Source organism: Dermatophilus congolensis (assembly GCF_900447215.1).
In the GTDB taxonomy this organism is placed as follows: Bacteria; Actinomycetota; Actinomycetes; order Actinomycetales; family Dermatophilaceae; genus Dermatophilus; species Dermatophilus congolensis_A.
Genome location: NZ_UFYA01000001.1, coordinates 1,498,181 through 1,554,111 on the forward strand (window position 1 = coordinate 1,498,181; position 55,931 = coordinate 1,554,111).

The 55,931-nt window shown below is 56.7% G+C and carries 67 protein-coding genes and 3 tRNA genes (1 of these 70 cut by a window edge); 7 read left to right on the plus strand and 63 right to left on the minus strand.

What is annotated here, in order from left to right; all coding sequences use genetic code 11:
* Positions 1-12 precede the first annotated feature (12 nt).
* Complete coding sequence (locus tag DXZ77_RS06435) at positions 13-405, minus strand: hypothetical protein (RefSeq protein WP_115030865.1); 393 nt, start codon at positions 403-405, stop codon at positions 13-15.
* A 344-nt stretch (positions 406-749) separates the two neighbouring features.
* On the opposite strand from DXZ77_RS06435, the gene DXZ77_RS12690 reads away from it, so the two are divergent.
* Positions 750-1,322, plus strand: a complete 573-nt coding sequence (locus DXZ77_RS12690; protein WP_115030867.1) for a GNAT family N-acetyltransferase — start codon at positions 750-752, stop codon at positions 1,320-1,322.
* Between the two features lie 34 nt (positions 1,323-1,356).
* Here DXZ77_RS12690 and DXZ77_RS06445 read toward each other — a convergent pair whose 3' ends face one another.
* Positions 1,357-2,409 carry a 4-hydroxy-3-methylbut-2-enyl diphosphate reductase gene (locus DXZ77_RS06445; RefSeq protein ID WP_258553177.1) on the minus strand — a complete coding sequence of 351 codons (1,053 nt, stop codon included), beginning with the start codon at positions 2,407-2,409 and terminating at the stop codon, positions 1,357-1,359.
* 120 nt (positions 2,410-2,529) lie between these two features.
* On the opposite strand from DXZ77_RS06445, the gene xseA reads away from it, so the two are divergent.
* Positions 2,530-3,837 (plus strand): exodeoxyribonuclease VII large subunit, encoded by a 1,308-nt coding sequence (gene xseA, locus DXZ77_RS06450; RefSeq protein WP_115032685.1) that lies wholly within the window; start codon positions 2,530-2,532, stop codon positions 3,835-3,837.
* Between the two features lie 57 nt (positions 3,838-3,894).
* Positions 3,895-4,161, plus strand: a complete 267-nt coding sequence (locus DXZ77_RS06455) for an exodeoxyribonuclease VII small subunit (RefSeq protein ID WP_115030871.1) — start codon at positions 3,895-3,897, stop codon at positions 4,159-4,161.
* 35 nt (positions 4,162-4,196) lie between these two features.
* On the opposite strand, the gene DXZ77_RS06460 is transcribed toward DXZ77_RS06455, so the two are convergent.
* From DXZ77_RS06460 to DXZ77_RS06480, 5 genes are all read right to left on the minus strand, one after another.
* Positions 4,197-4,802, minus strand: coding sequence for a DUF4245 domain-containing protein (locus DXZ77_RS06460; protein WP_115030873.1), 606 nt, complete (start codon positions 4,800-4,802; stop codon positions 4,197-4,199).
* 67 nt (positions 4,803-4,869) lie between these two features.
* On the minus strand, positions 4,870-6,114 hold the full coding sequence (locus tag DXZ77_RS06465) for an ABC transporter ATP-binding protein (RefSeq protein WP_115030875.1): 1,245 nt from the start codon (positions 6,112-6,114) through the stop codon (positions 4,870-4,872).
* Positions 6,115-6,147: 33 nt separating this feature from the next.
* Positions 6,148-7,005: a carbohydrate ABC transporter permease gene (locus DXZ77_RS06470; RefSeq protein ID WP_115030877.1), complete on the minus strand. Its 858-nt coding sequence runs from the start codon at positions 7,003-7,005 to the stop codon at positions 6,148-6,150.
* Between the two features lie 2 nt (positions 7,006-7,007).
* Positions 7,008-7,949, minus strand: a complete 942-nt coding sequence (locus DXZ77_RS06475; RefSeq protein WP_258553178.1) for a carbohydrate ABC transporter permease — start codon at positions 7,947-7,949, stop codon at positions 7,008-7,010.
* Positions 7,946-9,262 carry an extracellular solute-binding protein gene (locus DXZ77_RS06480; RefSeq protein ID WP_115030879.1) on the minus strand — a complete coding sequence of 439 codons (1,317 nt, stop codon included), beginning with the start codon at positions 9,260-9,262 and terminating at the stop codon, positions 7,946-7,948. The genes DXZ77_RS06475 and DXZ77_RS06480 overlap by 4 nt, the downstream gene beginning before the upstream one ends.
* 241 nt (positions 9,263-9,503) lie before the next feature.
* Here DXZ77_RS06480 and DXZ77_RS06485 point away from each other — a divergent pair, with 241 nt between their 5' ends.
* On the plus strand, positions 9,504-10,220 hold the full coding sequence (locus DXZ77_RS06485; RefSeq protein ID WP_115030881.1) for a carbonic anhydrase: 717 nt from the start codon (positions 9,504-9,506) through the stop codon (positions 10,218-10,220).
* A 135-nt stretch (positions 10,221-10,355) separates the two neighbouring features.
* Positions 10,356-11,000, plus strand: coding sequence for a carbonic anhydrase (locus tag DXZ77_RS06490; RefSeq protein WP_115032689.1), 645 nt, complete (start codon positions 10,356-10,358; stop codon positions 10,998-11,000).
* Positions 11,001-11,060: 60 nt separating this feature from the next.
* Here DXZ77_RS06490 and glmM read toward each other — a convergent pair whose 3' ends face one another.
* From glmM to rplM, 3 genes are all read right to left on the minus strand, one after another.
* Positions 11,061-12,410: a phosphoglucosamine mutase gene (gene glmM / locus DXZ77_RS06495; RefSeq protein ID WP_115030883.1), complete on the minus strand. Its 1,350-nt coding sequence runs from the start codon at positions 12,408-12,410 to the stop codon at positions 11,061-11,063.
* A 238-nt stretch (positions 12,411-12,648) separates the two neighbouring features.
* Positions 12,649-13,140, minus strand: coding sequence for a 30S ribosomal protein S9 (rpsI, locus tag DXZ77_RS06500; protein ID WP_034400648.1), 492 nt, complete (start codon positions 13,138-13,140; stop codon positions 12,649-12,651).
* Positions 13,141-13,206: 66 nt separating this feature from the next.
* Positions 13,207-13,650 (minus strand): 50S ribosomal protein L13, encoded by a 444-nt coding sequence (gene rplM, locus DXZ77_RS06505; protein ID WP_028326520.1) that lies wholly within the window; start codon positions 13,648-13,650, stop codon positions 13,207-13,209.
* A 362-nt stretch (positions 13,651-14,012) separates the two neighbouring features.
* Here rplM and DXZ77_RS06510 point away from each other — a divergent pair, with 362 nt between their 5' ends.
* The gene (locus DXZ77_RS06510; RefSeq protein WP_115030885.1) at positions 14,013-14,609 is read left to right on the plus strand and encodes an ArsR/SmtB family transcription factor; all 597 of its coding nucleotides are present in this window, start codon (positions 14,013-14,015) and stop codon (positions 14,607-14,609) included.
* An 87-nt stretch (positions 14,610-14,696) separates the two neighbouring features.
* On the opposite strand, the gene truA is transcribed toward DXZ77_RS06510, so the two are convergent.
* From truA to DXZ77_RS06730, 44 genes are all read right to left on the minus strand, one after another.
* Positions 14,697-15,524, minus strand: a complete 828-nt coding sequence (truA, locus tag DXZ77_RS06515) for a tRNA pseudouridine(38-40) synthase TruA (protein ID WP_115030887.1) — start codon at positions 15,522-15,524, stop codon at positions 14,697-14,699.
* Between the two features lie 93 nt (positions 15,525-15,617).
* Positions 15,618-16,094, minus strand: a complete 477-nt coding sequence (rplQ, locus tag DXZ77_RS06520; protein ID WP_115030889.1) for a 50S ribosomal protein L17 — start codon at positions 16,092-16,094, stop codon at positions 15,618-15,620.
* A 49-nt stretch (positions 16,095-16,143) separates the two neighbouring features.
* On the minus strand, positions 16,144-17,154 hold the full coding sequence (locus DXZ77_RS06525) for a DNA-directed RNA polymerase subunit alpha (RefSeq protein WP_028326523.1): 1,011 nt from the start codon (positions 17,152-17,154) through the stop codon (positions 16,144-16,146).
* Positions 17,155-17,368: 214 nt separating this feature from the next.
* Positions 17,369-17,977 carry a 30S ribosomal protein S4 gene (gene rpsD, locus DXZ77_RS06530; RefSeq protein ID WP_028326524.1) on the minus strand — a complete coding sequence of 203 codons (609 nt, stop codon included), beginning with the start codon at positions 17,975-17,977 and terminating at the stop codon, positions 17,369-17,371.
* Between the two features lie 45 nt (positions 17,978-18,022).
* Positions 18,023-18,430, minus strand: coding sequence for a 30S ribosomal protein S11 (rpsK, locus tag DXZ77_RS06535; protein ID WP_028326525.1), 408 nt, complete (start codon positions 18,428-18,430; stop codon positions 18,023-18,025).
* 67 nt (positions 18,431-18,497) lie between these two features.
* Entirely contained in the window at positions 18,498-18,875 is a 378-nt protein-coding gene (gene rpsM, locus DXZ77_RS06540; RefSeq protein ID WP_028326526.1) for a 30S ribosomal protein S13, read from the minus strand.
* Between the two features lie 308 nt (positions 18,876-19,183).
* On the minus strand, positions 19,184-19,405 hold the full coding sequence (gene infA / locus DXZ77_RS06545; protein ID WP_028326527.1) for a translation initiation factor IF-1: 222 nt from the start codon (positions 19,403-19,405) through the stop codon (positions 19,184-19,186).
* Positions 19,406-19,662: 257 nt separating this feature from the next.
* Positions 19,663-20,508 (minus strand): type I methionyl aminopeptidase, encoded by an 846-nt coding sequence (gene map / locus DXZ77_RS06550; RefSeq protein WP_115030891.1) that lies wholly within the window; start codon positions 20,506-20,508, stop codon positions 19,663-19,665.
* 84 nt (positions 20,509-20,592) lie between these two features.
* A complete protein-coding gene (locus DXZ77_RS06555) occupies positions 20,593-21,168 on the minus strand; it encodes an adenylate kinase (RefSeq protein WP_115030893.1) in 576 nt (191 codons plus the stop codon).
* Complete coding sequence (gene secY, locus DXZ77_RS06560; RefSeq protein WP_115030895.1) at positions 21,165-22,484, minus strand: preprotein translocase subunit SecY; 1,320 nt, start codon at positions 22,482-22,484, stop codon at positions 21,165-21,167. Before secY ends, DXZ77_RS06555 begins: the two co-directional genes overlap by 4 nt.
* A 274-nt stretch (positions 22,485-22,758) precedes the next feature.
* A complete protein-coding gene (rplO, locus tag DXZ77_RS06565) occupies positions 22,759-23,205 on the minus strand; it encodes a 50S ribosomal protein L15 (RefSeq protein WP_115032691.1) in 447 nt (148 codons plus the stop codon).
* Positions 23,206-23,231: 26 nt separating this feature from the next.
* Entirely contained in the window at positions 23,232-23,414 is a 183-nt protein-coding gene (gene rpmD / locus DXZ77_RS06570) for a 50S ribosomal protein L30 (RefSeq protein ID WP_115032693.1), read from the minus strand.
* On the minus strand, positions 23,414-24,046 hold the full coding sequence (gene rpsE / locus DXZ77_RS06575) for a 30S ribosomal protein S5 (protein ID WP_028326533.1): 633 nt from the start codon (positions 24,044-24,046) through the stop codon (positions 23,414-23,416). Before rpsE ends, rpmD begins: the two co-directional genes overlap by 1 nt.
* Before the next feature lie 52 nt (positions 24,047-24,098).
* Complete coding sequence (gene rplR / locus DXZ77_RS06580; RefSeq protein WP_028326534.1) at positions 24,099-24,482, minus strand: 50S ribosomal protein L18; 384 nt, start codon at positions 24,480-24,482, stop codon at positions 24,099-24,101.
* 3 nt (positions 24,483-24,485) lie between these two features.
* Complete coding sequence (gene rplF / locus DXZ77_RS06585; RefSeq protein WP_115030897.1) at positions 24,486-25,025, minus strand: 50S ribosomal protein L6; 540 nt, start codon at positions 25,023-25,025, stop codon at positions 24,486-24,488.
* 18 nt (positions 25,026-25,043) lie between these two features.
* Complete coding sequence (gene rpsH / locus DXZ77_RS06590) at positions 25,044-25,442, minus strand: 30S ribosomal protein S8 (protein WP_028326536.1); 399 nt, start codon at positions 25,440-25,442, stop codon at positions 25,044-25,046.
* Between the two features lie 98 nt (positions 25,443-25,540).
* Positions 25,541-25,726, minus strand: coding sequence for a type Z 30S ribosomal protein S14 (locus DXZ77_RS06595; protein ID WP_115030899.1), 186 nt, complete (start codon positions 25,724-25,726; stop codon positions 25,541-25,543).
* 2 nt (positions 25,727-25,728) lie between these two features.
* Positions 25,729-26,289, minus strand: coding sequence for a 50S ribosomal protein L5 (gene rplE, locus DXZ77_RS06600; RefSeq protein WP_115030901.1), 561 nt, complete (start codon positions 26,287-26,289; stop codon positions 25,729-25,731).
* Entirely contained in the window at positions 26,289-26,648 is a 360-nt protein-coding gene (gene rplX / locus DXZ77_RS06605; RefSeq protein ID WP_028326538.1) for a 50S ribosomal protein L24, read from the minus strand. Before rplX ends, rplE begins: the two co-directional genes overlap by 1 nt.
* 3 nt (positions 26,649-26,651) lie before the next feature.
* Complete coding sequence (gene rplN, locus DXZ77_RS06610; protein ID WP_028326539.1) at positions 26,652-27,020, minus strand: 50S ribosomal protein L14; 369 nt, start codon at positions 27,018-27,020, stop codon at positions 26,652-26,654.
* A gap of 141 nt (positions 27,021-27,161) precedes the next feature.
* Positions 27,162-27,437, minus strand: coding sequence for a 30S ribosomal protein S17 (gene rpsQ, locus DXZ77_RS06615; protein ID WP_028326540.1), 276 nt, complete (start codon positions 27,435-27,437; stop codon positions 27,162-27,164).
* Between the two features lie 2 nt (positions 27,438-27,439).
* Positions 27,440-27,676 carry a 50S ribosomal protein L29 gene (gene rpmC / locus DXZ77_RS06620; RefSeq protein WP_028326541.1) on the minus strand — a complete coding sequence of 79 codons (237 nt, stop codon included), beginning with the start codon at positions 27,674-27,676 and terminating at the stop codon, positions 27,440-27,442.
* The gene (rplP, locus tag DXZ77_RS06625; RefSeq protein WP_028326542.1) at positions 27,676-28,095 is read right to left on the minus strand and encodes a 50S ribosomal protein L16; all 420 of its coding nucleotides are present in this window, start codon (positions 28,093-28,095) and stop codon (positions 27,676-27,678) included. The genes rpmC and rplP overlap by 1 nt, the downstream gene beginning before the upstream one ends.
* On the minus strand, positions 28,095-28,916 hold the full coding sequence (rpsC, locus tag DXZ77_RS06630; RefSeq protein ID WP_115030903.1) for a 30S ribosomal protein S3: 822 nt from the start codon (positions 28,914-28,916) through the stop codon (positions 28,095-28,097). Before rpsC ends, rplP begins: the two co-directional genes overlap by 1 nt.
* Positions 28,916-29,281, minus strand: coding sequence for a 50S ribosomal protein L22 (rplV, locus tag DXZ77_RS06635; protein WP_028326544.1), 366 nt, complete (start codon positions 29,279-29,281; stop codon positions 28,916-28,918). Before rplV ends, rpsC begins: the two co-directional genes overlap by 1 nt.
* Before the next feature lie 50 nt (positions 29,282-29,331).
* Positions 29,332-29,613: a 30S ribosomal protein S19 gene (gene rpsS / locus DXZ77_RS06640; protein ID WP_028326545.1), complete on the minus strand. Its 282-nt coding sequence runs from the start codon at positions 29,611-29,613 to the stop codon at positions 29,332-29,334.
* A gap of 15 nt (positions 29,614-29,628) precedes the next feature.
* Positions 29,629-30,465, minus strand: coding sequence for a 50S ribosomal protein L2 (gene rplB, locus DXZ77_RS06645; RefSeq protein ID WP_084440850.1), 837 nt, complete (start codon positions 30,463-30,465; stop codon positions 29,629-29,631).
* Between the two features lie 23 nt (positions 30,466-30,488).
* Positions 30,489-30,788 (minus strand): 50S ribosomal protein L23, encoded by a 300-nt coding sequence (gene rplW / locus DXZ77_RS06650; protein WP_028326548.1) that lies wholly within the window; start codon positions 30,786-30,788, stop codon positions 30,489-30,491.
* On the minus strand, positions 30,785-31,438 hold the full coding sequence (gene rplD, locus DXZ77_RS06655; RefSeq protein WP_208302200.1) for a 50S ribosomal protein L4: 654 nt from the start codon (positions 31,436-31,438) through the stop codon (positions 30,785-30,787). The genes rplW and rplD overlap by 4 nt, the downstream gene beginning before the upstream one ends.
* 4 nt (positions 31,439-31,442) lie before the next feature.
* On the minus strand, positions 31,443-32,108 hold the full coding sequence (rplC, locus tag DXZ77_RS06660; RefSeq protein WP_181816056.1) for a 50S ribosomal protein L3: 666 nt from the start codon (positions 32,106-32,108) through the stop codon (positions 31,443-31,445).
* A gap of 17 nt (positions 32,109-32,125) precedes the next feature.
* On the minus strand, positions 32,126-32,434 hold the full coding sequence (gene rpsJ / locus DXZ77_RS06665) for a 30S ribosomal protein S10 (protein ID WP_006946210.1): 309 nt from the start codon (positions 32,432-32,434) through the stop codon (positions 32,126-32,128).
* A gap of 382 nt (positions 32,435-32,816) precedes the next feature.
* On the minus strand, positions 32,817-34,010 hold the full coding sequence (gene tuf, locus DXZ77_RS06670; RefSeq protein ID WP_028326551.1) for an elongation factor Tu: 1,194 nt from the start codon (positions 34,008-34,010) through the stop codon (positions 32,817-32,819).
* Between the two features lie 115 nt (positions 34,011-34,125).
* Complete coding sequence (gene fusA / locus DXZ77_RS06675) at positions 34,126-36,240, minus strand: elongation factor G (RefSeq protein WP_115030907.1); 2,115 nt, start codon at positions 36,238-36,240, stop codon at positions 34,126-34,128.
* A 130-nt stretch (positions 36,241-36,370) separates the two neighbouring features.
* Positions 36,371-36,841 (minus strand): 30S ribosomal protein S7, encoded by a 471-nt coding sequence (rpsG, locus tag DXZ77_RS06680; RefSeq protein WP_028326553.1) that lies wholly within the window; start codon positions 36,839-36,841, stop codon positions 36,371-36,373.
* Complete coding sequence (rpsL, locus tag DXZ77_RS06685; protein WP_028326554.1) at positions 36,841-37,215, minus strand: 30S ribosomal protein S12; 375 nt, start codon at positions 37,213-37,215, stop codon at positions 36,841-36,843. Before rpsL ends, rpsG begins: the two co-directional genes overlap by 1 nt.
* Positions 37,216-37,705: 490 nt before the next feature.
* Positions 37,706-41,590, minus strand: a complete 3,885-nt coding sequence (locus DXZ77_RS06690) for a DNA-directed RNA polymerase subunit beta' (RefSeq protein ID WP_115030909.1) — start codon at positions 41,588-41,590, stop codon at positions 37,706-37,708.
* Positions 41,591-41,746: 156 nt separating this feature from the next.
* Entirely contained in the window at positions 41,747-45,232 is a 3,486-nt protein-coding gene (gene rpoB, locus DXZ77_RS06695; protein ID WP_028326556.1) for a DNA-directed RNA polymerase subunit beta, read from the minus strand.
* Between the two features lie 513 nt (positions 45,233-45,745).
* Positions 45,746-46,132, minus strand: coding sequence for a 50S ribosomal protein L7/L12 (gene rplL, locus DXZ77_RS06700; RefSeq protein WP_028326557.1), 387 nt, complete (start codon positions 46,130-46,132; stop codon positions 45,746-45,748).
* Between the two features lie 110 nt (positions 46,133-46,242).
* Positions 46,243-46,791, minus strand: a complete 549-nt coding sequence (gene rplJ, locus DXZ77_RS06705) for a 50S ribosomal protein L10 (RefSeq protein ID WP_028326558.1) — start codon at positions 46,789-46,791, stop codon at positions 46,243-46,245.
* A gap of 365 nt (positions 46,792-47,156) precedes the next feature.
* Positions 47,157-47,852: a 50S ribosomal protein L1 gene (gene rplA, locus DXZ77_RS06710; RefSeq protein ID WP_028326559.1), complete on the minus strand. Its 696-nt coding sequence runs from the start codon at positions 47,850-47,852 to the stop codon at positions 47,157-47,159.
* Between the two features lie 265 nt (positions 47,853-48,117).
* On the minus strand, positions 48,118-48,549 hold the full coding sequence (gene rplK, locus DXZ77_RS06715) for a 50S ribosomal protein L11 (protein ID WP_115030911.1): 432 nt from the start codon (positions 48,547-48,549) through the stop codon (positions 48,118-48,120).
* 87 nt (positions 48,550-48,636) lie between these two features.
* The gene (gene nusG, locus DXZ77_RS06720; protein WP_181816151.1) at positions 48,637-49,611 is read right to left on the minus strand and encodes a transcription termination/antitermination protein NusG; all 975 of its coding nucleotides are present in this window, start codon (positions 49,609-49,611) and stop codon (positions 48,637-48,639) included.
* Positions 49,612-49,911: 300 nt separating this feature from the next.
* Positions 49,912-50,148: a preprotein translocase subunit SecE gene (gene secE, locus DXZ77_RS06725; protein ID WP_258553182.1), complete on the minus strand. Its 237-nt coding sequence runs from the start codon at positions 50,146-50,148 to the stop codon at positions 49,912-49,914.
* 109 nt (positions 50,149-50,257) lie between these two features.
* Positions 50,258-50,330 (minus strand) — tRNA-Trp (locus DXZ77_RS06730).
* Positions 50,331-50,488: 158 nt separating this feature from the next.
* Here DXZ77_RS06730 and DXZ77_RS06735 point away from each other — a divergent pair.
* The gene (locus DXZ77_RS06735) at positions 50,489-51,532 is read left to right on the plus strand and encodes an adenosine deaminase (RefSeq protein ID WP_115030915.1); all 1,044 of its coding nucleotides are present in this window, start codon (positions 50,489-50,491) and stop codon (positions 51,530-51,532) included.
* Between the two features lie 53 nt (positions 51,533-51,585).
* Here DXZ77_RS06735 and DXZ77_RS06740 read toward each other — a convergent pair whose 3' ends face one another.
* The 9 genes from DXZ77_RS06740 to DXZ77_RS06780 all read right to left on the minus strand — a co-directional run.
* Positions 51,586-52,671, minus strand: coding sequence for a UDP-N-acetylmuramate dehydrogenase (locus DXZ77_RS06740; RefSeq protein WP_115032699.1), 1,086 nt, complete (start codon positions 52,669-52,671; stop codon positions 51,586-51,588).
* Between the two features lie 42 nt (positions 52,672-52,713).
* On the minus strand, positions 52,714-53,139 hold the full coding sequence (locus DXZ77_RS06745) for a MaoC/PaaZ C-terminal domain-containing protein (RefSeq protein WP_115030917.1): 426 nt from the start codon (positions 53,137-53,139) through the stop codon (positions 52,714-52,716).
* A complete protein-coding gene (locus DXZ77_RS06750) occupies positions 53,139-53,600 on the minus strand; it encodes an FAS1-like dehydratase domain-containing protein (protein WP_115030919.1) in 462 nt (153 codons plus the stop codon). The genes DXZ77_RS06745 and DXZ77_RS06750 overlap by 1 nt, the downstream gene beginning before the upstream one ends.
* A gap of 120 nt (positions 53,601-53,720) precedes the next feature.
* On the minus strand, positions 53,721-53,891 hold the full coding sequence (gene rpmG, locus DXZ77_RS06755) for a 50S ribosomal protein L33 (RefSeq protein WP_115030921.1): 171 nt from the start codon (positions 53,889-53,891) through the stop codon (positions 53,721-53,723).
* A gap of 60 nt (positions 53,892-53,951) precedes the next feature.
* A tRNA-Met gene (locus tag DXZ77_RS06760) sits at positions 53,952-54,025 on the minus strand.
* Positions 54,026-54,091: 66 nt separating this feature from the next.
* A tRNA-Thr gene (locus tag DXZ77_RS06765) sits at positions 54,092-54,164 on the minus strand.
* Positions 54,165-54,344: 180 nt separating this feature from the next.
* Entirely contained in the window at positions 54,345-54,944 is a 600-nt protein-coding gene (locus DXZ77_RS06770; protein ID WP_115030923.1) for a CbiQ family ECF transporter T component, read from the minus strand.
* Positions 54,938-55,627 carry an energy-coupling factor ABC transporter ATP-binding protein gene (locus tag DXZ77_RS06775; protein WP_220181607.1) on the minus strand — a complete coding sequence of 230 codons (690 nt, stop codon included), beginning with the start codon at positions 55,625-55,627 and terminating at the stop codon, positions 54,938-54,940. The genes DXZ77_RS06770 and DXZ77_RS06775 overlap by 7 nt, the downstream gene beginning before the upstream one ends.
* A gap of 28 nt (positions 55,628-55,655) precedes the next feature.
* Positions 55,656-55,931 carry the end of a biotin transporter BioY gene (locus tag DXZ77_RS06780; protein ID WP_115030925.1) on the minus strand. The gene runs 336 nt beyond the window's last position, so 276 of the gene's 612 nt are visible here — the last part of the coding sequence; its start codon lies off the right edge, out of view; its stop codon occupies positions 55,656-55,658.

Sequence of the window (55,931 nt, forward strand, 5' to 3'; positions counted from 1 at the left end):
TCGCAGCACTTTCTATTGCATTCGACTACTCATAGTCGCCGGACTGCTTACACCTCCGAAGTTCTCCTCCTTCCCCAAGAGGCCAACCGAAGCTTTATTCCACTGAGGATCCTTTACATCCGTATGGATCTTTACAGCGGATCCCATCTTCCCCTTGAAAGTATTCAGGTGGACAGCAGCTTTATCTCCACTTAATCTTCCATAAGAAAAGGGTTCTTTAATTCGGGAATGAGATGTTCCTGACACCATAGCAGCGAAAACAAAGACCACAAAAGCTACTAGCTGAATAACTTCACCTGCCCCCAAAGAGACGCCTTCCATTCCCGTCATTGCTCCAGTAACTACAACAGAAGTCAGAAAAGCTATCCTTGCGGATATTCTGGCGATCTTCTGCGACTGTGTCATTCTTGAATTCAGCTCACGAAATTTACGCATCTAAAAGTTTCAAGGAGGCCACCTGCAATAAAAAGTTACACCCATAAACAATTACAGTTTCGGCTTTGAATGGCATCCAAGAAAGTATTTGAATCCACTAGATACGTGGAAGCCTTACTTCACTTCCTAGACGCACGGGGGTTTTCTACGATGCCTTCTCAGGCATGGTGTCGAACTGTTCTGAGCTGCTAGACATGTGGATCTGCCCACAAGCGTGACGGCCTCCGAGTTCTTTTACTGAGTCCTCGCAGGTCCCTACCCGATCTGTGAGGACGTTGGGTGAATCGCTACCCAAGTCGCGAGAGGAAAATCCAATGATTCACGAAAATGTGCGGCTCGTGGGGCCCGATGCCTCGCGATTCGAAGCATGGCGTGACTGTTTGCTCGATTTCGGTGGAGGGGCTCTCGATGGGTCGGGCTGCCAGCGGGGCGAGGTTCCCGAGCCAACCCGAGCTGGTTTTGAAGAATATCTGGGTAACCGACGCCGCTATGAAGACCTTGACGTGGCACTTCCTCCAGGGCATGTGCATTGCACCTACCGGTGGATCGTGGATAACACGTGGCAAAACGGTGGGCCTCTCCTAGGTTTTCTGGCGTGCCGGCATGCCCTGACACAGCTTCTTCTAGACCAGTCCGGACACATCGGGTACAGCGTCCGTCCCTCGACGCGGCGCCGCGGGATAGCCACCGCAGCCCTTGGACAGGGGCTTTTGATCGCCGCGGAGGTGGGCGCAGCACCGACCCTTGTGTGTTGCCGGGAAGAGAACAACGCGTCTAAAAGAACGATCGAGAGGGTCGGTGGCCGCTACGACGGTTCCCGCAATGGGTTCCGCCGCTACTGGTTTGGTGCGCCGCCGTGGCCAGTCCAGCCCACCGCGGGCAGCTGACTACGTTTCGACACTGACTAAAGCCATGTTTCGCTCAACGTAGATGTTGGCCTCCGTCACCACGAACCTTCGCGTCGAATTGGATGCCGCGCGCCTTCAAGTCACGGCGTAGTTCTGGTGGCAGCGCAAAAAGGAGACTTTCTTCGGCGGAAACCACCGGATTCACTTCTGCGAAGCCACGCTCGGCAAGGTGTTCCAGCAGGTCGCGCACTAGTACTTCCGGTACTGAAGCGCCACTGCTGACACCGACTGTGGTGGCGCCTTCAAGCCAGGCGTCGTCAACTTCGGCGGCGTAATCAACCAGGTGTCCCGACCGAGCGCCGTGCTCCACGGCTACCTCTACGAGGCGACGGGAATTCGAGGAGTTACGCGAGCCCACCACGATGAACACGTCGCAGTCGGCTGCCATCTGTTTCACGGCGCCTTGGCGGTTTTGTGTGGCGTAGCAGATGTCATCGCTGGGCGGGTCAATAAGGTGCGGGAAGCGTTCTTTCAACGCTGCCACGGTCGCCGTGGTCTCGTCCACGGACAGGGTGGTTTGGGAGAGCCACACCACCTTTTCTGGGTCGCGTACCTGCACGTTCGCTACATCTGCGGGGCCGTCCACCAGTGTGATGTGTTCGGGGGCTTCCCCGGAAGTGCCAATAACTTCTTCGTGGCCTTCGTGACCGATGAGAAGAATGTCGTAATCAGCGTTGGCGAAACGCACGGCTTCGCGGTGCACTTTGGTCACCAGTGGGCAGGTGGCGTCAATGGTGCGCAGGCTGCGCGCGGCAGCCTCGTCATGAACGCTTGGTGCTACACCGTGAGCGGAGAACACCACCGTGGCGCCTTGGGGTACCTCGTCAGTCTCGTCGACGAAGATCGCGCCGCGACGTTCCAACACAGAAACAACATGCTTGTTGTGCACGATTTCTTTACGCACGTAAACCGGTGCGCCGTAGGCCTCTAGCGCTTTTTCCACGGTTTCGACGGCCCGGTCCACACCGGCGCAGTAGCCGCGCGGAGCAGCCAGCAATACACGTTTACCGCCAGCAGGGGTGGTGTCTGTGCCGTGCTGGGCGTAGGTCTGGGTGGTTTCACTCACTCGACCATCGTAGTGAGGACGGAATGGGCGTGGACACATGCGCTTGGGGTTGGCGAGCCAGCAGCGGTGATTACGGCAGTGTGCGCAACTTTGTCGGTCCTGGGCGTGATACTTGCATTCGTGAGCAATTCGGATCCGTCCAGCCCCACCGCCGCCAGGCCTGACTCCGACGGCGCACCGCGAGAGCTACCTGCAAAGGCAGCAGAAACCACAGCCGAGAATCCTTGGCCCCTGCGGTTGCTCACTGAAAACATCACCGCCTATATCAACCGCATGTCTGCGCTGTGGATTGAGGCGCAGGTAATCGAGCTCAAACGACGCCCGGGGGCCTGGTCAGCATTTTTGACTTTGCGTGATGTCGACGTCGACATGTCGCTGAATGTTTCGATCCCCACGCGCACGCTTGATGCGTTGCCGGATGAGATCGGCAATGGTCAACGCGTGGTGGTGCACTGCAAACCGACGTTCTGGGCCAAGCGTGGTTCGTTTCAGATGGAAGCCCGTGATATCCGCCCGGTAGGGCAGGGTGAACTTCTGGCACAAATCGAAAGGTTGAAAAAACTTCTCGAGTCTGAGGGGTTGTTTGACCCTTCCCGGAAAAAGTCGCTGCCTTTTTTGCCCCGCTGCATTGGTCTTATCTGTGGCCGGGAAAGCGCTGCCGAACGTGACGTGGTGGAGAACGCTCGTCGCCGTTGGCCGGGAGTTGATTTCGAGATCCGTGAGGTGGCGGTTCAGGGACGGGATGCTGTCCCGCAGGTGAGTCGTGCTCTTTGTGAGCTTGATGACCTGGCGCATGTAGATGTCATCGTGATTGCTCGTGGTGGTGGTTCGTTTGAGGATTTGCTTGCTTTTTCTAATGAGACGCTGCTGCGTGCTGTAGCGGCTGCCCGTACGCCTGTGGTTTCTGCCATCGGGCACGAGGTGGATGTTCCTCTGCTTGATTTCGTTGCTGATGTGCGGGCTTCTACTCCCACTGATTCGGCTAAGCATCTTGTACCGGATCATGCTGAGGAATCTGAAGCGCTCGGGAACGCTCGGGTGCGTATGCAGCAGGCTGTGCGGCGCCGGCTTGATGATGAGCGGCGTGGATTGGCGACTATGCGGACTCGTCCTGTTCTTGCCACACCGAAGGCCATGCTTCGCCCGTACCGTGAGCAGAGGGATGCGTTGCATGAACGGGTTACTCGCGCCACGGGTATCGCGTTGGCAGCTGCTCGGGCAGATTTGCGTGGTCACGTTTCGCATCTAGGAGCACTTTCTCCGCAGAGCACGTTGGAGCGTGGCTATGCGGTGGTACAGCAGCATGATGGCAGCGTGATTCGTGATCCTGATCAGGTGCGGGCTGATGAGGTTTTGCGTGTGCGTGTTGCGGGAGGTGATTTCACGGTGATGTCACGGTCTCAGCAGGATTGTGATTCCGCTTCGTGAAAGTCCCCTCCTCTAGGGGCATCTGCCCTTTGTATGTTCGATGTTTAGGAGATTTGCATGGCGTCCTCGAAAGACCAGAACTGTGCAGAGCGTTCGATTGCTTCGGAAAATGGCACGCAGTTCGGTGATGTAGCGGAGCTGACTTATGAGCAGGCCAGGGATCAGTTGATTGGTGTTGTGCAGCGTCTGGAGAGCGGCCAAGCGCCTTTGGAAGAGACGATGGCGTTGTGGGAGCGTGGCGAGGCGTTGGCTGAGCACTGTTCCAGCTGGTTGGACAAGGCTGAGAAGCGCATCGAAGATCGGCTGGGATCAACAGTGAAGTAATCCCAGCCCGAGGTGTGCAGGTAGCGCAGCTGGTTTTACTGAGCGGGTTGGGCGTCTTGCCACGCTTTAGCAATGTGGAGAAGGTTTTTCTTATCACCTAACCCCGTCACTGATACGGCTACTGGTCCTTGGGTTGCGGGTAGTAGTGCTGTGCGTGGGTTTTTTTCTGGTGCGATGAATGTGTGCCAGGTGGTGCCATCAATCGTGATGTCGCCGTTGCTGCCGCCATTCTTGGTGACTTCGCGTTCCCAGTCGTCTGAGACTTTTTCTTTGCCGAAGGCACCGGTTTGAGCGAGTGAAACGAATACGGAGTCATCGTCAGTGCGCACGTATCCGACTTCCCACGTTTTCACTCCCCCACGTTTGTCGAATCGTGCTGTGGTGGCGCGCCATTCTGGGCCCAGATTGGGTACACGAATGGGCCAAGAAGTCGCGTTTATTACTCCGCGCGCCGAGGCTTTTACGTCGACGGCGGGTTGTTCGACTTTGCTGGCTTGGGGGGTAAGGGCTTGCCAGAGCAGGATGATGCCGAGCAGCACGATCATGGAAATGAACATGCTGCGCATGCCTCCGGCGCCGTGTTTTGGTGGTTTTTCTGTGCCGGTGGCGAGGGGTCGGAAGGGGGCTCGGCGAGCGCTCATCGTGGGTTTTTCCTCCCGGAGGGTGTTTTCTCGTCGCGGACGTGCCGGTGACGTGTGCGTGATGAATCTACGCGATTGTTTGGCGCTCCTGTTTTTGGGCGCGGACCAGTGCGCGTTGGCGGTCGATTTCGCTTTGTTCGGCGATCTGTTGTGCTCGCTTGTGGTCTCGGGTGAGGTTTTCGCGGGTGTGGGGATTGAACAGGTGCATGTCGCTTGGTTTGAAGGACAGTTGCGCTGGTTCGCCTTCGCGGATGTGGGTGCGTGCGTTGAGGCTGACGGTGACTTGTGTTCGGAGTTGTTCGCCGTCGAGTTCGCGGTTGAGTTCTTCGAGGGTCTGTAGTGCTGTGCCTTCGGCGTGGAAGGGGATGTATCCGTACTGTTCGTTACCGAGCCATTCGGTTTGGTCGATGACTGCTTCGAATGTGATTGCGTCTTCGGTGGGGTGGGGGGTGTTGGCGAATGCTTCGGGTCGTAGTCCGATGATGACGGTGTCGAGGTCTGTGATTTTTTCTGCCATGACAGGGGTGATGGGGATGTCGGTCAGTGGTGTGTGCAGAACGGCGCCTTCGATGTGGGCGGGGATGAAGTTCATGGGTGGTGATCCGATAAATCCGGCAACGAAGAGGTTGACGGGTTGTTCGTAGAGTTCTCGGGGGCTGGCGACTTGTTGGAGTGTTCCGTGTTTGAGGACTGCGACTCGGTCGCCCAGGGTCATGGCTTCTGTTTGGTCGTGGGTGACGTAGATAGTGGTGATGCCCATGCGGCGTTGCATGCGGGCGATTTCGGTGCGCATTTGGCCGCGGAGTTTGGCGTCGAGGTTGGAGAGGGGTTCGTCGAAGAGGAAGGCGTCGGCGTCGCGGACGATGGCTCGGCCCATGGCTACGCGTTGGCGTTGCCCGCCGGATAGGTTGCTTGGTTTGCGGTTGAGGTGTTCGTTCAGGTCGAGCATGTCGGCAGCTTGGCGGACAGCGGCGTCGATTTCTTTTTGGGTTTTTTGTTTGTCGAGTCGTAGGGGGAATGCGATGTTTTCGTAGACAGATAGGTGTGGGTAGAGGGCGTAGTTCTGGAAGACCATGGCGAGGTTGCGGTCGCGGGGTGCTAAGTCGTTGACGATGTTGTCGCCGATGCGTAGTTCGCCGGAGGTGATGTCTTCTAGGCCCACGATCATGCGTAGGAGGGTGGATTTACCTGATCCGGATGGGCCGACGAGGATGATGAATTCTCCGTCGGCGATGTCGAGGTTGACGTTGTTGACGGCGGGGAATCCGTCGCCGTATCGCTTGACGATGTTGGTCAGACAGATGCGTGTCATGTCGTGTGTTCTTTCTGCGGGGTGCGGTGGCTGTCAGCCTTTGACAGCACCCGAGGTGAGTCCGGAGACGATCCGGCGTTGGAAGATGAGTACGAGTAGTACGACGGGGATGGTGACGACGACTGCTGCGGCAGCGATCGCTCCGGTTGGTTGTTCGAATTGAGATGCGCCGGTGAAGAAGGCGAGTGCTGCTGGGACGGTGCGGGCGTGGTTTGCGGTGAGAGTGGAGGCGAATACGAAGTCGTTCCAGGCGGTGAAGAAGGTGATGATCGTGGTGGTGAATACGCCGGGGGCGGCGAGGGGGACGATGACTTTTCGGAATGCTTGCCAGCTTGTGGCTCCGTCTATTTGGGCTGCTTGTTCCATTTCCCAGGGGATTTGGCGGAAGAACGCCGTCATAGTCCAGATGGCTAAGGGGAGGGTGAGGGCGAGGTAGGGAAAGATCAGGCCGGGGATGGTGTCGAAGAGGCCGATGTGTCGCCAGAGGTTGTATAGCGGTGTTGCTAGTGAGATCACGGGGAAGAAGGAGACGGCTAGTGCAGTGCCGAGGATGATCCCTTTTCCGGGGAATTCAAGTCGCGCGATTGCGTAGGCGCAGGTGGTGGCGAGGGTGACTGCGATGAGGGTGGAGATGAGGCAGATGATGATTGAGTTCCATAGTGCGGGGACAAACAGGTCGTGGGCGCCTCCAAAAAAGATGAGTCGATAGTTTTCGAGGGTGGGCTTGCGGGGAAAGAAGTTTCCGAGTGTGTTGAGCCGTGGGTTTGAGAGCGCTGCGGTTGATTTGAGGGATAGGGAAATAACCCAGGCCAGGGGGATGATTGTCCACAGGATGATGGGGGCGGCTAGCCACGTGTAAGCCCATGTTTTTTTGTCTGCTGTGGTTTTCATGGTCACCTTCTTCCCTCGGTGAGGTTGACTTTGAAGCCTTTGATGAATCCGGTGGCGATCATGATGACGAATATGAATAGCAGCGTGGAGATTGCTGATCCGAGGCCGATTTCTACACGGTTAATTGTTTGGTTGTAGGCAAGTAGTGACAGGACGGTGGTGTCGTGTGATCCGCCGGTCATGATGAATACGTTGTCGAAGATGCGGAATGCGTCGAGGGTGCGGAAAAGAACAGCGACCATGATTGCTGGTTTCATGTTGGGCAGGGTCACTTTGAAAAGTGTTTGGGTGAAGGTGGCTCCGTCAACGCGTGCTGCTTCTTCTAGTGCTTCATCTACTTGGGCAAGCCCGGATAGAAGTAGGAGTGACATGAAGGGTGTTGTTTTCCAGATTTCGGAAAAGCAGATGATGGCGGTTGCGGTTTCCCAGGTGCTGAACCAGTTGTAGTCATTGGGGAAAGTTCCAGCGGTGAGGGTGTGGAGCCACCAGTTCACGAATCCTGTGGTGACGTTGAATCCGAAGAACCATGCGAATGCGGATACGACGGTGATGATCGAGTAGGGGATCAGAACGATTGTTCGGAGTGTTTTTCGGGGAATGACGATGCGGTGCATGACGAGCGCGATGATCATTCCCAGGACGAGCTCTATGGCAACTGTGATGGCGGTGATGAGGAGTGTTTGTCCGGTTGCGCGCCAGAACAGTGCATCGCTGAGGGCTACGAGGTAGTTGTGTAGGCCTACGAATGTGCGTGCGTGTGGGTCGGTGAGTCGGTAGCTGAAGAGGGAGTAGTAGAGCGCCTGGATGATGGGGTAGGCGGTGACCAGGAGCATGATGGCCAAGGCTGGGCCTGCCAGAATCCATCCGAGGTTGTGTTCTGCTCGGGTACGTGTGGATATGTGTGGTGTGCTCGGAGTGTTTTTAGTGTTGTTGGGAGAGTTCACAGGAGTGCCTCTCCGTGGAGAACATCGTGAATGAGTTGTTCTGATTGGGCTGGGGTTGTTGCGGGGTCAACGGATTCGGGTGGGCTCCAGGTGCGCTGCAGGGCTGTTGAGATGTCGCCGTAGTACTGGGTAACTGGGCGAGGTGCTCCGCTGTCGAGCGAGTCACGGATCAGGTCTGCCATGGGAAATTTTTTGCGGATGGTGGGGTTGTCGTAGACCTTTTTGCGTGCTGCGGGGTTACCGGTGCCGAGCATGTACATCGTTTGATGTTCGACGTTGGTAATGCATTGGATTGCTTCCCAAGCTGCGGGTTTGTTGGTGCTTGCAGCGTTGACGCCTAGTTCGATGCCTCCTAGTGGAGGGCGGGATTTTTGACCTGCGACTGATTGGGGGTAGCGGGCCCAGGCGACGTCGTCGATGAAGTCAGCTTTGCGTTCGGCCAGTGCCGCCCATACGTAGGGCCAGTTGAGGAGGAATCCGGAGCTAGCGTTTGCGATGAATAGGTCTAAAGCGGCAGTTTCATCGCTGGAGCTGAGGGCTGGCCCGCCGACTCCGGCTGTGGTGAGGGAGTGGATGATTTCGGCGGCGCGTTTTCCTGCTGGGCTGTTGATGCCGAGGTCGACTTTTTTGCCGGTGGCGCCTGAGTTTTTAACTATTTTTCCGTTGGCGCTTTCGATGAGGGCGTTGATCCATACGGAGTATCCCTCGTATCGGGAGGCTTGGACGCCAAGAGTCTTTTTTTGTGATGCGGCGGCGTGAATGATTTGGTCCCAGGTGACGGGGTTGGTCATATCGAGTCCGGCAGCTTTGGCGACGGATTTGCGGTACCAGAGGATTTGGGTGTTTGCCCACATCGGTGCCGCGAATAGGGTGTTTTTCCATTGTGCTGCCGTGACGATGGGGGCTACGGCGTCGTCGGTGAGGGTGTGGCGTTTGTCGGTAGGGGCTGGGTCGAGGAATCCAGCTTCAGCGAATTCCGCGACGAAGACGGGGTCCAGGCTCATCAGATCTATGCCTGGATCGCTGGCAGCGAGGCGTCGTAGGAGTTGTTGTCGTTGATCGCTGGCGCTATTGGGCAGCACTTGAGTGGTGATTGTGTATGCGCCTTTGGCTGCTTTGGTGCATTCGGCGGCGAGTCTGGCTTGGCCGTGTTTGGTGGGGTCGTTTCCGCCTGAGTCGGGGTTGATATACCAGGTGATCTGTTGGGGATTGGTGGCGGAGGTGTTTCGGCCACAGCTGGTTAGTGCTGCGGCGCTTGTGGCTGTAATGGCCAGGGCAACTGTGAATGCGGTAATTGAGCGTGGTGAGGGCATGAATACTCCTTTGGATTCTGTGCCCTTCTGGTAAGGGGTGAGGGTGACACGTCGCGGGCTGCGTCATTGCTGCTCGTGACTGTTGGTGTTATTCCCCCGGATCCGTTGAGAAGACACCCCGTCTCGGGTTCCTGCATCTTAGGCACGCTTGCGGTTTTTTCAGTTGAACTACGCGTTTCTGGTGCCGATGGGGTTGTGAAAGGCCTGCTGCTTCGGTTGGCTCGTGTTCGGAAGGAATCCGATGGCTGTCTCTTCGCCCTCCCAGTCTGCTGAGTTTGTTTCTGGTTCCGCTCTGGAAGGTGCCACTCATAGGTCGAACCTGACTATTCGGTCGGTGCCGGTGGCGGCTTCTCCGGTGGCCTCGTTTGCGGAGCTGATGTCGGGAAATATTCGGTATGTCTCTGATCATGCGGATAGTCCCAGGCGAGGCCAGCAGCGCCGGTCGGCAACGGTTTCTAGCCAGAATCCTTTCGCGGTTGTTTTTGGGTGCGCGGATTCACGTGTTCCTGCTGAGATTTTGTTTGATCAGGGTTTGGGTGACTTGTTTGTTATCCGTACAGCAGGTCACGTGGTGGGGCCTTCGGAGTTGGGGTCGTTGGAGTATGCGGTGGGGCATTTGAATACTCCGTTGATTGCGGTGTTGGCGCATGATTCGTGCGGGGCGGTACAGGCGGCCATTGACTGCGCCTCGAGTGGGCGCATGCCTGACGATCATGTGCGTGATGTTTTGGAGCGGATCGTCCCGAATGTCAACGCGGCTAGGAGCCGTGGGGAGACTGCTACGGCCGATATTGAGCGCTCGCATGCGCGGGCGGTGATGTCGTTGATTCCGGAGCGTTCTCCGTTGATTGCTGATCGGATTGCGCAGGGGCGGTTGGCGATTGTCGCGCTGAAGTACCAGTTGAGTGATGGGACTGCCCGGGTGTTGGACAGTATTGGTCCTCTTGGTGCACGTTGATATGTGTTGATTCGCCTTTGCCGCCTGGTGGGTGGGCGTGGCGGATAGGTGCCTTATTTGCTGAGGGTGTCCGCGTAGTGTGATCGCCGATGTTGTGTTGCGTTGAGGAGCTGCGCTGTGCCCGAGATTAATCCCATGACGGGTTCGACGCGTCCGCATACTCCGACTGCTGCGTGGCGTGCGATTTCTGCTGGAAATGAGCGGTTTGTGCAGGGGAAGCCTCTTCACCCTAATCAGGGGGCAGAGAGGCGTTTTGAGTTAACTGGTGGTCAGCAGCCGTTTGCGGCGATTTTTGGTTGTTCTGATTCTCGCGTGGCTGCCGAAGTGATTTTTGATCGTGGGTTGGGTGATCTTTTCGTTATTCGCACAGCGGGGCATGTGGCTGGCCCCACCGAGATCGGCTCTTTGGAGTACGGGTCAGAGATTTTGGGGATCCCATTGATCATTGTGCTTGGGCATGATTCGTGTGGGGCAGTGTCGTCGGCGATCACGGCTTTTGAGACTGGAGAAATGCCTCATGGGTTTGTGCGGGATTTGGTAGAGCGGGTGACTCCAAGCGTGAATGCGGCATATCGCAAGGGCGCAACGAGTGCTGATGAGATTGAGGCTGAGCATGTTCGTGCCACGGTGCATTTGTTGAGGCAGCGTTCTCGCCCGATTGCGGAGCGAATCGAGAATGGCTCTTTGGCGATCGTGGGATTGGTGTACAAGCTTTCTGATGGCGCAGCGCAGGTGTTGGAGGTTGCTGGCCGTATCGACGGTTTGGAGTCGTCGGGGTGAGAGAAATGGCCGGGCTGTTGTCCGTGGTGGAGCGATGCCCGGCCATTTCTAGTGTGGTGTTTATAGGGCGAGTTCGCGTCGGACCACTTCGGCTAGCGATGCGGCTACCGATGCAGCTTCTTCGCTGGTTGCGGCTTCTACCATGACGCGGACAACTGGTTCGGTGCCTGATTTGCGTAGCAGTACGCGCCCTGAGTCGCCGAGGTCGGCTTCGGCCTGGCGAATAGCCTCGGCGACTGCTTCGTTGGTTTCGACGGCGTTTTTGTCGACGTCTTTAACGTTGATGAGTGATTGCGGTAGGCGCTGCACCACAGATGCGAGGTCTCGCAAGGCGCGGCCAGTTTGGGCGACTCGTGCTGCCAAAGTGAGGCCTGTGAGGGTACCGTCGCCGGTGCTGGCGTGGTCGAGGAGGATGACGTGGCCAGACTGCTCACCGCCGAGGGTATGGCCGTTGGCGAGCATGTCTTCGAGAACGTAACGGTCACCTACTGCTGTTTTGCGAACTGTGATGCCGTTGGCTTCCATTGCTTTGAACAAGCCCAGGTTGCTCATGACTGTTGCGACGAGGGTGTCGTTGGCAAGTGAGCCGAATTCTTTGGCTCCGATGGCAAGGATTGCCATGATCTGGTCACCGTCGACGGGTGCACCAGTGTGGTCTACGGCAAGGCAGCGGTCAGCGTCGCCGTCGTGAGCAATGCCGAGGTCTGCTTTGTGTTCCACGACCGCGGTTTGCAGCATTTCTAGGTGCGTGGATCCGTAGCCGTCGTTGATGTTGAGGCCGTCGGGTTCTCCACCGATAACTTTGACTTTGGCTCCGGCCGCGCGGAACGCCTGTGGTGAGACGACGCTGGCGGCGCCGTGGGCAGCGTCGACGACGATTTTGAGGCCATCGAGGCGGTGCGGCAGGGCAGTTAGCAGGTGAGCAACGTATCGCGAGTTTGCGTCTGTGAGGGGGCGTACGCGACCGACTCGGAATCCGGTGGGGCGTTCCCATTCTTGGCCCAGTCTGGCTTCGATGGCGTCTTCGATGGCGTCGTCGAGCTTGAAGCCTTGGGATGTGAAGAATTTGATGCCATTGTCTGGCATCGCGTTGTGGCTCGCGGACAACATGACGCCGAGATCAGCATTCATGTCTTTAGTGAGGAATGCCGTAGCAGGTGTGGGAACCACGCCTGCGTCATAGACATCTACTCCTGCAGAGGCAAGCCCGGCGATTACTGCTGCGGAGAGGAATTCACCAGATGCGCGTGGGTCACGGCCGACCACAGCTGTCATCCGGCCAGTGTTGTTGCTGCAGCGGTGCTCGAATAGCTCGTGCGCAGCAGCTGTAGCTAGCGATAACGCAAGTTCAGCGGTGATGTCGCGGTTTGCGAGTCCTCGGACTCCGTCAGTTCCAAACAGTCTCGCCATGAGAGTTCCGCATCTCCTTCGTCTGAGTGCTGCGCATGAAGCGTGGTGGGGGGCGGTGAAGTGAGTCGCAGTTGTGTGAATGCTTGCGGTCAACCAGGTCGAGATAGATACCCGGTGAACCAGCCTAACCCTGTTATTCGGGCTGGTAGGGATTCCCACATAGGTAGACGGCAGATGGCCGCCACCTCCTGCTGAGGATGACGGCCATCTGGCGCATGTATCGGCTGAGCCGACCGGATCAGCGCTTGCTGTACTGAGGCGCCTTGCGGGCCTTCTTGAGACCAGCCTTCTTGCGCTCGGGAACACGAGCGTCGCGGCTGAGCAGTCCGGCTTTCTTGAGGCCAGGACGGTTCAGGTCAACGTCAATGCCGTTGAGGCTGCGGGCGATGCCCAGACGGATCGCACCGGCCTGACCGGAGGGGCCACCACCAGCAACGCGCACGAGAACGTCGTATGCGCCCTCGAGCTCGAGCACCTTGAAGGGCTCGTTGACAATCTGCTGGTGAACCTTGTTCGGGAAGTAGTCGTCAAGGCCACGGCCGTTGATCTTCCACTGGCCAGAGCCGGGGACGATGCGCACGCGAGCGATGGCCTGCTTGCGGCGGCCGGTGGCAGCACCAGGGGCCGAAGCCGAGGGGCGCTCGCCCGTAGCGGCCTGTGCCGGGGCTTCACTGGATTCGGTGGTGTAGCTGGAAAGAGCCGGCTCATTCTCGTCGAGCTGGGCGTCCATGTCAATATCGGTCACGGTTCTCCTCGTTTTTTCTGCGCTTAGGTCACGTACGTCGAAGACGCGTGATTACTGCGCGACCTGCGAGATCTCGTAGGGCACCGGACGCTGGGCCTGGTGGGGGTGCTCAGAGCCTGCGTACACCTTGAGCTTGCTCATCTGCTGACGTGCGAGCGAGTTCTTGGGAAGCATGCCACGGATGGCTTTCTCCACTGCACGCTCGGGGTTCTTGGCGAGCAGCTCGGTGTAGCTGGTAGCGCGCAGACCACCGGGGAACCCGGAGTGGCTGTAAGCCTTCTTCTGCTCAGCCTTGTTGCCCGTAAGAGCAACCTTGTCAGCGTTGATGATGATGACGAAGTCACCGGTGTCAATGTGCGGCGCGAACGTTGGCTTGTGCTTGCCGCGCAGGAGCTGTGCCGCCTGCGAGGCGAGACGACCGAGCACAACATCGGTAGCGTCGATGATGTGCCAGGAGCGCTCAATGTCGCCCGGCTTCGGGGTGTAAGTACGCACGAGTGCCTTGCTTTCTGTTGCGGACTGCGAATCGCGTGCCACCGGCCGGAGCGGCGAAAGCCACAGGAGCGACCTAGCCGAAGTGCCGATGGCTCACCCGTCCGAAATCGAAGATCACGGGGTAGACACGACATGCTGCGACAGCTCTTGCAGAGCGTTCACACTTTCGCATCCAGCGAGCACTGACCGGCGGAGGGCAGCAACACGTAACAGTCATCTACTCTACCGTTCGATCACACGCCTCCAGAAATCCACTCAAAACATGCTTTGAAGTGCAAATTCACCTCCTCTATTGCCTCCTAATCCTATTCATGCACATGTTTTATGCATAAATTTTCTGCAAAAAGGAGCAGTATGTGCCTATGACTACCCCTACCGACCCCACCGACAACGACCACCCTCTCCCCCACCCGGCAGAACTTGACCAAATATCACTACGCACTCTTGCCCACCCCATGCGATCTCGCATCCTCGCCGAACTACGCAGCATTGGCCGAGCCACCTCCGCAGACCTCGCCAAAGCCCTAGATACAAGCACCGGCGTGACCAGCTACCACCTACGCGCCCTAGCTAACGCAGGACTCATCACTACCAGCGAACTCAGCGGCCGCCGCCGATACTGGAGCCTGACTACAGAAAATCGCATCATCGACACTTCCGAAGAAGATCCCGCCGATGAAGCCTCCGCCGAATGGCTCGCCCGTGACTACGCCGCCTACTTCGGCACCAAAGTCCAAAACTGGATTAGCCACACCTCACAGTGGCCCCCTACCTGGCAAGAACTATGTGGACTCGAAGACCGACTTGTCCTTGTCACCGATACTCAACTTGCCGCACTCCAAGAAGAAATCGCTGCCATCCTTGAGCGATACCGCCGTGTCGGAGCAGGAAACCCCACTGCTAAACGCGTCACTTTCTACACCTGTGCACTGCCTGTTGACGCTCCCCCACGACTCTAAGAAGCACACCACGTACCTCACACTGCGACGTCTAACTCCTAGCAGTACTCAGGGCAGCCAATCAAGGATCTGCGCCCCACGAAAAAGTCACTCAGGCAGCTCTCGAACACATCGAGCAGCTGCAGCCCGAGCCGAAAGCTGATGATCAGCCGGATAACGAACTTCTTCTAAGCACAGGCCGTGCGGCGGCATCACCGTCACCGCTGGGTTCCTTCGACGTTCTCCCAGCACGAGTGCTGGCCAATCTGTCGTTTGCTTCCCCTCCCCCACAGGTACGACTCCCCCAACCAAGGCACGCACCATTGAGTGGCAAAACGCATCGGCAATGATTGTGCCTATTACTAGCGGGCCACGGCGCTCCCACTCATACGCCAACAGATTGCGTATCGTGGTAGCCCCTTCTCGCGGCTTGCAGTACGCAGCAAAGTCATGCAAACCCAGCATCTGCTGGGCCGCCAAATGCATGGCAGAAACATCCAATTGCCGCTTGTGGACGACAATTCCGCTCCGCTGCAACGGATCTAATTCTGATGGCTCATCAGTAAGGGTGTAGGAATACCTTCTCGACAACGCCGAAAAACGAGCATCAAACCCTACCGGCGCCTGCTGGACCTTGCGAACGACGATATCGGCTGGCAATACGCCAGCTAAGCGAGTAACAGCAGCAGCTTCCGGTGTGCGTTGCGACCGTCCTGGCAACCGGTGGAAAGCTGACTCTTCAACGTCTACGTGTAGTACCGATCCACGAGCATGAACTCCTGCGTCTGTGCGTCCAGCTACGACCAGACGTACATCGTGACGCAGTATTTTTTCGAGGGCTGTAGTCAGTTCTCCTTCGACAGTGCGTAGTCCTGGCTGCTTAGCCCACCCCGAGAAAGCAGTACCGTCATAGGCGAAGTCGATTCGCAACCTCATTGCCGTCTCCTTAGTTGAATACCCACATATATGAAGTGGCTGTGACCATCCAAGATGGTCACAGCCACTTCATATATGTGTCACATGCGCGGATCAGGCCTCGCTAGACTCCGCGGCTTCGGGAGCGGAGGTCTCTTCGGCAGCAGCCTGCTCTTTGACAGAGCGCTTGGTTGCAGCCTCAGCCTCAGCGACCGTGGCTTGCTTAGCGGACATCGGCTCACGAACCAACTCGATAACCACCATAGGAGCGTTGTCTCCCTTACGGTTACCGATCTTGGTCGTGCGGGTGTACCCACCCTCGCGGTTTGCCATGTCAGGAGCGATCTCCGTGAAGAGGCGGTGCACAGCGCCCTTGTCACGGACAACAGTCATGACCTGACGGCGAGCGTGCAGATCACCACGCTTGGCGAATGTAACCATGCGCTCGGCCAAGGGGCGCAAGCGCTTGGCCTTGGCGGCGGTGGTGGTAATGCGGTCGTGCTGGAACAAGGCGGTGGCCAAGTTCGAGAGGATGAGGCGCTCGTGGGCGGGGCTACCGCCAACGCGACGGCCTTTAGTAGGCGTAGGCATTACGTGTTCTCCCTAGAGTTGTTCAGGCCGCTCCGCGGAAGCGGATCGGTCAGTACTGCTCGCCGTCGCTGAATGCGGCATCTTCATCGAAGCGGTCGCCCAAGGCGGCTGGGTCGAATCCAGGCGGGCTGTCTTTGAGAGCCAGTCCCATGCCTGTCAGCTTCTGGGTGACCTCGTCAATGGACTTGGCACCGAAGTTACGGATGTCAAGGAGATCTGCTTCGCTGCGCCCAACCAACTCACCCACGGTGTGGATGCCCTCACGCTTGAGGCAGTTGTAGGAGCGGACAGTCAGGTCGAGTTCCTCGATGGGAAGGGCGAGATCAGCTGCCAAGGCGGCGTCGGTCGGCGATGGCCCCATGTCGATACCTTCGGCCTCGACGTTGAGCTCCCGAGCAAGCCCGAAGAGCTCGACAAGCGTCATGCCTGCAGAAGCAAGTGCATCGCGAGGCGCCATGCTGCGCTTCGTTTCGACATCAACGATCAATTTGTCGAAGTCGGTACGCTGCTCCACACGCGTGGCCTCAACCTTGTAGGTCACTGCCAGTACTGGGGAGTAGATCGAGTCAACCGGGATACGGCCAATCTCGGTCTCGACTGCCTTGTTTTGGTGGGCGGACACATATCCACGGCCGCGTTCGACTGTCAGCTCCATCTCGAGCTTGCCATCCTCGTTGAGGGTGGCGATCTCGAGTTCGGGGTTGTGCACCTCGACTCCTGCTGGCGGAGCAATGTCCGCTGCAGTCACTACACCGGGGCCCTGCTTGCGCAGGTACATCACGACAGGCTCGTCGTGATCGCTGCTGACAATGATCCCCTTGATGTTGAGGATCAGTTCCGTGACGTCCTCTTTAACCCCTGGGATCGTCGAGAACTCATGGAGAACACCGTCGATACGGATGCTGGTAACAGATGCTCCAGGGATGCTCGACAAAAGCGTCCGGCGAAGCGAGTTACCGAGTGTGTACCCAAAGCCCGGCTCAAGCGGTTCAATGACGAACCGGGAACGCGTGGGCGAAACCACGTCCTCAGTGAGGACAGGGCGCTGTGCGATCAGCACGATTTCTTTCCTTCCCACGATCTACCGCTATATGAAGATCGTGAATGCGGCTATAGCCGTGACACCCGTCGTCTCTGTCTACGGCGAGTGGCCCCACTCCCCCGTGTGGCACGAGGTCATCACGTAGGTCGCAGGGATGGAGCGACTGTGTATTAACAAGTGAATACACAGTCGCTCCGCGCACATCTCGTCGAGGTGTGCGCGGATCTACGTGTTAGTTCTTCGAGTAGAGCTCAACGATCAGCTGCTCGGTGAGGACCGTGTCGATCTGCTCACGAACTGGCAGCTGGTGGATAAGCACCTGCAAGGATCCTGGAACGACCTTCATCCACGCAGGAACCACACGCTCGCCGTACAGGTCTTCGGCGACCTCGAACGGGAACTTGCTGCGGCTCTGCTCACGCCATTCGATGATGTCGTACTGGCTCACGCGGTAGCTCGGCACGTCTACGCGCTGACCGTTGACCAGGAAGTGGCCGTGGGTGACGAGCTGACGTGCAGCGCGACGTGTACGTGCCAAACCGGCACGGTAAACGACGTTGTCTAGACGAGATTCAAGGATCTGAAGCAGGTTTGCACCGGTTTTTCCGGGGCGACGTGCCGCTTCCTCGTAGTAGTTACGGAACTGACGTTCCATAACTCCGTAGGTAAAGCGTGCTTTCTGCTTTTCCTGCAACTGCGAGAGGTATTCCTTCTCCTGGATACGGCCACGGCCGTGCTGTCCTGGAGGGAATGGGCGGTTCTCGAAGTTCTTATCGCCACCGACGAGGTCGGTCTTCAGGCGACGGGACTTTTTCGTAATCGGACCGGTGTAACGGGCCATGGTGTCTCTTCTCCTACCTTTTCAGTGCCTGCTGCGCGCGGTCGATCAGACGCGGCGGCGCTTGGGCGGACGGACACCGTTGTGCGGCGTGGGGGTGACGTCACTGATGGCGCCAACCTCCAAGCCGGTTGCAGTCAGCGAGCGAATAGCTGTCTCGCGGCCGGAGCCAGGACCTTTGACGAAAACGTCAACCTTGCGCATGCCGTGGTCCATCGCGCGGCGGGCAGCAGCCTCGGCAGCCATCTGCGCGGCGAAGGGGGTGGACTTGCGGGAGCCCTTAAATCCAACTTGGCCAGCAGATGCCCAGGAGACAACCGCGCCTGTTGGGTCGGTGATCGAAACGATCGTGTTGTTGAATGTGCTCTTGATGTGAGCTTGCCCGTGGGCAACGTTCTTCTTCTCTTTGCGGCGCACCTTTTTGGCGCCACCAGCCTGACGGCTCTTGGGAGGCATATGTTCTCTTTCCTACGAGTCTTCGGGAGTAGCCGACTAGTAAGTCAGCGACGAGGCAAAGCCTCGATCAGCGGCCGGCCTTCTTCTTGCCAGCAACGGTGCGCTTGGGGCCCTTACGGGTACGCGCGTTGGTCTTGGTGCGCTGGCCGTGCACGGGCAGGCCACGGCGGTGGCGCAAACCCTGGTAGCTGCCAATTTCAACCTTGCGACGAATGTCGGCGGCCACCTCACGGCGAAGGTCACCTTCGAGCTTGTAGTTGCCCTCGAGGAAGTCACGCAGAGCAACAAGCTGCTGCTCGTCTAGGTCCTTGACGCGCGTGGACGGGTCAATCTCCGTCGCTGCGATAGCTTCCTTCGCGCGGGTACGCCCCACACCGAAGATGTAGGTAAGAGCGATCTCAACGCGCTTTTCGCGCGGGAGGTCAACTCCAACAAGACGTGCCATTTGTGTTTCTCCTGAGTAGTTTCGAAGGTTTGGCACAGCATCGGTCCGTGCGCACGCTCTCATGGCGAAGAGCGCCGCTTCCGGTCCTCGGCCTTCGAACCGAGGGTGACATCTGAGGAACCTCAGGGCCGGATGCTGTGTACTGCTCATATCGTCGCGTAACGAAAGACAACTGCAAAAACTTGTAGCTCTTTCGCTGCTCGACTGTTTCTTCTGCCTGCCGATTTAAGTGATCTTCAAGTAAAGACTGAGACTACGGACAGCCCTTCAAGAAAAATCTCTTCGAGACAGTCTTTGAAGAGTATGTATCAGCGGTAGCGGAAAACGATACGGCCGCGGGATAGGTCATAGGGGCTGAGCTCCACGACCACGCGGTCCTCAGGGAGGATCCTGATGTAGTGCTGGCGCATTTTCCCTGAAATATGAGCGAGAACTTTGTGTCCGTTGGTGAGCTCCACACGGAAGTTCGCGTTAGGGAGCGCCTCCACCACGGTGCCCTCGATCTCGATGACTCCGTCCTTTTTAGCCATGTCCTCCACGATCCTGGTCATGTCATGCATTGCACGACGATTGGCCACGCCGATCCCTCGGCGCGCTGCAGCTTCAGATACTTTCGCTTACACCCAAGCCAGACCGCAGTGTCTATATCTAGGTAGAGACAGACGCTTTACGGCTGCTTTGATCACTTAAGCAAGCGAGAGTATGAGCCAACAAGCAACCTTAATCCACTACCCCTAGTCATGGGAAATTCGACAGCCTCTCCCACCAGACAAGTAATTCTGAATATTTATGCCAGCGGGCCAAATTGGGCACCTGTAGCTGCACAGACCTCCAGTCCCCCATCGAGCGCAGTAAGTACCCAGATGCCTTCAGAAGTGATAGCCACCGTGTGCTCAACATGGGCTGCAACGGAGCCGTCGATGGTGACTACTGTCCAGTCGTCGTCAAGAACCTTGTTATCAGGGGCGCCTAGCGTAACCATCGGCTCAATAGCCAGCGTAGTGCCAACGGTCATTTTGGGCCCTAGCTTGGCTGGCCGAAAATTAGGGACCCCTGGCGACATATGCATTTCACGCCCGATCCCATGCCCCTCATAGTCTTCGACGATTCCATACTCGCCAATCTTTCGTTGAAGAGCACTTTTTTCCAGAGACTCTTCAATCGCTCCCCCGATATCTCCGACTCGGTTCCCCGGTACCATCGCTGCGATACCAGACCACAGGGATTTAAAAGCATCATCAAGCAAATTTTTTACTTCAGGTTCGGCAGCATCATCCCCGCCAACGATAATCGATATCGCCGAGTCGCCATGCCACCCATCCACTGCCGCTCCGCAGTCAATTGATACAAGTTCCCCTTCCTGGAGAACACGATCACCAGGTATTCCATGAACTATTTCACACCCCACACTCACACAAAGAGTGTGTCGATACCCAGGAACAAGCGGAAAAGAAGGAACAGCACCCTGCGAGAGGATATACTCTCTAGCAATATCATCGAGTTCTCTAGTGGTAACTCCAGGCTTAACTGCCTCAGCTAGCTTTTCCAGAGTTCGCCCAACAACTAATCCAGCTTTCCGCATAGCAATAATCTGCTGAGGATTCTTTTTCTCAATTCGCTCACGACCAAACATTTTTCTCCATCCCGATAATGATATATCTCTTAACCATATAAAGATGCCCCACTTCGTGACACGAAGCGGGGCATCTCACCGAAATCACTCGGAATAAAGCGGTTCAAGCGCCTCTTGAATGCGTGTAGCTACTTCTTCAACTCCACCCATACCATAAACCTGCACCAGCAATTCACGATCATCATAAATTTCCGTCAAAGGCGCAGTTTGCTGCGCGTAAACCTTCAGGCGTTCACGAATAACGGGCTCAGTGTCATCTGACCGCCCTTCGATTTCTGCACGTTTCAACAGACGCTCGACTACGGCATTTTCATCGACAACGAGCTCGAGAACGCAATCGAGTTTCTCGCCTCGCTCCTTAAGGTACTCATCCAGAACCTCCACCTGAGCAGTCGTCCGTGGGTACCCATCAAGCAAGAAACCTTTTTGAGCATCTTCGCGAGCAAGCCGCTCAAAAAGCATGGCATTAGTAATCTCATCAGAGACATACTGGCCGGAAGCTAGAACCTGTTGAACCTGCTTGCCAAGCTCAGTTTGTTCCGCAATATTTTCGCGGAACATGTTTCCCGTAGATATAACAGGAATTCCGAAACTTTCCGCAATTCCTGCAGCCTGGGTACCTTTACCGGCGCCCGGCGCCCCCAAAATGATGATCCTCATGAACGCAAAAGCCCTTCGTAATGGTGTTGCTTGAGACGAGACTCAATCTGTTTCACCGTTTCAAGTCCCACGCCGACCATAATCAGAATTGACGTCCCACCGAAAGGGAAGTTCTGGTTTGCCTGAATTGTGGCTAGTGCAATCAATGGGATTAGAGCCAAGATGGACAAGTACAGCGCACCGACGACCGTGATCCGGTTCACCACATACGACAAGTACTGCGCTGTTGGACGTCCAGCTCGAATACCTGGAATAAATCCACCAAACTTCTTCATGTTGTCTGCAACTTCTTCAGTATTAAAGCTGATCGCAACATAGAAGAACGTGAAGAACAAAATGAGGCTCGTATAAATAGCCATATACCATGGGCTATCTCCACGCACAAGATGCGTAGAAACCCAGAGCACCCATTCAGGCGGGTTCGGGTTACCTTGCTGGAATTGAACAGCAAGCCCGGGGAGCGCGAGCAATGACGATGCGAAAATAACCGGGATAACATTGGCCTGGTTAATTTTGAGAGGAATATAAGTCGAAGTTCCTCCGTAAACGCGGCGCCCGATCATGCGTTTTGCATACTGAACAGGAATTCGACGCTGACACTGTTCGACAAAAACAACAACAGCGATAATTGAGAGCCCCATAAGGATGATCAAGAAAAATACATCCCAACGTCCTTGCTGCTGTTGCACGCTCCACAGTGAGCTGGGGAACCCTGCCGCAATCGAGGTAAAGATAAGCAACGACATTCCGTTGCCGACCCCTTTTTCGGTAATCAATTCACCAAGCCACATGACAAGACCGGTACCAGCGGTCATTGTCAACACAGACAAGGCTGCATTCAGGAATGTGTCGTCGACAAGGATATTTTGACAGTTAGACCCGGGGAACAAAGTGGAGGGGTTCCTAGCGAAGGTTATAAAGGTCGAAGACTGCAGAATAGCCAGACCAATAGTCAAATATCTTGTATATTGCGTCAGTTTTGACTGACCAGACTGCCCTTCTTGCTTTAAAGTTTCAAACTTAGGAATTACAACAGTTAACAATTGAACAATAATGCTTGCCGTAATATACGGCATAATTCCCAGTGCGAAAATAGAAAGCTGCAGAAGAGCTCCACCACTAAACAGGTTTGCCATCCCTAAAAGCGCATTTCCTCCATGCGCTGAGTTAGGTTGACACTGCTTAATAGCGGTATAGCTGACACCAGGCGTCGGGATGTGTGACCCGAGCCTAAAGATAGCCATGATGAACACGGTCAAGAGCAACCTGTTCCGGAGCTCAGGCGTACGAAAAGCCCGAACGAGGGTGGTTATCACAAAGCCTCCCACTGGCGCGTGTGGCGGTGCATGCCGCGAACCGGTCCCGACCATGCGCACGTGCGGTGTTGTACGAACACCGTACAACGTATTGTCATCAAAGGTTTTGGGGCGGTAGACCCCGTCGCGACAATAGCACTTCTACCTAAGTGAACTAGTAGCGACATGTCATCGACCGTTTACAGGATTCTCCGCTCCAATGAAACGAAGGATGGAGACCCCTGAGACTAGGGATCCCCATCCTTCGTTAACCGATTAGCTACAAAGCTAAGAATCAAGCACCCAGGATGTTCACGGAACCGCCTGCAGCCTCAATCTTGCTCTTCGCCGCACCAGAAACCTTATGAGCAGTGACGTTTACCTTGACGGAAATTTCGCCATCGCCCAAAACCTTTACAAGGCTCTTGGAGCGAACTGCACCCTTAGCCACGAGGTCATCAACTGTGACGTCACCGCCCTCGGGGAACAAAGCTTCAATGCGGTCCAGGTTCACAACCTGGTACTCCACGCGGTTACGGTTCGTAAAACCGCGCAGTTTCGGAAGGCGCATGTGAAGCGGCATCTGGCCACCCTCGAAGCGCTCCGGAACCTGGTAACGAGCTTTCGTACCTTTAGTACCACGACCAGCGGTTTTACCCTTGCTGGCTTCACCACGACCAACTCGCGTGCGAGCGGTCTTGGCTCCAGGGGCCGGACGCAATTCATGAACGCGAAGCGGCATGCTTTCGTTCGTCTCGTCTGCCACGATCAGTCAACCTCCTCGACGGTCACGAGATGGGCGACGGTACGCACCATCCCGCGCACTTCGGGACGGTCCTCGCGCAGCACAGACTGACCGATACGGTGCAATCCAAGGGTGCGGAGGGTGTCCTTCTGGTTCTGCTTAGCTCCCACAACACCACGTGTCTGGGTCACTTTGAGCTGAGCCATCACGCCCCCGTCCCTGCCGCACGAGCACGCAACAAAGCGGCGGGTGCGACATCTTCAAGAGGAAGCCCACGACGTGCCGCAACCGACTCCGGACGCTCAAGGCCCTTCAGCGCAGCCACGGTGGCATGAACGATGTTGATCGAGTTGTCTGAGCCAAGTGATTTGCTCAGCACGTCCTGAATGCCTGCGCACTCAAGAACAGCGCGCACCGGCCCACCAGCGATAACACCAGTACCGGGCGCGGCGGGACGTAGGAGAACTACGCCAGCAGCGTCTTCACCCTGAACGGGGTGAGGAATGGTGCCCTGGATACGCGGAACGCGGAAGAACGACTTTTTGGCTGCCTCTACGCCCTTGGCGATTGCCGTGGGAACCTCTTTGGCTTTGCCGTAACCGACACCCACGGTGCCGTCACCGTCACCGACGACCACGAGAGCGGTGAAGCTGAAGCGACGACCACCCTTCACAACCTTGGCAACACGGTTAATCGTTACGACACGCTCCAAGAATTGGCTGCGCTCGTCATTCTGGTTGTTGTTTTGCCGGCGGTTATCGCGGTCACGACGGTCGCGACCGCTGCCTGCACGTTCAGAGCCGCCTTGCTCGGCTCCGCGGCGCTGGGGTCCAGCCATCAGACGCTCTCCTTTTCACCAGTCTTCGTGAACATGCTCGTTCGTGCAGTCATCACAGCTCCAGACCGCCCTCGCGTGCACCTTCGGCGATCGCGGCAACGCGACCCGTGTAACGGTTACCGCCACGGTCAAACACTACTGTGTCAATGCCTGCAGCCTTGGCGCGAGCAGCGACGAGTTCACCGACTCGCTTAGCCTTAGCGGTTTTGTCTCCGTCAAATGCACGCAGGTCTGCTTCCATGGTCGAAGCGGACGCAAGGGTGTGCCCAACGCCATCATCGATAACCTGAACGAACATGTGACGCGTGGAGCGTGTGACCACCAAGCGAGGACGCTCAGCGGTGCCGGCGAGGTGCTTGCGAAGACGCGCGTGGCGACGTGCCCGAGCGTCGGCTTTGCTCTTGCCGCGCTTAATGATCTTGCCAGTGCCTGCCATCGCTTACTTACCAGCCTTTCCGACCTTGCGGCGGATCTGCTCGCCTGCGTAGCGAACACCCTTGCCTTTATATGGCTCCGGCGGACGGATTTTGCGAATGTTTGCTGCAGTCTCGCCTACGAGCTGCTTATCGATACCCGAAACCGAGAACCGGGTCGGAGTCTCGACGGCAAAAGTGATGCCCTCCGGCGGTTCAACAACGACCGGGTGGCTGAAACCGAGAGCAAACTCAAGGTTGCTGCCCTTAGCCAGCACACGGTAACCGGTGCCATAGATTTCCAGCTTTTTCTGGTAACCCTCGGTCACACCGATAACCATGTTCTGGATGAGCGAGCGAGTTAGACCGTGGAGAGCACGGTTGTCACGCTCGTCATTGGGACGCGAAACGCTGATGCTGCCATCCTCGTCACGCACAACAGTGATGGGCTCAGAAACAGTGAGGGAAAGCTCACCCTTAGAACCCTTAACTGCAATGTCCTGTCCGCTGATCGTCACGTCAACGCCGTTAGGAACGGAGATCGGAAGTCGTCCGATTCGAGACATTCTTCGTACCTCCTTCCGTTACCAGACGTAGGCGAGGACTTCCCCACCCACACCCTTCGCTTCGGCCTGACGGTCAGTCAGCAACCCGGACGAGGTCGAAATAATCGCCACGCCGAGGCCGCCGAGCACCTTGGGCAGGTTGGTGGATTTTGCGTATACGCGCAATCCAGGCTTGCTCACTCGTCGAACACCCGAGATGGAGCGTTCACGGTTGGGGCCGTACTTAAGCTCGATAGTGAGCGTTTTTCCGACCTCTGCATCCTCAAGTTTCCAGTCTGCGATGTAACCCTCGGTTTTAAGGATTTCCGCGATGTTGGACTTGAGCTTCGAAGACGGCATGGACACTACGTCGTGGTGCGCCGAGTTGGCGTTCCTGACGCGGGTCAGCATGTCCGCAATCGGATCTGTCATCGTCATTTGGGCTCTCCGCCCTTCCTCACCGGGGTTTCGCCTCCCGCCTTTTGCGGGGCCGACCTACGGTGTAGAAGTCTTCGTCTCGTTGAGGTCCGGTCTACTTACCAGCTGCTCTTGGTGACTCCGGGAAGCTCACCACGGTGAGCCATATCACGGAAGCACACACGGCAAAGCCCGAACTTGCGGTAAACCGAGTGGGGACGGCCACACCTCTGGCAACGGGTGTAAGCGCGAACTTTGAATTTCGGTTTGCTATCCGCTTTGTTGATCAGTGCCGTTTTCGCCACTATTAGTTCTCCTTGAAAGGGAACCCAAGCTGGCGAAGAAGCGCGCGGCCTTCGTCATCGGTCTTCGCGGTAGTGACAAGCGTGATGTCCATACCACGAACGTGGTCAATCGAGTCAGGATCAATCTCATAAAACATTGACTGCTCGGTGAGACCAAACGTGTAGTTACCGTTGCCATCGAACTGCTTTCCAGAAAGTCCGCGGAAGTCACGGATTCGGGGAAGAGCAACGGTCACCAGGCGGTCGACGAACTCCCACATGCGATCACCACGAAGAGTGACGTGGGCGCCAATCGGCATACCTTCACGCAGTTTGAACTGCGCAATGGACTTGCGAGCACGAGTCACAACAGGCTTTTGGCCTGTAATGGCTGCAAGGTCACGAACGGCACCTTCAATGCGCTTGCTGTCTTTCGCAGCTTCGCCAACACCCATGTTGACGACGACCTTAGTAAGGCCAGGAATCAACATAACGTTGGAGTAACCGAATTCTTTGTTCAGAGCGTCACGAATTTCTTCGTGGTAACGCGTCTTAAGACGGGGCGTGATCATCGTTTCGCTCATCAGATGTCCTTCCCGGAACGCACTGCAACGCGCACACGAACGGTCTTCTCACGACCATTGCGCTCAACCTTTTCGGTGCGCATGCGCACACGGGTCGGCTTGTTAGTTTCGGGGTCAACCAAAGCCACATTGCTCACGTGAATCGGGGCTTCAACCGTCACGATTCCAGCTGCGCGGTTCGTTCCTGCAGCTGCGCGCTGGTGCTTAGTTACTCGGTTAATGCCTTCGACTAGCACACGGTTAGTGTCGGGGAAGACCGCGATAACCTTGCCTTGCTTGCCTCGGTCGCCACCTTTGTCCTGTTTGCGACCAGTGATGACCTGAACCAGATCACCCTTTTTGATCTTCATGTTGGCCATGGGTTACAGCACCTCCGGGGCCAGCGAGATGATCTTCATAAATTTCTTTTCACGTAGTTCACGGCCAACCGGACCGAAAATACGCGTACCGCGGGGCTCACCATCGTTCTTCAGGATGACTGCCGCATTCTCGTCAAACTTGATGTAGCTTCCGTCAATACGACGGCGTTCTTTCTTGGTACGCACGATAACGGCCTTGACTACATCACCCTTTTTGACGTTTCCGCCGGGGATTGCGTCCTTGACCGAGGCAACGATGATGTCGCCAATGCCGGCGTAACGTCGACCCGAACCGCCGAGAACACGGATGCACAGAATTTCCTTGGCACCGGTGTTGTCAGCGACACGAAGTCGCGACTCCTGCTGGATCACTTCTCACTCCTGTCGTCGCGCCGGTTCTCACCGCGCCCGCTCCTTAATGAACGGGCGCTGGGTGAGCCTTGCGGAACGGATTGTGGTCTAGGTGACGGATTCGGTTGTGCTCTTGCTCTTCCGAACCGCCGAACGAGCCTCTTACTTGGCGCGCTCGAGAATTTCGACAACGCGCCAACGCTTTGTGGCAGACAGCGGACGTGTTTCCATCAGGAGGACACGGTCACCGACGCCACAGTTGTTGGTCTCGTCGTGGGCCTTGAGTCGCTTCGTGCGACGCATGACCTTGCTGTAGAGGGCGTGCTTGACGCGGTCCTCGACCTCGACCACGACAGTCTTGTCCATTTTGTCGCTGACCACGTAACCGCGGGCGGTTTTACGATAGTTGCGCTCAGTAGTGGTGTTCGCTTCGGTCACGGTCACTCACTCGCCTTCTCGACACCGATGTTCAGCTCACGCTCACGCATGATCGTGTAGATCCGCGCAATGTCCTTTCGGACCGCCCGTAGGCGACCGTTGTTCTCAAGCTGGCCCGTGGCTGACTGGAACCGGAGGTTGAACAGCTCTGCCTTAGCTTTGCGGAGCTCCTCGACCAGGGCGTCATCCGCCATGTCACGGAGCTTGTCAACAGCGAGGTCTTTGCTTCCAACTGCCATCAGACGTCCCCTCCTTCACGCATAACGAAGCGGCACTTCATCGGCAGCTTGTGCATTGCTAGACGCATGGCTTCACGCGCCACGGGCTCAGAAACACCGGAAAGCTCAAACAAAACGTGCCCCGGCTTAACGTTGGCGACCCACCACTCTGGTGAACCCTTACCAGAACCCATTCGGGTTTCAGCAGGTTTCTTGGTGAGGGGACGATCTGGGTAAATGTTGATCCAGACCTTTCCGCCACGCTTGATGTAGCGGGTCATAGCGATACGCGCAGACTCGATCTGGCGGTTCGTTACGTACGCAGGCGCCAAAGCCTGAATACCGAAGTCACCAAATGCAACCTGCGTCCCGCCTTTAGCGCCGCCAGAGCGCTTCGGGTGGTGCTGCTTGCGGTGCTTGACTCGACGAGGAATCAACATCAGGCATCAGCTCCCTCGCTGGCCGGAGCCGCGCTCTGTTCTGGAGCGTTGCTGGCAGCAGCGTTCTCGTTGCGGTTCCCACGACCTGCGCGGTCGCCACGACGGCCACGGCCAGGACGCTCGCCACGGCCACCACGGCTCGGGCGGCCGCTGGAGTTGGCCTGCTGAGCAGCCAGTTCACGCGCAGTGAGGTCACCCTTGTAGATCCACACCTTTACACCGATGCGGCCAAAGGTGGTACGGGCCTCATAGAAGCCGTAGTCAATGTTGGCGCGAAGCGTGTGAAGCGGCACACGTCCTTCGCGGTAGAACTCCGTACGGCTCATCTCTGCGCCACCCAAACGACCAGAGACCTGAACTCGGATTCCCTTTGCACCAGAGCGAAGTGATCCCTGCATTCCCTTACGCATAGCGCGTCGGAAAGACACTCGTGCACTCAGCTGCTCAGCAATTCCCTGGGCGACCAGCTGGGCGTCCATGTCGGGGTTCTTGACCTCAAGAATATTGAGCTGAACCTGCTTGCCTGTGAGCTTTTCGAGCTTGCCGCGAATACGCTCCGCCTCTGCGCCACGGCGCCCAATAACGATTCCGGGGCGAGCAGTGTGGATGTCGACACGTACACGGTCACGCGTACGTTCGATCTGCACCTTGCTTACACCTGCACGTTCCAGGCCTTCAGAGAGAAGACGACGAATTTCGACGTCCTCTTTCACAAAGTCACGGTAACGCTGACCACTCTTGGTGGAGTCAGCGAACCAGCGGCTCGAGTGTTCGGTAGTGATACCGAGACGGAATCCGTTCGGGTTTACTTTTTGACCCATTATCGGGTTCCTCCGTTCTCGGGCTGGCTGACATGAACCGTGATGTGGCTCGTGCGCTTGTTAATGCGAGCCGCGCGGCCCTGTGCGCGCGGCCGAATACGCTTCATCGTCGGTCCTTCGTCGACATAGGCAGCCGAGACGATGAGCTGACGCTCATCAAACGGCTCCGATGCCTGCTCTGCCTTAACGCGAGCGTTAGCAATCGCACTGGCCAGAACCTTGTATACGGTCTCGCCTGCGGCCTGAGGTGCGAACTGCAGCACTGCGAGCGCTTCAGTCGCGTTCTTTCCACGGATGAGGTCCACGACGCGGCGGGCCTTCATGGGCGTGACGCGAACGCCGCGCGCCTGCGCCTTGGCTTCCATCGTTGTCCCTTTGCTTTCGTTCGACATATCGAAATTGATCCTCACCGCGGTCAGCGGCGACGGCCCTTCTTGTCGTCCTTGATGTGACCCTTAAAGGTGCGTGTAGGAGCGAACTCACCGAGCTTGTGCCCGACCATCGACTCCGTCACAAACACCGGCACGTGCTTACGACCGTCATGCACGGCGAATGTGTGCCCAAGGAAATCGGGAGCGATCACAGAACGACGCGACCAAGTCTTAATAACTGCTTTGGACCCAGACTCGTTCTGAACGTCGACCTTCTTCTGCAGATGGTCGTCGATGAACGGGCCCTTTTTGAGGCTACGAGGCATATGCCATGACTCCTATCAGCGCTTCTTGCCCGTGCGACGACGACGCACGATGTATTTGTCGCTTTCCTTGTTCGGACGACGTGTGCGGCCTTCCGGCTGCCCCCACGGGGAAACAGGATGACGGCCACCAGACGTACGACCTTCACCACCACCATGCGGGTGGTCAACAGGGTTCATCACAACACCACGGACGGTTGGGCGCTTGCCCTTCCAGCGCATACGGCCGGCTTTACCCCAGTTGATGTTGCTCTGCTCGGCGTTTCCAACTTCACCGATAGTCGCGCGGCAGCGCGCATCGACGTTGCGGATTTCACCTGAAGGCATACGCAGCTGTGCGTAAGGACCATCCTTAGCTACCAGCTGCACACGTGCACCTGCCGCACGAGCAATCTTTGCCCCTCCACCCGGACGCAATTCGATTGCGTGGATGATCGTACCGAGGGGGATGTTGCGCAGCGGAAGGTTGTTGCCTGGCTTGATGTCGGCCCCTGTGCCAGCTTCAACTGCATCGCCCTGACGGAGACGGTTCGGCGCAAGGATGTAGCGCTTACTTCCATCTGCGTAATGAAGGAGAGCGATTCGAGCTGTGCGGTTGGGGTCGTACTCGATGTGCGCGACGACCGCAGGAATGCCGTCTTTGTCATGGCGACGGAAGTCAATAACACGGTACGCACGCTTGTGGCCACCACCGATGTGACGGGTAGTGATGCGCCCCTGGTTGTTGCGACCACCAGTTTTAGGTAGTGGGCGAACCAGCGACTTCTCCGGAGTGGAGCGCGTGATCTCTGCGAAGTCCGACACACTGGAACCACGACGGCCCGGCGTTGTCGGCTTGTATTTACGGATACCCATTGTTCAGTCCTCAGTTCCTACGCTCAGGCCCGAGCGCCGAAGATGTCGATGGAACCTTCTTTGAGGGTGACGATTGCGCGCTTGGTGTCTTTGCGCTTGCCCATCCCGAAACGGGTGCGGCGCGTCTTCCCCTGGCGGTTCAGCGTGTTAACGGAAGAGACCTTCACACCAAAAACCTGCTCCACTGCAAGGCGGATCTCAGTTTTGTTGGCAGAGGGGTCAACAATGAAGGTGTATTTACCCTCATCCATAAGTCCGTACGACTTCTCGGAGACGACCGGAGCGATCAGGATGTCGCGCGGGTCCTTGATGTTTGCGCTCACTTGGCTTCCTCCTGGGAGTTCGCCGCGCTACGCGAGTCGATGAGCGACGCAAGCGCGTTCTCGGTGAACACGACGTCGTCTGCGCACATCACGTCGTAGGTGTTCAGCTGGTCAACGTGCAGCGCGTGAACTGTCGGCAAGTTACGGACAGAAAGCGCACCCTGCTCGTCCCCTCGCGCTAGAACCACAAGAAGGTTCTTACGGTCGGTAAGGCTACCGAGCAACGTACGGGCTGCCTTCGTAGAAGCAGAGTCAGAGACAACACCTTCAACTGCGTGAATGCGTCCATGACGAGCTCGGTCAGACAAAGCGCTGCGCAATGCAGCAGCTTTCATTTTCTTGGGGGTGCGCTGACTGTAATCACGAGGCTGAGGCCCGTGAACAGTTCCACCGCCAGCGAACTGAGGGGCGCGGGTCGAACCCTGTCGGGCTCGCCCTGTTCCTTTCTGGCGGTATGGCTTCTTACCGCCACCACGGACCATGCCGCGGGTCTTCGTGGCGTGCGTTCCCTGTCGGGCAGCAGCAAGCTGTGCAACAACTACCTGGTGGATCAGGGGAACATTAGTTTCCGCTTCAAAGATTTCGGCGGGCAGGTCGACCGAGCGACCAGTGTTACCACCGTCGAAGCCGATGATGTCGATCTTCGTCACGATGTCACGCTCCCTTAGCAGCAGTGCGGACGAGGACGATACCGCCACGCGGACCGGGAACCGCACCCTTGACGAGGATGAAGCCCTTATCGGCATCGATAGCGTGGATCGTCAAGTTCTGAGTGGTCTGGCGCACGCCGCCCATACGGCCGGCCATACGCTGACCTTTGAAAATGCGTCCTGGAGTGGCACAGGCGCCAACAGAACCAGGCTTGCGGTGGTTTCGGTGCGCACCGTGGCTAGCAGAGACACCAGCGAAGCCGTGACGCTTCATCACACCAGCAAAACCTTTACCTTTGGTTTTTCCGGTGACGTCGATCTTCTGGCCGCTTTCAAAAGCTGAGACCGTAATCTCCTGGCCAAGCGTGTATTCAGAAGAATTGTTAGTGCGGATTTCAACTAGGTGACGGCGAGGCGTTACGCCTGCCTTCTCAAAGTGGCCACGCAAAGGCTTCTTGACCTTGCGAGGATCAATCTCACCGAACCCAATCTGCACAGCCTCATAGCCGTCGGTAGCTGCATCCCGAATCTGAGTCACCACACAAGGCCCGGCCTTGATGACCGTCACTGGCACGAGGCGGTTCTGCTCATCCCAGACCTGCGTCATCCCCAGTTTCTCGCCGAGCACACCGGTGACAGCGCGCGAAGCGCTCTTTGCTGCATTACTCATCGCAGTTGTCACCGTCCTTACAGCTTAATCTCGATGTTGACGTCCGCAGGCAGGTCAAGTCGCATAAGCGAGTCAACGGCCTTAGGCGTCGGGTCCACGATGTCAATGAGACGCTTATGGGTGCGCATCTCAAAGTGCTCGCGGCTGTCTTTGTACTTGTGGGGCGACCGGATGACGCAGAACACATTCTTCTCCGTCGGGAGCGGCACCGGGCCGACAACAGTCGCACCGGCACGCGTCACCGTGTCGACAATCTTCCGTGCCGAAGAATCGATGACTTCATGGTCATACGACTTCAGCCGGATGCGGATTTTTTGTCCCGCCATCGCTTCGTCAGACTCTCTCTCGTTTAATTCCGCTTGTAAGAATTCGGATCACCGACCCACGCGCTCGGGCGTGTCGCATATTCAGGAACACAATAAACAGACTCATCAACCTTTTGGTCTGGCCGACTGTTTAGCTTCCCGGATCCGAGCCCAACGCATCCCTGCAAGAGCTCCAGATCCACGAATCTTATTTCGCGGTGCTAGTAACCTCTTTCGAGGGACTTGAAGTTCGATGCGATACCGAACTTCGCGTCAAGCAACCCGTTCACTCTGCCAGATAATTCACCGAAAGCACAAATCAGCTGATCAGTGGTGTCAACACACAACCGGGGGCTCAGGTTATTGACCTGAGCCCCCGGTTGGTGATTAATCACCTAGTTGGTCACTTGATGATCGTGGTTACGTTACCAGCACCGACCGTACGGCCACCCTCACGGATAGCGAACTTGAGGCCTTCTTCCATGGCGATGGGCTGAATCAGCTCCACCTTCATGCCGGTGTTGTCACCAGGCATAACCATTTCAACACCCTCAGGAAGGTGGACAACACCGGTCACGTCCGTAGTACGGAAGTAGAACTGAGGACGGTAGTTGTCGTAGAAGGGCGTGTGACGGCCACCTTCATCCTTGGAAAGGATGTAGACCTGAGCGTCGAACTCCGTGTGAGGAGTGATGGAGCCCGGCTTGCAGACAACCTGGCCACGCTCAACGTCTTCACGCTTGGTTCCGCGGAGAAGTAGACCAACGTTCTCACCGGCCTGGCCCTCGTCGAGGAGCTTACGGAACATTTCGATACCGGTGACCGTGGTCTTCGTGGTTGCCTCGTGGATACCCACGATCTCAACCTCTTCGTTAACCTTCAGCACACCGCGCTCGATACGGCCGGTAACAACCGTGCCACGCCCGGTAATGGTGAAAACATCCTCGATAGGCATGAGGAAGGGCTTGTCGACTGCACGCTCCGGGGAAGGAATGTAGTCGTCGACTGCCTTCATGAGCTCGAGAATGGACTCGCTCCACTTGGCGTCGCCCTCGAGTGCCTTCAGTGCGGAGACCTGGACAACAGGAACGTCGTCGCCGGGGAACTCGTAGCTGGAAAGCAGCTCCCGAACTTCCATTTCGACGAGCTCGAGGATTTCCTCATCCTCGACCATGTCAGTCTTGTTGAGTGCCACGACGATGTAGGGGACGCCGACCTGGCGGGCCAGGAGAACGTGTTCCTTCGTCTGCGGCATGGGGCCGTCGGTTGCAGCAACAACCAGAATGGCGCCGTCCATCTGAGCCGCACCGGTGATCATGTTCTTCACGTAGTCAGCGTGCCCGGGGCAGTCGACGTGCGCGTAGTGACGGCTCTCGGTCTGGTACTCGATGTGAGCGATCGAGATGGTGATGCCGCGCTGCTTCTCTTCAGGCGCCTTGTCGATGGAGTCGAACGGGGAAGCCTCGTTCAGATCCGGGTACGCGTCGTGCAGAACCTTCGAGATCGCAGCCGTCAGCGTCGTCTTACCGTGGTCAATGTGACCAATGGTGCCGATGTTGACGTGCGGCTTGGTCCGCTCGAACTTCGCCTTCGCCACTTGGGTCCTCCTGTGGACTTGATTGGTTAACGCCGTACATCCACTTGGGTGGCGACGTTGTTGGACTATTTACTGCGTTAGCAGCGTGAAGAGCCGACGGGTGAGTGTACCCGCCTCACTCGCCTCGCATCTTCTTGATGATCTCGTCCGCGACGTTCTTGGGAACTTCAGCGTACGAGTCGAACTGCATCGAGTAGTTAGCGCGGCCCTGCGTCTTAGAACGCAGGTCACCAACGTACCCGAACATCTCGGACAGTGGTACAAGGCCACGAACGACCTTAGCGCCACTGATGTCTTCCATGGACTGGATGTGGCCACGGCGAGAGTTGATGTCACCGATAACGTCACCCATGTACTCTTCGGGCGTACGAACCTCAACAGCCATCATTGGCTCAAGCAGGGCAGGGTCTGCCTTACGAAGAGCTTCCTTCGTTGCCATCGAGCCAGCGATCTTGAAGGCCATTTCGGACGAGTCAACATCGTGGTATGCGCCATCGATCAAGGTTGCTTTCACACCCACGATGGGATATCCAGCCAACACACCGTGTTGAAGTGCGTCCTGAATACCGTGGTCAACGCTTGGAATGTACTCACGCGGAATACGGCCACCTGTAACCGCATTCTCGAATTCGTACATTTCACCCTCGGCAGTATCCAAAGGCTCAAAGGTGATTTGCACCTTACCGAACTGACCGGAGCCACCAGTCTGCTTCTTGTGGGTGTAGTCGAACTTCTCAACCGTGCGACGGATGGTCTCACGGTAAGCGACCTGCGGCTTACCGATGTTGGCCTCAACCTTGAACTCACGCTTCATGCGGTCAACAAGGATGTCAAGGTGAAGCTCACCCATACCCTTGATAACGGTCTGACCAGATTCCTGATCAAGCTCAACCTGGAAGGTGGGGTCCTCTTGCGCCAACTTTTGAATAGCGGTCGAGAGCTTCTCCTGGTCACCTTTGGTCTTAGGCTCAATAGCAACCGAGATAACAGGCTCTGGGAAAGTCATCGACTCCAGAACAATCTGATTGTCTGGGTCACACAACGTGTCACCTGTTGTCGTTTCCTTCAGGCCGACCATGGCGTAGATGTTTCCAGCCACTGCCTCATCAACAGGGTTTTCCTTGTTGGCATGCATCTGGAAAAGCTTGCCGACACGCTCTTTCTTGCCCTTAGTCGAGTTAACGACCTGGCTACCTGCGTTAATGCGCCCAGAGTACACACGAACGAACGTGAGGGTACCAAAGAATGGGTGTGCCGCAACCTTGAAGGCAAGAGCGGAGAATGGCTCGGCTTTGTCGGGGTGGCGCTCCATTTCAACGTCTTCGTGCCCGACCTTATGTCCCTTGACTGCCTCAACATCCATTGGTGTTGGCAGGTAGTCGATGACAGCATCCAACATTGGCTGCACACCACGGTTCTTGAAGGCAGAACCACAGAGAACCGGGTACAGCTCAGAGCTCACCGTAAGCTTGCGAATGCCAGCCTTGAGCTCGTCAATCGTAAGCTCTTCGCCACCTAGGTACTTCTCCATGAGCTCGTCATCGCTCTCAGCGACGCGCTCAACAAGGAGGCTGCGGTATTCCTCAGCCTTTTCTTTAAGGTCCTCAGGGATCTCCTGGATTTCGTACTTAGCCCCAAGAGTCACGTCACCCTTGGCGTCACCAGGCCAGACAAGTGCACGGCTGTGAAGTAGGTCAATCACACCAAGGAAGTCAGATTCCGCACCGATGGGGAGCTGCAGCACGAGCGGCTCCGCACCAAGACGATCTTTAATCGTCTGGACCGTGAAGTAGAAGTCCGCACCCATCTTGTCCATCTTGTTGACGAAGCAGATGCGGGGAACGTCATATTTATCAGCCTGACGCCACACTGTCTCAGACTGAGGCTCGACACCTTCTTTGCCATCGAACACTGCGACGGCGCCATCGAGGACACGGAGCGAACGCTCTACCTCAACGGTGAAGTCGACGTGCCCGGGGGTGTCGATGATGTTGATCTGGTTACCCTCCCAGAAACAGGTGACAGCAGCCGAGGTAATCGTGATACCCCGCTCTTTTTCCTGCTCCATCCAGTCAGTCGTCGAAGCACCATCGTGGGTTTCACCCAACTTATGGTTGACGCCTGTATAGAAGAGGATGCGCTCCGTCGTCGTCGTCTTACCGGCGTCGATGTGCGCCATGATGCCGATGTTGCGGACCTTCTTCAGGTCTGTGAGGACATCCTGTGCCACGTGATCTCTCGTCTCGTTTCGTGTTTCCCAGTCGCCTCAGGTCTGCCCGAAATCGCAGGCCTTCCGCGGAACTTACCTTCGGTGCCACCAAACCAATTCAAAGCCAGTGACACCGAAGAATAAATTCGTCTTACCAGCGGTAGTGAGCGAAGGCCCGGTTGGACTCCGCCATCTTGTGGGTGTCCTCACGACGCTTCACAGCGGCACCAAGGCCGTTACTTGCGTCAAGGATTTCATTCATAAGTCGCTCGGTCATCGTCTTCTCGCGACGCTGACGTGAGTAACCCACCAACCAGCGCAAACCGAGCGTGGTTGAACGTCCAGCACGGACCTCAACAGGAACCTGATAGGTCGCACCACCGACACGGCGGCTACGCACCTCAAGAGTCGGCTTGATGTTGTCGAGAGCACGCTTGAGGATGGCAACTGGGTCAGTTCCCGTTTTTTCACGGCACCCTTCGAGCGCACCATAAACAATGCGTTCTGCGGTGGACTTTTTACCGTCCAACAGGATCTTGTTGACGAGCTGGGTGACCAGCGGAGACCCGTAAACAGGGTCAGACATAATAGGGCGCTTGGGAGCAGGACCTTTACGAGGCATTACTTCTTCTCCCTCTTTGCACCGTAACGGCTGCGAGCCTGGCTCCGGTTCTTTACACCCTGGGTGTCAAGCGAGCCACGAATGATCTTGTAACGAACGCCAGGAAGGTCCTTAACACGTCCACCACGCACGAGCACGATCGAGTGCTCTTGCAAGTTGTGGCCAACGCCAGGGATGTAAGCGGTTACCTCAACACCCGAAGTGAGCTTCACACGAGCAACCTTACGGAGAGCCGAGTTCGGCTTCTTGGGCGTCGTGGTGTAGACGCGGCTGCAAACGCCACGCCGCTGCGGGTTGCCCTTCAGTGCCGGGGACTTGACCTTCGAGGCCTTATCCTGCCGGCCCTTGCGGACGAGCTGGTTAATGGTGGGCACAAAAACTCCATTGCTGTAGTGATCCGGCAATCCTTGATGGTTTGCCATCCTTGGTGTTTCCACGAATCACCTAGGACCCGTGGCTCTCCCCTGCACTTCTTGAAAGATTCATCCAGTGAAACTCCCGAGCTGCCCGGCGAAAGGACATGGATCTAAGAACCTGCACACTGAAGATATGCGGCGCACCTGGCGGCACTCCGAGTTACTAAGGAAACTCTTTTACTTCACGTGGGCACAACTGCCCAGACCCATGCACCTCAAGAGTAAGGCCGAGAGAGAACCCGAACCAAATTTGAACACGTCACACACGCCATATACATATATACAGTGCGATTACCTGTGAGGATACAGTCGTAAAAAGAGCATCCGACCCACGCGGTCGGGCGTGTTGAACCTTTCAATCAAACCCTCAAACTTATAGGGCTGGGCCCCACACTCAGTGTGGGGCCCAGCCCTATAAGGGACTTAACGGCAGATTAGCCGAAAGTCATCAGTCGCTAAATCCAAGCGATGCATCGTCCAACCGAACGGCTTCGCCCGATCCTGGACCGAAGACTGGATAGTCGAACTGCTGATAATCCGGCAACGAATACATCGTTGCTTTCGCTTCCTCGGTAGGCTCAACTCGCGTGTTCCGGTACTGGGTAAGCCCGGTACCTGCAGGAATGAGCTTACCGAGAATGACGTTCTCCTTAAGACCAAGGAGCGGGTCAGACTTAGCATTAATCGCCGCATCGGTAAGCACTCGAGTGGTCTCCTGGAAAGAGGCTGCCGAAAGCCACGAGTCAGTAGCAAGCGAAGCTTTCGTAATACCCATCAGCTCAGGTCGACCCGAAGCAGGCTTGCCACCCTCGGCAACAACTCGTCGGTTTTCCAACTCGAAGTGACCACGCTCAGCCATCGAACCTGGCAACAGATCTGCATCTCCAGCCTCGATAATTGTCACTCGGCGAAGCATCTGCCGAACAATGACCTCGATGTGCTTGTCGTGGATGGACACACCCTGCTGGCGATAGACGCCCTGCACTTCCTCCACAAGGTGGATCTGAACCGCACGCGGACCCAAGATACGCAATACCTGTTTGGGGTCCACTGGTCCCGCGACGACTCGTGCACCAATCTCGGCGTGATCACCATTGTTAACCAACAAACGAGCGCGCTTCGAGACGGGGTAAGCCTGCTCCTCAGAACCATCATCCGGCGTAATCAGGATGCGGCGAGACTTATCCGTTTCTTCGATTTCCACACGGCCGGCAGTCTCAATGATCGGAGCGACACCCTTGGGTGTACGTGCTTCGAATAGCTCGACAACACGCGGAAGACCCTGGGTGATGTCATCACCTGCAGCACCACCAGTGTGGAAGGTACGCATGGTGAGCTGAGTACCAGGCTCGCCAATCGATTGCGCAGCGATGATACCTACTGCTTCACCAATCTCAACGAGCTTTCCGGTAGCCAAAGAACGGCCGTAGCACAAGGCACAGGTACCGACATGACTATCACACGTAAGAACTGATCGAACCTTAACCTGCTCAACTCCTGCCTCAACCAACCTCGCGATTAGCACATCGCCAACGTCGGCTCCAGCAGAGGCGAGAACCTCGCCATCTTTCACTACGTCTTCGGCGAGAGTCCTTGCATAAACAGCAGACTCAACATTCTCATCAAGTACAAGCTCGCCCTCACTGTTCCTCACGGCGATAGGCAAGGTAAGGCCACGCATCGTTCCGCAGTCGTGCTCACGGATGATGACATCCTGAGAAACGTCAACGAGACGACGCGTGAGGTATCCAGAGTCCGCTGTACGAAGAGCGGTGTCTGCAAGACCCTTACGAGCACCGTGAGTAGAAATGAAGAACTCGAGAACCGAAAGGCCTTCACGGAAGTTCGACATAATCGGACGCGGAATGATTTCACCCTTCGGGTTTGCCATCAATCCACGCATTCCAGCGATCTGACGGAGCTGGAACCAGTTACCACGTGCCCCCGAAGAAACCATCCGATAGATCGGGTTTAGCTTGGGGAAGTTCTCCTGCATAGCAGAAGCAACCTTGTTGGTTCCCTCAGTCCAAATTTCAATCAGCTCTTGACGGCGTTCCTCGTCAGTCAAAAGACCGCGCTCGAACTGCGTCTGAACTTTCTCTGCTTTGGACTCGTACTGGCTAAGGATCTCATCCTTGTTCGGAGGCATAACCACGTCAGCCACGGCGACAGTCGCACCTGAGCGAGTACCCCAGTAGTAGCCGAGCTCCTTCAGGGCATCGAGGCTGGCCGCAACCTGAACCTTGCTGTACCGCTCTGCAAGGTCGTTGACAATGGCGCCAAGCTTTTTCTTGTCAACTGGTTCTTCAACCCATGGGTAATCCACAGGCAATGCTGTGTTGAAAATGTAGCGCCCCAGAGTCGTTTCAATGACAACACCATCGAAACGGCCATTGGCATTGGGAACCAACCCTTCCGGTGCCGCTTCCCCTAGCCCCGGGACGAAATCATCGATCCTGATCTTCACAGACGATCCGAGATGAATTTCGCCAGCATCGAAAGCCATCTGCGCTTCCTCTGCGGAGCGGAATGCCCTGCCAGCACCAGGCCCATCCTCACGAATACTGGTGAGGTGGAATAGGCCGATGATCATGTCCTGAGAAGGCATCGTCACCGGTCGGCCATCCGATGGCTTAAGGATGTTATTGCTGCTGAGCATGAGAATTCGAGCCTCAGCCTGAGCCTCTGGCGAAAGCGGCACATGGACTGCCATCTGGTCGCCGTCGAAGTCCGCGTTGAAGGCGCCACACACAAGCGGGTGGAGCTTAATAGCTTTACCTTCGACCAGTTGGGGCTCAAAAGCCTGAATACCAAGTCGGTGCAGCGTAGGTGCACGGTTCAACAAGACAGGGTGCTCAGTAATGACCTCTTCGAGAACATCCCACACCTGCGGTCGTGACCGCTCCACCATGCGCTTGGCGCTCTTGATGTTCTGTGCGTGGTCCAGATCGACCAAGCGCTTCATCACAAAAGGTTTGAAGAGCTCCAATGCCATCTGCTTGGGCAGACCACACTGGTGCAGCTTCAAAGTCGGACCGACCACGATGACAGAACGACCAGAGTAGTCAACACGCTTACCCAGCAAGTTCTGACGGAAACGTCCCTGCTTCCCCTTCAACATGTCCGAAAGGGACTTAAGAGGACGGTTACCTGGCCCGGTAACAGGGCGACCACGACGACCGTTGTCGAAGAGCGCGTCAACAGCCTCCTGCAGCATCCGCTTCTCGTTATTCACGATGATCTCGGGAGCACCAAGATCAAGGAGACGCTTGAGGCGGTTATTGCGGTTAATAACCCGTCGGTACAGATCATTCAGGTCAGAGGTCGCAAAGCGGCCACCATCCAACTGCACCATCGGACGCAAATCCGGCGGAATAACCGGAATGCAGTCCAAAACCATGCCATTGGGATTGTTATCCGTGGTTTGGAAAGCTGTGACAACACGAAGACGCTTAATGGCACGCGTTTTTTTCTGACCTTTTCCGGTCTGAATGATCTCACGTAGCTGCTCAGCTTCAGCCTCAAGATCAAAAGTCTCCAGGCGCTTCTGCAGGGCAGCTGCACCCATAGATCCCTCGAAATACATGCCGAAGCGGTCACGCATTTCGCGGTAGAGCATTTCGTCACCTTCAAGGTCTTGCACCTTGAGGTTCTTGAACCGGGTCCATACCTGGTCAAGGCGTTCTGCCTCTTTATCCGCTTTCTTGCGGATGGAGTTCATCTCACGTTCTGCGGAATCACGCACTTTGCGGCGAACATCGCCTTTAGCGCCTTCTGCTTCAAGCTCTGCAATATCTGCCTCGAGCTTTTTTGCTCGCTCTTCAATCTTGGCGTCACGCGCGTTCTCAAGGCTCTTTTTCTCAACCTCGATTTGAGCTTCGAGAGAAGGAAGATCACGGTGGCGCGCTTCCTCGTCAACGCTGGTGATCATGTAAGCCGCGAAGTAGATGACCTTTTCAAGGTCTTTCGGGGCCAAATCAAGCAGGTAGCCCAAGCGGCTTGGAACACCCTTGAAGTACCAAATATGTGTCACAGGAGCGGCTAGCTCAATGTGCCCCATCCGCTCGCGGCGCACACTAGAGCGGGTCACCTCGACGCCGCAGCGCTCGCAGATGATTCCTTTAAAGCGCACCCGCTTGTACTTACCGCAGTAGCATTCCCAGTCACGGGTCGGACCAAAAATACGCTCGCAGAAAAGACCGTCCTTTTCTGGCTTAAGCGTGCGGTAGTTAATCGTCTCGGGCTTTTTCACCTCGCCATGGCTCCAAGTACGGATGTCATCCGCGCTGGCCAGGCCGATACGCAGCTCGTCAAAGTAGTTGACGTCGAGCACGTGTGTCCTTCTCTCGTCAGTATGAGGTGTAGGTCGCAAGTTCACGTTGGCCGATCGAGATTGGAATCTCTGACCGGCGAAGATGCCTCGTACAGACGTACGAGGCGCTGCGTCCGGATCACTGGGGCAACTACGTCGCCCCAGTGATCGAGGTCATTAGACCTCTTCGACCGTGCTGGGCTCGCGGCGGGACAGGTCGATTCCGAGCTCATCAGCTGCGCGGAATACTTCCTGCTCCGGCTCGCGGAGGTCGATCTCAGTGCCGTCCGTAGAAAGAACTTCCACATTCAGGCACAAAGACTGCATTTCTTTGATGAGAACCTTGAACGATTCCGGGATGCCCGGCTCGGGAATGTTCTCACCCTTCACAATGGCCTCATACACCTTCACGCGACCATTGACGTCGTCAGATTTGATCGTGAGAAGTTCCTGCAGCGCATATGCGGCACCGTAAGCCTCCAGCGCCCACACTTCCATTTCACCAAAGCGCTGACCACCGAACTGGGCCTTACCACCCAGTGGCTGCTGCGTGATCATGGAGTACGGGCCTGTGCTGCGGGCGTGGATCTTGTCATCGACCAGGTGGTGCAGCTTCAGGATGTACATGTATCCCACTGCGATGGGATCAGGGTAAGGCTCACCGGAGCGACCATCGAAGAGGCGCGCTTTTCCGTCAGTAGCAACAAGACGCTGTCCATCCCGGGTAGGAAGTGTCGATCCAAGCAGACCTCGGATTTCTTCCTCTGTTGCGCCATCAAAAACAGGCGTAGCAACGCGGGTCAAAGCAGGAGCAGTGCGACCGTCCTCAGGGATCATGCGTGCCCAGTCGGGATCACCCTCGATGTCCCATCCGCGGCTTGCGATCCATCCAAGGTGAATTTCAAGCACCTGACCGATGTTCATACGACCAGGAACGCCCAGCGGGTTAAGGATGATGTCAACAGGCGTGCCGTCTTCCAAGAAGGGCATGTCTTCAACCGGCATGATGCGGCTGATAACACCCTTGTTTCCGTGACGTCCAGAAAGCTTGTCACCTACTGTGATCTTGCGCTTGTTTGCGACGTAAACGCGCACAAGCTGGTTCACGCCTGGTGGAAGTTCATCTCCCTCTTCACGGTCAAAGACCTTGACACCAATGACCGTTCCCGTTTCACCGTGTGGAACTTTGAGAGAGGTGTCCCGCACCTCGCGGGCTTTCTCACCAAAGATGGCGCGAAGCAAGCGCTCTTCCGGAGTCAGCTCGGTTTCACCCTTGGGAGTGACCTTTCCGACGAGCAGGTCACCGTCACGAACTTCGGCACCGATACGGATGATGCCGCGTTCATCGAGATCAGCAAGTACATCCTCAGAAACGTTGGGGATGTCTCGAGTGATTTCTTCTGGGCCGAGCTTGGTATCACGGGCATCGACTTCGTGTTCTTCGATGTGGATCGAAGAAAGGACGTCATCCTGGACTAGTCGCTGAGACAGGATGATGGCGTCTTCGTAGTTGTAGCCTTCCCATGGCATAAATGCCACAAGGAGGTTACGTCCAAGGCTCATCTCGCCACCGGCAGTCGCAGGACCATCAGCAATGACTTCGCCAAGTTCGACGCGGTCACCTTCATTCACCACGACGCGCTGGTTGTAACAAGTGCCCTGGTTAGAGCGGCGGAACTTATCGATGCGATATGTGAGGTAGGAACCGTCATCACCGGTGACATCGACGAGATCCGCGGTCACTCGAGTGACCACACCAGCAGCCTTGGCACGAACAACATCACCAGAGTCGAGGGCTGCGCGGTACTCCATACCAGTGCCCACAAAAGGAGCTTCACTGCGCACCAGCGGCACTGCCTGGCGCTGCATGTTAGCTCCCATCAGGGCACGGTTGGCGTCATCGTGCTCCAGGAAGGGGATAAGCGCTGTTGCAGCAGAAACCATCTGACGCGGCGAGACATCCATGTAGTCAATGTCTTCGGCTGGAACATCGTCAGATTCGCCGCCTTTACGGCGAGCTAGCACACGCTCCTCAACGAATTTTCCGTCTTCACCAATCGGGGCATTTGCCTGAGCGATGATGAACTCGTCTTCTTCGTCTGCGGACAGATAGTGAACCTCATCCGTGACTGCTCCGAACTCGCACTTACGGTAAGGCGTCTCGATAAAACCGAAGGGGTTGATGCGAGCATAGGAAGCCAAAGCACCGATAAGACCGATGTTCGGACCTTCAGGGGTCTCAATGGGGCACATACGTCCGTAGTGCGACGGGTGAACGTCACGAACTTCCATGCCAGCGCGGTCGCGAGAAAGACCACCAGGACCAAGTGCGGAAAGACGACGTTTGTGCGTCAGTCCTGCAAGTGGGTTGTTCTGATCCATGAACTGAGACAGCTGGCTCGTGCCAAAGAACTCACGGATAGAGGCAACAACAGGACGGATGTTGATCAACGTTTGCGGCGTGATTGCCTCAACGTCTTGCGTCGTCATGCGCTCACGGACAACACGTTCCATGCGCGACAGGCCTGTACGGACCTGGTTCTGAATAAGTTCACCAACGCTGCGAAGACGACGGTTTCCGAAGTGATCGATGTCATCCGTTTCGACGCGAACAGCCACGTCTTTGCCGTCACGGTGCCCTGGCAGAGACGTTTCTCCTGCGTGCAGCGCTACCAGATATTTAATCGTAGCGACGATGTCTTCGACAGTCAGAGTGTTGACTGCCCGATCTGTTTCAATACCGAGCTTCTTGTTGACCTTGTAACGGCCGACCTTGGCAAGGTCATAACGCTTGGGGTTGAAGTACAGATTGTTAAGGAGGTTCTGAGCTGCTTCCTTGGTCGGAGGTTCACCCGGACGCAGCTTGCGGTAGATGTCAAGAAGGGCTTCATCCTGCGAAGCGGTGTTGTCCTTTTCGAGGGTGGCACGCATGGAGTCGTACTCACCAAACTCTTCAAGGATCTGAGCGTCGGTCCAGCCTAGTGCTTTAAGGAGTACCGTGACAGATTGCTTGCGCTTGCGATCAACACGAACGCCAACCTGGTCACGCTTGTCAATCTCGAATTCGAGCCAGGCCCCACGGCTCGGGATGATCTTGGCAGTGAAAATGTCTTTGTCGCTGGTTTTATCTGGCGCAGACTCGAAATATGCACCAGGGCTGCGCACCAGCTGCGAAACAACGACACGCTCGGTGCCGTTAATGATGAAGGTGCCTTGATCTGTCATGAGTGGGAAGTCACCCATGAACACGGTCTGGCTTTTAATTTCGCCAGTCGTGTTATTCATGAACTCGGCAGTGACGAACAGCGGAGCGCTGTACGTCATGTCCTTTTCTTTACACTCCTCAAGGGAGTACTTCATCTCTTCGAACCGGTGATCACGGAACGAGAGGGACATCGAACCCGAGAAGTCTTCGATAGGCGAGATCTCTTCAAAGATCTCTTCGAGGCCGGAGTGCTCGGCCACATCGTTCCGGCCAGCCTCGAGGGCCTCCGCAACTCGATCCTGCCATCTCTCGTTACCAAGCAACCAGTCAAAGCTCTCCGTTTGGAGAGCAAGAAGGTCAGGTACTTCGAGGGGTTCGCGAATCTTCGCGAACGACACCCGCCCTGAGGGGGTGATGGCGCTCGACATCTTCTGGGTCGCAATACGCGAGGAAGCCAAGGATGGTCCTTCCGCAAGGCCTGTGGTTGACGGCGGTCGCGCGCCTGCAGACCATGCAGTCTTAGCTTCGACTAACGATCACGAGGAACATGCACAAGGCGTAGCCCACCCTTAGCCCCGAAGGACTTAGAACGGCGACCGTCCACCGTTGTCGGTGTCATCCATGACATATCCCGACGGTGTAATCATGTCGACCACAGCAGGCTGACCGATCTACGCTTCGATACACGACCCGTGAACTGGCCTTTTACCTGTCAGTCTCTATGTGTTTCAACGTAAGTCAGGACACACAAAAACTAGAGGTGAAGCCAAGAAGCACATGGGCAGCGCAAAGCGTTAGCATACCTACTTTATCTGTAAAATCCAAATTAACGTCAAGACACATCACCGGTTCACCCAGGAAAAGAACCCCTAAAACCTCTAACTCCCCCACCGCAAACACAGTGAAGGCAGGATAAATCTGACGATTTATCCTGCCTTCACTCAGAGAAAGAGCGGGTTACCCCGCAACAATCACTTAAGCGTGACGGTGGCGCCAGCGCCCTCCAGGGCAGCCTTAGCCTTCTCAGCGTCATCTTTCTTTGCGCCTTCGAGGACAGCCTTCGGAGCGCCGTCAACGAGGTCCTTGGCTTCCTTCAGGCCGAGAGAGGTAAGTGCACGAACCTCTTTGATGACCTGGATCTTCTTGTCGCCAGCGGATTCGAGGATGACGTCAAACTCGTCCTTCTCCTCGGCAGCAGCGGCGTCGCCACCTGCAGCCGGAGCAGCAACAGCCACAGCAGCCGGAGCAGCAGCGGTAACGTCGAACTTCTCCTCAAACGCCTTGACGAACTCAGAGAGCTCGATAAGGGTCATTTCTTCGAACTGGGCGAGGAGCTCCTCGGTGGAAAGCTTGGCCATGGTGATGGTCCTTCCTGATGTCACTACGTTTGCTCGATGCAGGGCCAACTAGACCGCACATCGCTGCGCTCTTACGAACGCGGAAAAAACCGGTGAGGACACCGGAATGATCACTCGGCAGCAGCCTCGTCTGCCGAAGGTGCACCCTCGGCAGTCTTGGCGCGAAGAGCGTCGACCGTGCGCGCCGCCTTGGAAAGCGGAGCGACGAACATGTAAGCAGCCTGGCTGATCTTGGCCTTCATGCCACCCGCCAACTTGGCAAGTAGCACCTCGCGGGACTCGAGGTCCGCGAGCTGAGCAACTTCCTCAGCACTAAGGGTCTTACCGTCAAGGACAGCACCCTTAATAACGAGCTTGTCGTTGGCCTTGGCGAAGTCACGCAACGTCTTTGCAGCCGCCACCGGGTCACCGGAAACGAATGCGACAGCTGTCGGACCCGAGAGCTTGCCATCAAATGCCGTAACACCAGCATTCGTAGCCGCGATCTGCGTCAGCGTGTTCTTCACCACCGAGTACGAACCATTGGGGCGCAACTGAGTGCGCAGCTCAGCAAGCTGCGCGACAGTCAGACCCCGGTACTCGGTCAGCACGGCCGCACCGGACTCGCGGAATTTCTCCTCGAGCTCGGCGATGGCTGCCTGCTTTGCGGGCGTTGCCATATGGCCTCCTTCATGGGTTCGAGCCGGCATCCCAACCGAGGCGGAGCCTCGTTGACGCATGAAAAAAAGCTCCCGGCGCAGGACACGGGAGCATAGCCACCTTTCATAGGTAGCAAACAACTCTAGCGGCCTACGCTGGTTGCCCGGATGGGCGTTTACGCGGAATTCCTTCCGGGACTTCGTGACTACAAAGTTCGCCACGAAGAAACGGAACGAATCCCACAACCGGCGGTCATGGGTCTCATCAACAGTAGGTGAATCAGACCTAGTTATTCAAATCAACAACGCACACCTATAACGAAGAGCCTTGGCGTCAACACACCAAGGCTCTTCGAAGATTCACAGACGATTACGCGAGTGACTCATCACTCCGCGTCACGCATTTTGCCCAAGTCAAGCGAAATGCCAGGGCTGTTCGTGGTAGCCATCGTTGCCTTAGAAACGTAACGCCCCTTGGAAGCAGACGGCTTCAAACGAGCAACTTCCTCAATAGCAGCGCTGTAGTTCTCAAGCAGCTGCTCCTCTGTGAAAGAAGCCTTACCGATGATGAAGTGAAGGTTGCTGTGCTTGTCGACGCGGAACTCAATCTTTCCGCCCTTAATGTCAGAGACAGCTTTGGCGACGTTCATCGTCACCGTGCCCGTTTTCGGGTTAGGCATAAGGCCACGAGGACCAAGAACCTTACCCAGGCGCCCAACCTTACCCATCAAGTCAGGAGTCGCGACAACAGCGTCGAAGTCCAGCCAACCACCCTGGACCTTCTCCAGCATGTCGTCAGAACCAACAAAATCAGCGCCAGCTTCGCGAGCTGCGTCTGCGTTCGCACCCGTGGCGAAAACCAACACGCGTGCAGTTTTACCGGTGCCGTTAGGCAAGTTAACCGTGCCGCGAACCATCTGGTCTGCTTTACGCGGGTCAACCCCAAGACGCAACGCAACCTCAACCGTGGCGTCGAACTTTGTGGAAGCCGTCTCTTTCGCTAGGCGAATAGCCTCGATCGGCGAGTACTGACGCGAACCGATCTTTTCAGCTGCCTCGCGGTATGCCTTGCTGCGCTTCATAACTGCTCCTTCTCTCTGAAACTCAGAGAACACATAAGGCGGACAAAAAGTCCTTGGAGTCGTGGTGCGGGCCGCGCTGGACCCTTCCACTGTCGCTTCATAACGACTTAGACCACATCCCGCGCTTAGCGTGACAAGGACGCTGAGCAGGACGAGCCATCGAAACATCATGCCGCTACAACAAACGTCGCAGCAAATCTGACAGATGTGTTGATGCGCGCTGGCGTGAGCGCGCATCAACACATATCAGAGCTACACCCAGAACTCAGTCCTGAACTTCAATACCCATGGAACGGGCGGTGCCAGCGATGATCTTCATTGCCTGGTCGATCTCATGAGCATTCAGATCCTGCATCTTTTGCTCAGCAATGGCACGCACCTGGTCCTGCGTAAGCTTGCCCACCTTAGTGGTGTGCGGAGTACCGGATCCCTTAGGAACACCAGCAGCCTTCTTAATGAGCTCCGCAGCCGGCGGGGTCTTCGTAACGAACGTGAAGGTACGGTCTTCGTAGACAGTGATCTCAACAGGGATCACGCTGCCGCGCTGAGATTCCGTCGCAGCGTTGTACGCCTTGACGAACTCCATGATGTTCACACCATGCTGACCCAGGGCCGGACCAACCGGCGGCGCCGGCGAGGCAGCACCCGCCTGGATCTGCAACTTAATGAACCCAGAAACCTTCTTCTTGGGAGCCATAGCACTTCCTTATCTCGTGGGCCCACGCCATGGGCGATGACCCGGTTGCAGTCCGCGAAGCGATTACTTCACGGAAAACGTTCACGCTCAGATCTTGGCGACCTGGTTGAACGACAGCTCGACCGGCGTTTCCCGGCCAAAGATCGACACAAGCACCTTCAATTTCTGCTGTTCAGGCAGGATGTCGGAGATTGTGGCGGGCATCGTTTCGAACGGTCCCTCCATCACAGTAACCGACTCACCGATCTCGAAATCGACATCGTACTGGACCACGTTTGCAGCGTTAGCCGCAGCCGACTCCAAGGATTCATCCTCAACTTCAGCCACAGGTTCGGGCTTCGCTTCCACAGCAGGAGCCAGCATCGAGACAACTTCATCCATGCTCAAAGGCACCGGCGAGTAAGCGTTACCAACAAAACCGGTCACACCAGGAGTGTGACGCACTGCGCCCCAGCTCTCATCGGTCAGATCCATACGAACCAAGACATAACCAGGAACACGCACGCGCCGTACCTTCTTGCGCTGACCGTTCTTGATCTCGGTGACCTCTTCCATCGGGACCTCAGCCTGGAAGATGTAATCCTCAAGATTCAGCGACTGGGCCCGCTGCTCCAAGTTCTGCTTCACCCGGTTCTCATAACCGGCGTACGAATGAATGACATACCAGTCACCTTCAGCGAAACGAAGCTCCTGACGCAGGGCTTCAACTGGGTCATCCTCAGTGCTAGCTTTCACGTCTTCACGAACAGCTGCAGCAGCCGCGATATCAGCAGCATCACCGGCTTCAGTGACCATGTCGTCAGAAGCAACCTCCAGTGCCGCTTCCTCGGCTTCAGCCTCCTCAGCAAGCTCTGCTTCAACGTCCTCGGCGAGCTCCGTCAGCTCCTGCTCAACCTCTAGCTCAGCTTCACCTTCTACTGCGCCATCCTCAGCCTCGCTAACCTCTTCAGAGATAGTTTCGGCCGGAGTGTCCCCGTACTCAGCGTCTTCGACACTGTCGGAAACCGCGTCCACGAGAGCGTCCCCATCCGAAATAACATCCGTTTCCGGATCCTGGGTCATGCCCTCCGGGGCATCCGCAGCCGTCGCCTCGCTCACCTGATCGCGAACTTCGGCCTCATCGCTCTCACTGGGGGTCCAGTCCTGTGACACGTCGCTGCCTACCTTTTCCTGCGCTTCGTCCGTGCAGACATTGCTGTTGACATTGTGTGCGAAATCCCGGACGGCGCAACGACCGGCAGACCGGCAGCGCGCCCGCCACACAAAGGGCACCGGGCTTACAAGAACGGCCCTCGCATCACTGCGGGGCCGTTTCAAACGTTCAGAGACCGTGCTTGAAAAGCGTAAAGCCTCCCAGGCACGTCACTCCGCGAAGATCCAGAAAACCAGGCGAGTAAACACCCAGTCCAGACCAAAAACAAAAAGCATCACAATCGTCACAAAGACGATCACCGTAGCCGTATACCGCGCGAGCTCTTCTCGCGACGGACGAACTACTTTACCCAGCTCATCAAAGACCTGACGGAAAAACAACGCAATCGAGGCGAAAAACCTAGTGAACAGATTGCTTCTAACAGGCTGCCCCTGAGAGCTCCCCACTGGGGCTGTCTTTTGGTTCGCCACAGGTCCTCATCTCTCGATCGCCGACGCCGCACCTAGCGGTCCGCGATGTCGTCCTGACGTCGGCCTGTTTCCTGACGTTGCAACGCAGGGCAGGAGGGACTCGAACCCCCAACCGCCGGTTTTGGAGACCGGTGCTCTACCAATTGAGCCACTGCCCTACGGATGAAATCCGAGCGGAAACCGCAACGACTGCATCCGGGAACCGAGCTTACGCCAACGGAACCTTGGAGTCCAAGTCACCCATGAACTCTCCCCACCGCAACTACCCCATCGCAATAGACACAATCCGCCACGCACCCAATGGCACGATAAAACCGTGACCTCTCCTCGATCTCTAACAGCCCTACCCAAAACCCACCTACACCTGCACTTTACCGGCTCAATGAGATTCGACACCCTCCTAGACCTCGCAGCCAAACACGGCATCCGACTCCCCCGGGCCCTGACAAACACCTGGCCACCACAATTGGCCGACACAGAAGGCCGCGGCTGGTTCAGATTCCAACGCCTCTACGAAGCAGCCCGCGCCTGCATCACAACCGAAAGCGATATCCGCCGCGTCCTACATGAAGCAGCCGAAGACGACGCCGCCGAAGGATCACGCAGACTTGAGCTTCAAGTTGACCCCACTGGCTACGCCACACACCTCGGAGGGATCACCCCCGCCCTCGAAATAATCCTCGACGAAGCACGCAAAGCCCACACAGAACTCGGTATCGAAATCGGCGTCATCGTTGCAGCCAGCCGCACCCGACACCCACTAGACGCAAGAGCTCTGGCACGCCTCGCCGCCCGATACGCCGGCGACGGCCCCGGGCAGGTCATCGGTTTCGGCCTATCGAACGACGAGCGTCGCGGCGAAACAAGCGAATTTGCTCCCGCATTTCGTATCGCCGCCCGCGCAGGACTCACCCTGGTACCACACGGAGGAGAACTCCTAGGCCCAGACCACCTCGCCCACATCCTCGATTCACTCCACCCGCATCGCTTCGGCCATGGCGTTCGAGCAGCTGAAGACCCCCACCTACTCCAACGCGCCATCGATAAAGGAGTCGGATTCGAAATCTGCCCCGGAAGCAACGTAGCCCTCGGCGTATACAACAACACCGCCGCCCTCCCCCTAAGAACGCTCTATGAAGCAGGTGCACACATCGCCCTAGGCGCCGACGATCCACTCCTTTTCGGAAGCCGTCTCGCAGCCCAATACGAAATAGCACGCAACCACCACGGCTTCACAGACAAAGAACTCGCAGAACTCGCACGCCGATCTGTCTACGCCTCAACCGCCTCCACCAGCAGCAAAACCCGCATGCTCACTGACATCAACAACTGGATCAACACACCTGCCGAAACACCATGAACCACACAAAAGTGCCGCCACACCTCGCGTGACGACACTTTTAACACCAAAGATCAGAGTGACAACCCCACCATCACTGGCTCATTCACCAAACAAACACCAAAAACATCCAAAACTCCATCTCGAATCGCACGTGCCAACTCGATCACATCAGCAGCACAAGCCGAACCACGATTCGTTAACGCCAACGTGTGCTTTGTCGACAAAGCAGCCGGCCCTGGCATACCGAACCCCTTACCAAAACCAGCACGATCAATCAGCCACGCAGCGCTGGACTTCACACACCCATCACCAGCAGGAAAACGCGGTGGACGCACACCCGCCCCCAGACGATCCCCAACCCGGTGCTCCAACTGCTCAAACTCTTCTGCAGTCAGGATCGGATTAGTGAAAAAGCTCCCACAACTCCATGTGTCGTGATCTGCTTCATCCACAACCATTCCGCGCAGACCCCGCTGACTCAACACTGCAGCCCGAGCATCTGCCAACGGCACCCGCTCCCCCATCGAAACATTCAAAGCATCCGCCAACGCCTGATAGGCCACCGGCGAAGACAAATCAGCCAACGCCAACTGGAATGTCACGTCCAACACCACAAACCGAGGTGCACCATCATGCGACTGCGCCTTGAACATCGAATGCCGATAGCCAAAACCACAATCGACGTTCGCAAAGCTACGAACCTCACCCCGTAGGCGATCCCACGTTCGCACCCGCGCCAACGTCTGCGACACATCCTGGCCATAAGCCCCCACGTTCTGCACCGGAGTCGCGCCCGCCAAGCCAGGAATACCCGACAAAGCCTCTACACCAGCCCACCCAGAATCCACAGCCTGGGCCACAAAACCATCCCAGGACTCCCCTGCAGACACCTCAACGAGCACACCCCCACACTCGCTGGACTCCTTCACACGAACACCACGGTTCGCCACCTGCACCACTGTGCCCGGAAAGCCTTCATCTGAAACCAGAAGATTGGAACCTCCCGAAACAACCAGCAGCGGCTCACCTGCCTCATCAACCTCACGCACAGCCGCAATCAACTCATCCGAGGACTCCGCCGTAACAACACGATCAGCTGGTCCGCCCACCCGCATCGTCGTCAACGAAGCCAGCGCAACGCCTTCCTTAACCTTCACCACACAACACCCTTCACAATCACAACGACAAAAGGAGCCATCTCACACGAACACGACCGTTACTCGAACATTCCCCAACACTTTGCGGTTATCAACCGACGCCGAAAGCTCTACAACAACCGATCGCGCCTGCTCATCAACAGACTTGACGACACCAGCAACACCCACCTGCACCGAACCCGCATAGGGAACCGGCACTACATCAGTGAACTTCGCTCTATACGCAGAGACAAAACCGCTCGCACCAACCCAATCCTCTACCAGCGAAGAGGCCGAGCCCATCGTGAACATTCCATGCGCAATTACGCCCGGAAGCCCTACCTCACGAGCATACGAATCATCCCAATGAATTCTGTTCCTGTCGCCGCTGACCGCGGCATACGCCACTACGTCTTCACGCGAAAAAGACACCACCCGTCCAGGCAATTCGTCCCCTACACGCACCGACTCAAACAACACGCCACTCATCAGGAGTCCCCTTCAACCTCATCGGCACGCACGACGATCATCGACCACACCGATGCCAACCGAACACCGTCAGCTCCGGATAGATCTGTACGCGTTGTCAACATGGTGTTACCGCGTACTTCACGTACACGCTCAATCAACAACTCAGCTGACAACACGTCACCTGCCACAATTGGGCGCACTATCTCAATGCGTTCCTCTCCGTGAACGACACGCTGAAAGTCAATCCCCACCTGCGGATCCCCCCACAGCAGCCATTCGCTCTGCTGCGCAACCGTTGCCACAAAAGTCACAGGCGCCACCAGGTCCTCAAAACCTGCCGACCGTGCAGCCTGCACATCAAAATGCACAGAAGCAGACGCCCCCACCACCCGAGCAAAAGCCCGCACATGCTCACGCCCCACCTCAAACGGAGCAGCAGATGGCCAAGACCGTCCCTCCAACGCAGCAAGAGAACTCATACCCGCCACCTTATGTGAACCACTCGCATCGAAAACCACGCCTCCCCCCGGAACTCCAACACAAAGAGGCTGTCAACCATATGGTTGACAGCCTCTTCAGAAACTTTCACAGACAGGAAATCAACGAGTTTCCTTGTGAGCCGTGTGTCGCCTGCAGTTACCGCAGTACTTCGACAAAGCAATACGATCAGGATCGTTTCGCTTGTTCTTTTTAGTGATGTAATTGCGGTTTTTACATTCAGCACATGCCAAAGTGACCTTGGGCCGAACGTCACTGCTTTTGCTTGCCACGGCTACCTGTCCTTGCGAACGATCAGTGGGCTCGAATAAACTCGAGCTAAAAAATGATCGTAGCGAGGGCGGGAGTCGAACCCGCGACACCACGATTATGAGTCGTGTGCTCTAACCACCTGAGCTACCCCGCCAGGGCAGTAACAACGCCCGCCACCAGATACCGCCGAAACGATTAAGCAGCGGGCGTTGGAAGCCTGAGCCCCGATAGGGAATCGAACCCTAGACCTTCTCCTTACCATGGAGACGCTCTGCCGACTGAGCTATCGGGGCGGAACCGGAACTCTCCGGCTCAACAAGAAAAAACATACACGGTCCGCCCCGCAAAAGAAAAATCGAGACCAGCCCCAACCCCGAACCAACACCCCACCCACCACCAACCCACACATAAAAACCCAGCTCAATAGACATGTATCCACATTAAAAACCACAAAAAACTAACCAGCACATCAATCAGTCATCCACCCCACGAGCCACCAACGCCTCCCCCATACGCTCCCCATGCCGAACAGTCCGAACCACCACCGGCACCAACAACGCCCGAAAACTCCGCTCCAACCCCCTCGCCTTCCGTGCCTGCCCCACCTCCTCCACAATCCCCGCCACCACAAACACCGACCGCAACACCAAAGAAAAAACCAAACCCACCCGATCTGCATCCACCCCCACGCACCTCAACGGACGCACCCCCACCACCACCGCATCCATCATCTCCGCCGTCTTCGTCGTAGCAGTCACCACCGACGCAGCCACAACAGCCACCACCAACCCACCAACCACAACAAACGCATCAAAAACCCCATTAACCACAACTTGCACCACCCCCAAAACCACCACCAACCATCGCAAACCCCACACACCCCGCCACAACCACAACCACCCCAGCCCCCCACACAACCCCGCCACAACCACAACCACCCCACCAACCACAACAGCCACCACCCCCGACCACACCAACAAACACGTCGTAAACACCAACAATCCCACCAACTTCACCCCAGGCCGCACCCGATGCAGCCACGAATCTCCCTCCACATACAAACCACTCAGCACGACCCCACCCCATCCATCAACTCCACATAAAACGCAATCGCCTCATCAGCCCCCCCATCAAAAACCACCTCACCCTCATCGAACACCAACACCCGATCCCACCCCCGCAACAACTCCAAATGATGAGTTACCAACACCACCTGCTGCGACAAGGACTCAATCCGACTCGCGACAGCCCGAGCATTCCGCCGATCCAACAACGTCGTCGGCTCATCACACACCAACACACTCGGCTCCGTCACCAACACCGCAGCCAACGCCAACAACTGCTTCTGCCCACTCGATAAACGCGCCGCCGGATGTCCCCCACGCCCAGCCAAACCAATCTGCGACAACGCCTCCCCAACCACCGCGTCCCGTTCCACCCGAGACAAACGCCGCCGCCGCAACGAAAACGCCACATCCTCCCCCACCGTCGGCATCACAATCTGCGAATCCGGATCAGGAAACACAAACCCCACCCGCCGCCGCACCGCAACCGCATCCACCCCAACATCAACACCATCCACCACCACCTGCCCAACAGAAGGCAACACCAAACCATTAATCATCCGCGCGAAAGTCGACTTACCCGACCCATTCGCGCCAATCACTCCAACCCGCTTCTCCCCCAACGAAACATCAACACCACGCAACACTTCACGCCCCCCAAAACTATGGGAAACGCCACGAAACTCGATCACACCCAACCACCCCTTCCCAAAAACACCATCACTTACCCCCACCCACCGACAACAACTCCGGCACAGCACGATGCACAGCCACCGCAACACCCACCGCAACAACAACCTTCACCACATCACCAGGCACAAACACCGCATCAGCCAACAACGCCTGCCCCACAGACAAATGCGCACGCCACGCCATCACCGGAACACCCACCGCATGAATCACACCAACACCCCCCACCAAACACCCCACCAACTGCCACACCACAGACCGCGGACCCTGCGACGCAAACCACCCCACCACCGCAGCCCCCGGAAC

Coding starts and splice junctions, on each gene's coding strand:
- DXZ77_RS06510 (WP_115030885.1), top strand. CDS start 14,013: ATGACTACCCCTACCGACCCCACCGACAACGACCACCCTCTCCCCCAC.
- DXZ77_RS06490 (WP_115032689.1), top strand. CDS start 10,356: ATGACGGGTTCGACGCGTCCGCATACTCCGACTGCTGCGTGGCGTGCG.
- rpsM (WP_028326526.1), bottom strand. CDS start 18,875: ATGGCACGTCTTGTTGGAGTTGACCTCCCGCGCGAAAAGCGCGTTGAG.
- DXZ77_RS06745 (WP_115030917.1), bottom strand. CDS start 53,139: ATGAGTGGCGTGTTGTTTGAGTCGGTGCGTGTAGGGGACGAATTGCCT.
- DXZ77_RS06460 (WP_115030873.1), bottom strand. CDS start 4,802: ATGAGCGCTCGCCGAGCCCCCTTCCGACCCCTCGCCACCGGCACAGAA.
- DXZ77_RS06470 (WP_115030877.1), bottom strand. CDS start 7,005: ATGAAAACCACAGCAGACAAAAAAACATGGGCTTACACGTGGCTAGCC.
- rpsG (WP_028326553.1), bottom strand. CDS start 36,841: ATGCCTCGTAAAGGTCCTGCTCCCAAGCGCCCTATTATGTCTGACCCT.
- DXZ77_RS12690 (WP_115030867.1), top strand. CDS start 750: ATGATTCACGAAAATGTGCGGCTCGTGGGGCCCGATGCCTCGCGATTC.
- rplP (WP_028326542.1), bottom strand. CDS start 28,095: ATGTTGATTCCTCGTCGAGTCAAGCACCGCAAGCAGCACCACCCGAAG.
- rplO (WP_115032691.1), bottom strand. CDS start 23,205: ATGCCGCTTCGCGTTCATGAATTGCGTCCGGCCCCTGGAGCCAAGACC.
- rpmC (WP_028326541.1), bottom strand. CDS start 27,676: ATGGCAGTTGGAAGCAAAGACCTCGCTGTTGACAAGCTCCGTGACATG.
- rplX (WP_028326538.1), bottom strand. CDS start 26,648: ATGGCCAACATGAAGATCAAAAAGGGTGATCTGGTTCAGGTCATCACT.
- rplR (WP_028326534.1), bottom strand. CDS start 24,482: ATGGCAGGCACTGGCAAGATCATTAAGCGCGGCAAGAGCAAAGCCGAC.
- rplL (WP_028326557.1), bottom strand. CDS start 46,132: ATGGCCAAGCTTTCCACCGAGGAGCTCCTCGCCCAGTTCGAAGAAATG.
- rplV (WP_028326544.1), bottom strand. CDS start 29,281: ATGGAAGCCAAGGCGCAGGCGCGCGGCGTTCGCGTCACGCCCATGAAG.
- nusG (WP_181816151.1), bottom strand. CDS start 49,611: ATGACCCAGGATCCGGAAACGGATGTTATTTCGGATGGGGACGCTCTC.
- rpsJ (WP_006946210.1), bottom strand. CDS start 32,434: ATGGCGGGACAAAAAATCCGCATCCGGCTGAAGTCGTATGACCATGAA.
- rpmD (WP_115032693.1), bottom strand. CDS start 23,414: ATGGCTCAGCTCAAAGTGACCCAGACACGTGGTGTTGTGGGAGCTAAG.
- glmM (WP_115030883.1), bottom strand. CDS start 12,410: ATGGCGAGACTGTTTGGAACTGACGGAGTCCGAGGACTCGCAAACCGC.
- rpsE (WP_028326533.1), bottom strand. CDS start 24,046: ATGGCTGGACCCCAGCGCCGCGGAGCCGAGCAAGGCGGCTCTGAACGT.
- map (WP_115030891.1), bottom strand. CDS start 20,508: ATGTTTGGTCGTGAGCGAATTGAGAAAAAGAATCCTCAGCAGATTATT.
- DXZ77_RS06465 (WP_115030875.1), bottom strand. CDS start 6,114: ATGACACGCATCTGTCTGACCAACATCGTCAAGCGATACGGCGACGGA.
- DXZ77_RS06480 (WP_115030879.1), bottom strand. CDS start 9,262: ATGCCCTCACCACGCTCAATTACCGCATTCACAGTTGCCCTGGCCATT.
- rplF (WP_115030897.1), bottom strand. CDS start 25,025: ATGTCTCGAATCGGACGACTTCCGATCTCCGTTCCTAACGGCGTTGAC.
- rplB (WP_084440850.1), bottom strand. CDS start 30,465: ATGGGTATCCGTAAATACAAGCCGACAACGCCGGGCCGTCGTGGTTCC.
- DXZ77_RS06555 (WP_115030893.1), bottom strand. CDS start 21,168: ATGAGGATCATCATTTTGGGGGCGCCGGGCGCCGGTAAAGGTACCCAG.
- rplE (WP_115030901.1), bottom strand. CDS start 26,289: ATGAGCGAAACGATGATCACGCCCCGTCTTAAGACGCGTTACCACGAA.
- rpsI (WP_034400648.1), bottom strand. CDS start 13,140: ATGGACGCCCAGCTCGACGAGAATGAGCCGGCTCTTTCCAGCTACACC.
- rpsH (WP_028326536.1), bottom strand. CDS start 25,442: ATGACGATGACAGATCCGATTGCGGACATGCTGACCCGCGTCAGGAAC.
- rplJ (WP_028326558.1), bottom strand. CDS start 46,791: ATGGCAACGCCCGCAAAGCAGGCAGCCATCGCCGAGCTCGAGGAGAAA.
- rpsC (WP_115030903.1), bottom strand. CDS start 28,916: ATGGGTCAAAAAGTAAACCCGAACGGATTCCGTCTCGGTATCACTACC.
- rplC (WP_181816056.1), bottom strand. CDS start 32,108: ATGAGTAATGCAGCAAAGAGCGCTTCGCGCGCTGTCACCGGTGTGCTC.
- infA (WP_028326527.1), bottom strand. CDS start 19,405: ATGGCTAAAAAGGACGGAGTCATCGAGATCGAGGGCACCGTGGTGGAG.
- DXZ77_RS06485 (WP_115030881.1), top strand. CDS start 9,504: ATGGCTGTCTCTTCGCCCTCCCAGTCTGCTGAGTTTGTTTCTGGTTCC.
- rplK (WP_115030911.1), bottom strand. CDS start 48,549: ATGGCTCCCAAGAAGAAGGTTTCTGGGTTCATTAAGTTGCAGATCCAG.
- rpsK (WP_028326525.1), bottom strand. CDS start 18,430: ATGCCTCCCAAGAGCCGTCAGGCTGGTGGCGCCAAAAAGGTGCGCCGC.
- DXZ77_RS06455 (WP_115030871.1), top strand. CDS start 3,895: ATGGCGTCCTCGAAAGACCAGAACTGTGCAGAGCGTTCGATTGCTTCG.
- truA (WP_115030887.1), bottom strand. CDS start 15,524: ATGAGGTTGCGAATCGACTTCGCCTATGACGGTACTGCTTTCTCGGGG.
- rplA (WP_028326559.1), bottom strand. CDS start 47,852: ATGAAGCGCAGCAAGGCATACCGCGAGGCAGCTGAAAAGATCGGTTCG.
- rplQ (WP_115030889.1), bottom strand. CDS start 16,094: ATGCCTACGCCTACTAAAGGCCGTCGCGTTGGCGGTAGCCCCGCCCAC.
- DXZ77_RS06750 (WP_115030919.1), bottom strand. CDS start 53,600: ATGAGTTCTCTTGCTGCGTTGGAGGGACGGTCTTGGCCATCTGCTGCT.
- DXZ77_RS06435 (WP_115030865.1), bottom strand. CDS start 405: ATGACACAGTCGCAGAAGATCGCCAGAATATCCGCAAGGATAGCTTTT.
- rpsD (WP_028326524.1), bottom strand. CDS start 17,977: ATGGCCCGTTACACCGGTCCGATTACGAAAAAGTCCCGTCGCCTGAAG.
- rpsS (WP_028326545.1), bottom strand. CDS start 29,613: ATGCCTCGTAGCCTCAAAAAGGGCCCGTTCATCGACGACCATCTGCAG.